This window comes from Streptomyces bambusae (assembly GCF_020532645.1).
Lineage (GTDB): Bacteria > Actinomycetota > Actinomycetes > Streptomycetales > Streptomycetaceae > Streptomyces > Streptomyces bambusae.
The window spans coordinates 56,082-112,103 of the sequence record NZ_JAJAUZ010000015.1; the positions used below are offsets into that span (position 1 = coordinate 56,082).

Consider the following 56,022-nt stretch of genomic DNA (forward strand, 5'->3'; position numbering starts at 1 on the left):
GACGAGCAGGTCCGGGTTGGCCTCGGTGAGGATCCGGTCGGCGGCCTCCTGGGCGGCCGCGTACCAGTCGTGGTCGTCGCCCAGGCCCCAGTTGGGGTCGTCGAGGACGGTACGGCGGACCTCGTTGTAGAGGTCGGCGCCGGCCACCCTCGGGTTGTCCCGGTAGCGGCGGGCCATGAACACCCAGTCGTCCGCCCAGGCCCGGGTGGTCTGGCCGGTGTTCCAGCGCTCGTTGCCGTCCAGGGCGCAGCACCAACGGGTGGTGATGGTGTGGTTGTTGAGGATCACGGCGAAGCCGTCGGCCGTCAGGGCGGCGACGACCGCGTCGAAGACCTGGAGCGGGGTCTTCCCGCGCAGGGCCGGGTTGGCGGCCACCGCGGCGTCGGGCACCGGGCGGGTGGTGCGGAGCATCTCGTTCGAGAACGGCAGCCGGATGCTGTTGAGGCCGAGCCGGTGCAGATCGGCGATGATCGCCGGCATCGGGGCGCGGTCGAGGCCGAGCGGGATGCCGTGGGCGTTCTGCCCGGCGTGGTGCGAGGCCGCGTCGCCGATGTCCCCGGAGCCGGACCAGGACCCCTGGGCCCCGTCCCAGTTCCCGGACCGCAACCGGAACCGGTTGCCCTGCGCGTCCACGACGTAGCGGCCACGGGTGGACAGGGGCGGCGCCCAGGAGGCGGCGAGGGCCTGGCCGGGTGCGGCGCCGGGTGCGTCCACCGGTGCGGCGGCGGGAGCGGGCCGGGACGCCGCGGGTGATGCGAGGGCCGGCGCGGGTGCGGTGGCACAGGCGGCGGCGAGCAGTGCGGCCACGGCGGCCAGACGGCGCGCCGCAGTCACGGGAGATATCACGGAACCTGCCTCGGTGAGGGGGCCGGAGGACGGGGACGGCCCGGGCTTCGGTGACGAGCCCGCCCAAGTTACCGACGAGTCGCCTCCACCACTACCCACTCGGAGCCCCGAAGTCCATCCTCGTCGGCGTTCGAGGACCGGGGGCGCCGGGGCGGAGCCCCTTCCAAGGGGGCCCGCCCGGCTGGCCGACCCGCCGGGGCAACTCCAGCCCGTCCGGCGTTTGGGGACCGGGGTCCGGGGCGGACCCCCGAAAACAAGCCCCGCCGGCGATTGAGGCGCGGGGTGGGGCGGAGCCCCGCAAAGGGAGGCGCCGCGCGGTCAGGGGCTGGTCTGAAGCAATGAATCGGTGCTTCAATTCTTCCGTGCCCTACCGCCGCCCCCCTTCCGTACAGGCCCGCCTGGACGCCCGCAAGGACACCGTGCTCGACGCCGCCGTCCGCCTGCTCTCCCGCGAGGGCTACGCCGGCTGCTCCGTCGCCGCCATCGCCGCCGAGGCGGGAATCTCCACCGGCAGCGTCTACCAGTGCTTCTCCGGCAAGTCCGAACTGGCCGCCGCCCTCTTCCGCACCCTCGTCGCCCGCGAACTGGAAGCCGTCGCCGCCGCCACCGAAGCCGCCGCCGCCACCGAGGCCGCCGGCGACGGCGCCGGCGCCGGACCGGCCGCGGACAGCGCTCCGGCACCCGGCGCCGCCACCCGCGTCGCCGCCGCCACCCACGTGTTCGCCGCCCGCGCCCTCCAGGCCCCCCGCCGCGCCTTCGCCCTGCTCGCCGAGCCCGCCGACCCCGCCGTCGACACCGAACGGCTCGTCTTCCGCCGGGCGTTCCGCGACCTGTACGCCCGTCAGATCGCCGCGGGCGTGGCCTCCGGTGAACTCCCCGACCAGTCGCCCGACCTGACCGCCGCCGCCCTCGTCGGCGCGATCGCCGAAGCGCTCGTCGGCCCGCTCGCCGACGGCGACGCCGACCCCGCCGAGGTCATCCCCGGCCTGATCACCTTCACCCTGCGTGCCCTTGGAGGACACGATGCCGCAGACGCATGAGGTCACCAACCAGGTGCCCCCGCACCACGGCCACGACGTCGCCGCCGACCCCGCCCTGCTGGCCGCCGTCGCCCGCGAGGGCGCCGACTGGGCCCTGCCCGAGCTGCACGCACTCGGCGTCCTCGCCGGCACCGGGGAAGCCGCCGACTGGGGCCGCCTCGCCAACGAGAACCCGCCCGTCCTGCACACCCACGACCGGTACGGCCACCGCATCGACGAGGTCGAGTTCCACCCGTACTGGCACCGCCTCATGGACACCGCCGTCTCCCACGGCCTGCACGCCGCCCCGTGGGCCGAGGACCGCCCCGGCGCGCACGTCGCCCGCGCCGCCAAGTTCGTCGTCTGGGGACAGGTCGAGGCCGGCCACTCCTGCCCCGTCTCCATGACGTACGCCGCCGTCCCGGCGCTGCGCACCACCCCCGCCCTCGCCGACTGGCTGGAGCCGCTGCTCGCCTCCCGCACGTACGACTTCGGCCTGCGCGCCCCCGCAGGCAAGCGCGGCCTCATCGCCGGAATGTCGATGACCGAGAAGCAGGGCGGCTCCGACGTCCGCGCCAACACCACCACCGCCGTCCCCGCGGGCGACGGCACGTACCGGCTGACCGGCCACAAGTGGTTCACGTCCGCCCCCATGTCGGACGTCTTCCTCACCCTCGCGCAGGCGCCCGGCGGCCTGTCCTGCTTCCTGCTGCCGCGGGTCCTGCCCGACGGCACCCGCAACCGCCTGCACCTCCAGCGCCTCAAGGACAAGCTCGGCAACCACTCCAACGCCTCCGCGGAGATCGAGTACGAGGACGCCTTCGGCTGGCTGGTGGGCGAGGAGGGGCGCGGCGTTTCCACCATCATCGAGATGGTCAACATGACCCGCCTCGACTGCGTCCTCGGCGGCGCCTCCGCCCTGCGCCTCGGGGCCGTCCGCGCGCTGCACCACGCCACCCACCGACGGGCCTTCGGCAAGGCGCTCGTGGACCAGCCGCTCATGCGGAACGTCCTCGCCGACCTCGTCCTCGAATCCGAGGCCGCCACCACCGTGGCCCTGCGCCTCGCGGGCGCCACCGACCGCGTCGCCCGCGGCGACGGGGACGAAGCGCTGCTGCGCCGCCTGGGCCTGGCCGTCACCAAGTACTGGGTGTGCAAGCGCGTCCCCGGCCACGCCGCCGAAGCCCTCGAATGCCTGGGCGGCAACGGCTACATCGAGGACTCCGGCATGCCCCGCCTCTACCGCGAGGCCCCGCTGTCCTCCATCTGGGAGGGCTCGGGCAACGTCGCCGCCCTCGACGCGCTGCGCGCCATGGTCCGGCAGCCCGAGACCGTCGAGGCCTTCTTCGCCGAAGCGGGCCGGGCGGCCGGCACCGACCGGTACCTCGACGAGGCCGTCGCCGGACTGCAGAAGCAGCTCGCCGACCCCGCCGAAGCCGAGTACCGGGCCCGCCGGATCGCCGAGACCATGGCCCTCGTCCTCCAGGGCGCACTGCTCCAGCAGCACGCCCCCGCCGCCGTCGCCGACGCCTTCTGCGCCTCCCGCCTCGGCGCCGGGCACGGCCACGCGTACGGCACCCTGCCCACGGGCATCGACACGGAGGCCATCCTCGACCGCGCCCGCACACAGCCCGCCTGACCCTCCCCCCCCGTCACTGCACCCGCGCCCTCTGGCCGTACCCTTGCCGTGCATCGGAAAGGACCATGTGATGAGTCAGAAGGCACGGAAGCTCTTCGACGCGCTCGACCTGAACCACGACGGCAGCCTCACCCGCGCCGAGGTGATCTCCGCGCTGCGCAGCAAGGGGCCCACCCTCGCGGCCCAGGGGGACCTGCCGTTCTGGGGGCTCGGTGACGCCGATGCGTCCTCGGCGCTGTTCGACGCCGCGAACGCCGACGGCGACGCGGTGCTGACCTTCGAGGAGTTCGAGCGCGAGGTGGACCGCCGCTTCGGCTGGTGACGCCACCCGCCCCACCGGCACCGCGCAGGCGGAGGCGGACCCCACGGTCCGCCTCCGCCTCTGCCTCCGCCTCGGCCGCACCGCCGCCGACGGCGCGGCTCAGCGCGCGGTGAACCCGCCGTCGACCGCGAGCGCCGCACCCGTCACGAACGAGGACTCGTCGCTCAGCAGGAACGCCACCAGCGGGGCGATCTCCTCCGGCTGCGCGATGCGGTTCACCGGGTGCAGCCCGGCGATCTGCGCCGCCGCCTCCTCACTGGTGATCATGGTGCCGCGGGACAGCGGAGTGTCGACGCCGCCCGTGGTGATGGCGTTCACCCGCACCCCCCGCTCCGCGACCTCCAGGGCGGCCGCCCTGGTCAGCCCCACCACCGCGTGCTTGGCGGCCACGTACGGCGCCACCCCGGCGAAGCCGACCACGCCCAGGTTGGACGCGTTGTTCACGATCGAGCCGCGGGTCCGGAGCACCTCCGGCAGCTGGTGCTTGAGGCAGTGGAAGACGCTCGTCGCGTTCTGTGCGATCTCGGCCTCCCAGTCCGCGGTGTCGATGCCGGTCAGCGGGCCGCCGGCGTTGATCCCGCCGGCGTTGTTGAACGCCCCGTCCAGCCGCCCGTACGCGGACACGGCGGCCGCCACCAGCTCCGCCGCCCCGGCCTCCACGGTCACGTCGGCGGCCACGAACAGTGCCCGGCCGCCCCCGGCGCGCAGGCTCTCGGCGGCGGCCTCGCCGACGTCCTTGCGGCGGGCGCCCAGGACGACGGCGGCGCCCTCCGCGACCAGCCGCCGGGCCACCGCCAGTCCGATGCCGGAGGTGCCGCCGGTGATCACGAACACCTTCGATTCCAGCCGTGCGGACATGCGTGCAGACATGCTCGTTCCTCTTCGTCACAGGATGCGGAAGATCCGCGGGACACGGTGACGCGCGCCCGGCCGGGAGTGGCGATCACGGGACTCAGCCTGCGGGATCCGCGGGGCCGGGGCTGGCGGGAATGCGACATCGCGTTTCCGGGCCCGGCACTCCGGGAGGAGGATGGGAAGTGGGCCGTGCGTACCCGCGCACGGCCCGGATCCCCGCGCAGCGGCGCGGGGCGCAGGAGGCGTCGGGGGCGTGAGAGAAGGAGGCCGCGATGCTGGCGGCGAGCAGGGCCTTCAGCGGCTTCTCGGTCGACGACCTGGAAGCGGCGAAGACGTTCTACGGCGACACCCTCGGCCTGTCGGTGTCCGACGACCGGGGCATGCTGTTCCTCCGGCTGGAGGGAGGCGGCACGGTCCTGATGTACCCCAAGGACAACCACGAGCCGGCCACGTTCACCGTGCTGAACTTCCCGGTGGCCGACATAGACGAAGCCGTGGACGCCCTGGTGGCCCAGGGGGTGGCCATCGAGCGTTACGAGGGCTTCGAGCACGATGCGAAGGGCGTCGTCCGCGGCGGCGGTCCGGAGCCCGCCATCGCGTGGTTCAAGGACCCGGCGGGCAACGTCCTCTCGGTCATCCAGGAGGCGTGACCGGCGGATCCGGCCGATCCGGCGGGGACCACGGACCCACGGCGGCGCCCCGTACAGCGCCGCGGGCCCCGTGGCCTCAGCGGATCAGGAAGTCCGCTTGATGGTCCAGGTGTTGGGGTTGAAGTTCGGGACCGAGAAGTAGCGGCAGCCGTCCGAGTAGTACGAGCTGACGATCGTCCAGCCCGCCGGCGGGTACGTGGAGCCGCAGGCGTTCAGCTGGGTGCCGACCGGCAGTCCGGTGAGGTTCTTCATCTGCTTGGCGTTGGGGGAGAGGGTCGGGCCGCAGAGGCCGGTGCTCCACCAGTTGACGTCGACCCAGCCGGCCGGCGTGTAGACGTTGGCGCAGACGTTCTGGGTCTCGCCGGCCGCGGACGCGGGGGCGGAGCCGAGCGCGAGGGCGGTGACGGCCGCCGCCGCGACGGCGGCGATACGGGTGCGGATCACGTGAATTCCCTTTCGGACAGGCCGGTGTACCCGCCGGACCGGCGGGGCGTACCGGGTGATGGGTCATTACTATCCGCCGATGATCGCTGCGGACAGTCAGGTTTTGGGCAGAGCGCGGCGGCGATTTGTGGCCGCACCGTGAAGGTTTCGCGACGACTTCGGCAAGTCTGCTGACCTGTCAATCTGCTTGTGTGAAAGGCGGGTTGAAGCTCGCCCGGTTGGTCGATCCGGTAAGCGGTTCATCCGGCAGCCGAGTGATCGTCAACGCGTCGGGAGCGCCGCCGGCCGGCAGCCGGGCCTTAACTGGAGCCGACCCCTTCCGGCCGGCCGCCGAGCCGCACGGTCCAGGCGGCCGGCCCCGTCGTCTTCCCCTGTGGAGGAACCCACTTGTCTGCATCCCGCTGCACGTCCGCTGCCCTCGTGGTCGCTGCGGTCACCGCGGCCTGCCTGGTCCCGACGGCGCCGGCCCTGGCCGACTCCTCCGGCATCCGGTTCTCGCAGCCGTACGTCCCCTCGATCGCTCCCGGGAAGACCGGCCGTGTCGTCATCGTGGCCGACAACGGGGCCGAACCGGCCTTCAGCCGTACGTTCCGGATCACCGCGCCCGACCAGACGACCTTCCCGGAGGCGCGGTTCTACTGGAACGGCGACCGCGCCGGGGTCCCGTGCGTACGGTCCTCCGACGCACGGCAGTTGACCTGCGAAGCCGGTACCCGTGCCGGCTTCGCCTTCCCGGCCGAGAACCGGGTCCGGCTGGGCGTGGCCGTCACAGTCGCGAAGAGCGCCGCCGAGGGCACCACGCTCGACGGTGGCGAGTGGGCCACGGGTGCGGACCACCCGGCCCTGTTCGCCGTGGCCACGCCGGTGACCGGGCCCAAGGGCGACGACGGCGAGCCGGGCAAGCCCGGGAAGCCCGGCAAGGAGGGCAAGCCGGGGAAGGAAGGCAAGGAGGGCAAGCCCGGCCACCACGGCAAGCCCGGCCGCCCCGGCCCGAAGGGCGACAAGGGCGACCAGGGCGAGAAGGGCGACCAAGGCGAGCGCGGCCCGAAGGGCGACCGCGGCGATACCGGTCCCCAGGGACCCAAGGGCGACACGGGCCCGTCCGGTGGCCCGAAGGGCGACAAGGGCGACAAGGGCGACCGCGGTGAGAAGGGCGACCGCGGTGACCAGGGCAAGCAGGGACGCAAGGGCGACCAGGGCGACACGGGCCTGCGGGGTCCCCAGGGCGAGCGCGGCCCGAAGGGCGACACGGGCCCGGCCGGCGGCCCGAAGGGTGACAAGGGCGACAAGGGCGACCGCGGCGAGAAGGGCGACCGCGGGGAGAAGGGCGACCGCGGCGACAAGGGGCACATGGGCCCGAAGGGCGACAAGGGCTCGCAGGGCGAGAAGGGCGACCGCGGCTCCAAGGGCGAGAAGGGCGACCGGGGTCCGAAGGGCGACAAGGGCCACAAGGGCGACCGGGGCGAGAAGGGTGACAAGGGCCACCGTGGCCCCCAGGGCCCGAAGGGTCACACCGGCCCCCAGGGTCCCAAGGGGCCCAAGGGCCACACCGGTCCCCAGGGCCCGAAGGGCGCCCGCGGCGACACCGGTCCGCAGGGTCCCAAGGGCCCGCAGGGCAAGCCCGGCGACTGCAAGTGCGGCAAGGACCACAAGCCCGGCAAGCCGGCCAAGCCGGGCAAGCCCGGAAAGGACAAGCTCCAGGCCCGCATCGTCGCCAAGGGCCACGGCCTCGGCATCCGCCGGGTCCCCGGCGGTGACAAGCTCAACGGCACGCTCAAGACCGGCGCCGTCGTCGGCGTGATCTGCAAGGTCAACGGCGAAGACGTCAAGGGCAACCCGATCTGGTACAAGCTCGCCGACGGCAGCGGCTGGATCCCCGCCCGCTACGCCGAGAACCTGAACCACATCCCCGCCTGCTGACCCGGGCACACCAGCCGGGTGCACGGCCGGGCGCACTCCCCGCCCGGCCGTCCACCCCCGACAGCCGACCGCCGCCCCGGGGCGATTCCGGCCCGGCAGCCGACCATCGTCCTGGGGCGATTCCGGCCCGGCAGCCGACCGCCGTCCCGAGACGAATCCCAGCCCAGCGGCCGACCGCCACCCCGGGGCGAATTCCAGCCCGATGGCCGGCCCACCGCCCGGGGGCGAATCCAGCCCCGCCGGCGTTTGAGGCGCGGGGTCCGGGGCGGAGCCCCGAGTCGCCCCGCCGGCACCCGGCCCTTCCGCACCCCCCGGCCGGCCGGCCTCCCGTTGCGCCGCGGCCACTCCGCCCGCAGTACCGTTGAACGCCGGACCCGCAGCACCGCGGGCGACAGGAAACGGCGTCCGCGGAGCCACCCGGCATCCGCCCGCCGAGGCCGGTGACGGAGGCAGTGACCGTGGCAGACACCCGTACCGTCGGAGTGCTCGGGACCGGAATCATGGGGGCCGCGATGGCCCGCAACCTGGCCCGCGCCGGGCACACCGTACGCGCCTGGAACCGCACCCGCGCCAAGGCCGAACCCCTCGCCGCCGACGGCATCCACCTCGCCGGCACCCCCGCCGACGCCGTGCGCGACGCGGACGTCGTGCTCACCATGCTCCACGACGGCCCCGCCGCCCTCGACACCATGCGGCAGGCCGCACCCGGCCTGCGCCCCGGCGCCGCGTGGATGCAGTCGACCACCGCCGGCCTCGACGCCCTCCCGGACCTCGCCGGCTTCGCCGCCGCACACGCCCTGGACTTCTTCGACGCGCCCGTCCTCGGCACCCGGGAACCCGCCGAAGCCGGCCGGCTCGTCGTCATCGCCGCCGGCCCGGTCCCGGCCCGGGACACCGTCGCGCCGGTCTTCGACGCGGTGGCCGCCCGGACGGTGTGGACCGGCGAGGACGGTGCCGCCGGCAGTGCCACCCGCCTCAAGCTCGTCACCAACAGCTGGGTCCTCGCCGCCAACAACGCCACCGGCGAAGTCCTGGCCCTCGCCGCCGCGTTGGGCGTGGACCCCCGGGACTTCCTCGGCCTCGTCGCCGACGGCCCCCTCGACATGGGCTACCTCCGCACCAAGGCGGCACTCGTCCTGGAGGACCGGCTGACCCCGGCGAGCTTCACCGCGGCCACCGCCGCCAAGGACGCCGACCTCGTCCTCCGGGCCGCCGACCGCCACGGCATCCGCCTCGACGTGGCCGCCGCCGGCGCCGCCCGGCTGCGGCGCGCCATCGCCCAGGGACACGGCGAAGAGGACATGGCCGCCGCCTACTTCGCCAGCTTCGACACACCCCCCGAAGGCTGACCCCGGCCCGCCCCACCGCCGCCGCGCACGGGAAAATCCGTTCGCCCGCCCGGCGCCCCGCCGCCTACGCTGCGTTCCGACGACGTGTAGCTCAGCAGCAGAGCGCCGGGCTTCCTACCCGGAGGGCGCAGGGGCAGAACCTGCCACGTCGGCTATGAACGAGGACCTGAGCAGTTTCCCGAACGGCGCCCGCGAGGCGACCGGCTACCCGCAGGCCATGCTGGCCCGCGCCTTCCTGACGGGCACCACCCACACCGACGCCGAGACCCGGCGCCGGGCCGGTGAACGCGCCGACCGCTGGCGGCAGGTCCTCGCCGGCATGGCCGACGGCACCCTCCGCATCGGTTCCCGCACCCCCGTCGCCGGCCTGCCCGCCTGGGTCACCCCCGAGGTCGTCCGCGGCGGCTTCGCCACCTCCGCCGCGAGCGCCGAGGGCCCACTCCAGCCGTACGAGCACGACCTCGCGCGCAGCGCCCGCATCCCCGCCGACCGCAGCGCCCTGTTCGCCCACTGCCTCACCGAACCGGGCCTGGCCCGGCTGTACGCACTCCTCGACAGCGGACGCTACGAGATCACCGTGCCCGAAGAGGGCGCCCTGCTGACCGTGGCCTGGCTGGCCCGCGCCGGCGACGTGGCCGCCGCCCTCGAACTCGTCGACGTGCTCGAACCGTTCGCCGGCCGGCTCCGCTTCACCCCGCGCCCCGCCGAACGCCCCGCGCCCGACGCCGAGGCCGTGCACCGGCGGACCGTCGGCGACGCCGCGGCCGCCCTCGGGCGCCGGCGCCCCCACCCCGCCGTCGAGGCGCAGCGCGAAGCGCTCACCGTCTGGCAGCCGTTCGGCGACGCCCTCCTCGGCCACTGGCTGGAGGCGGCGCCCGGCGGCCGCACCCCCGACGCCGGCTGGCACCGGCGCGGCGAGCTGCTGCTCGCCCGCTACCGGGAGCTGGCCGCCGCCCACACCCGCTGCACCAAGCACCTGAGCCCCAAGGAGAACCTCGGCATCCTGCGCGGCGCCCTGGAGGAGACCGTCGCCGGCCGGCGGCTCGACCCGCGCCGGCTCGGCCTGCTGCACCACGCCGTCGACTCCATGGTGCGCCGCCGCGGCCTGCCCGGATCCGAGCGGCACGCCCGGCTGCGGACCCGGCAGGCCGCCGAGGCCGCCCTGCCCTCCCACCACGCCGTCGCCCAGCTCCTGCTGCGCCGCCTGTCCGGCCTCCCGCAGCAGGACGGCGCCGCCGACACGGCGCCGCTGGTCGCCGACGTGACCGCCGACGAGGCCGCCGCCACCGGGCTGCCCGCCGGCACCCGCATCCCCGCGGCCCTGCGGCAGGTCGTGTCGGGCGCCCTCAGCGCACCGCTCGGCACCCTGGTGGAGCGCGGCCTGGTGCCCTCGGCCGAGGTCCTCGCCGAGCTGGTGCCCCAGCTGGTCGCCGCCACCGGCGCCCAGGCCTACCCGGACGACGCCCTGCGCACCCTGGTGGCCGCCCACTACCGGGCGTTCCGCAACCGCCGCTCGCTGCTCCTGCTGAACCTCGCCTCGCAGGTCCGCTTCGAAGAGCTGCCCTGGGTGCGGGCGGTGGCCGGACACCGCCGCGGCCAGGACGCCCACGCCGACGCGGACACAGCGCTGCGCCGGCTCGGCGAACTCGCCGTCCAGGCGTTCCCCGGCACCCTGCTGCCCAACCCGCTCGTCCGCGAACTCGCCGTCCTCGCCCGCCAGGCCGACACCGGTGCGCCGTTCACGGAGGAGCTGGCCGCGGACATCTTCATGGGCACCTTCGCCCCGAAGTTCCTCACCGCGGCCCGGATCGCCGCGGAACTCCTCACCGGCACGCTGTACGAGCGCTACTACGGCATCGACTACCGCGCCGTGCGCAACCTCGCCGTCGCCGAGGCCGGAGACGGCCTGACGCGCGGCCGGCGCCCCCGTACCGCGCCCGGTTTCGCCCGGCTGTGCCAGGAGCGGGCCGGGGACACCGGCGGGCGCTCCTGGTCGGTCGCCGCCAACGGCAAGGTCGTCGAGCAGGCCCAGATCCTCACCACGCACAACCTCGCCACCCTGGTGAGCCGGGTCGGCATCCGCCCCGAGCCCGGCTGGGAGGACCTCGCGCTGCGCTGCTTCGCCACCGTGTGCCGCACGACCGCCCGGATCCCGGCCGCCCCGCGGCCGCTGCCGCTGGTCAAGGACGCCGCGTACGCCTGGCGGCAGATGGTGTTCCACCTGTCGCTGTGCCCGCCGGAGGCGCAGGCCCGGGTGCTCCGCGGGCTGGACGCCGAGGCGGCGCGCACGTCGGCGGAGGCCGCGGCCCTGCTCGCCCCGGCCGTCACCGGTCTGCGGCAGGCGGCCGGCGGCGGCCGCCCGGACACCGGCGCCGGCCGGCTCTTCCTCGGCTGGACCACCGGCCGGCACTGGCTGCTGGGCGAGCGCGCAGGCCGCTGACGGCCGGCGCGGAAGACGGAACCGGGAGCGGGCCGGGGCGCGCGCCTCATGTGCCCGGTATGCCGGGATCGCGACACTGGTGGCGTCATGTCCCACCGGTGCGCGACTCCGGCGCACCCGCTCCCGGGAGGTCCCGATGTCCCTCCGGTACGCCCCCGGCCCGCCGCCCGTCCGTCTTCGCGCCTCAGCCCTCGGGGGAGGGCGCGGGCTGCGGCTGCGCCGGCCCGCCATCCGTCCCCAGCCCCGCGTTCCGCGCCCTTACGATCGCCTGCGCCCGGTCGTTGACCTGGAGCTTGGTGAAGATGTTCGTCACGTGGTTGCGGACGGTCTTGTCCGAGATGGTCAGCCGCCGGGCGATCTGCCGGTACTCCAGCCCCTGGGCCAGCAGGTCCAGGATCTCCAGCTCCCGCGGGGTGAGGTCCGGGAACGCCTGCCGGCCCGGTGCCGCCGCCAGCGACCCGAAGAACGCCTGCAGCCGGGACGCGACGCGCGGGCCGAAGACCGCGCCGCCCGCCGCCACGGTCCGCACCGCCGCGAGGATCTCCGCCCGGTCCGCCCCCTTCACCAGATAGCCGCCCGCCCCGGCCCGCATCGCCGCCAGCACGTTGTCGTCGTCGTCCGACATGCTCAGCACGAGCACCCGGGCCTCCGGCCGGTCGCTCAGCAGCCGCCGGGTGACCTCGATCCCGGAGGCGTCCGGCAGCCCCAGGTCCAGCACCACCACCTGCGGGCGGTGGTCCGCACTCAGGGTGACGGCCTCCGCGGCCGTTGAGGCCTCCGCCACCACCCGGAAGCCCTCCTGCGGAAGGAGGGTCCCGCGCAGCCCCTCCAGGAACATCGGATGGTCGTCGACCAGCAGGACCGTCACCGGGTCCGCCTCGGCCGGAGTTGCGCTCGCGTCCGCCATGACCGGCACTATAAGGGGAACGATGACCACTCTGAGTAAGCTCGTGCGGTCCCGGGCCGGGCGCCTGCCCCTGTCGGCGCAAGGCGAGGGCCGACTGGCCGCCGCCGCCCTGTGCGCGGCCGTGCTGCTGGTCCTCAGCGGACTGTGGATCCTGTACCTGATCGCCAACCGGGGCTCACCCGGCGCCGCGGCCAGCGCCCGCGACCTCACCGTCCTCGTCTACGGCCTGCCCGCCGCGGCCGCCGGCGTACTGATCCAGGCCCACGTGCCGAGCCGCCCGGCCGGCTGGGTGCTCCTCGCGTACGCGGCCGCCGCGATCCTGCCCTCCGTGGCCTCCGCACCCGTGTGGATCGCCGCCCCGGGCCAGGGCGTGCGCACGGCGGTGGCGGTCTTCGCCGGGCTGGCCACCTTCGCCAAGGTCGTGCTCTTCTACTCGCTGCCGCTCTGGGTCCCGTACGGCCGGCTGACCAGCCGCTGGTGGTGGCTCTACCTCGCCGGCGTCGCCCTCTGGTCGGTGCCGATGGTCTTCACGTACACCGTGCTCGCCACCGGCTTCGGCGGCACCGCCCCGCTCGCCCACGGCTGGGCGGCCGACACCGCCGAGGCCCTGCAGAGCCGGCTGGCCACCGCCCAGGAGAGCAGCCACTTCGTGCTCATGGGCGTCGGGATCGCCGCCATGCTCTGGCAGGTCCGCCGCGCCTCCACGCGCTACCGCCGCCCGACCCTCCTGCTGCTGGCGACGTACGCGGTCTGGGCCGGCGCGCAGGTGGTCCGCTACTACCACCAGGCCGACCACTTCTGGGGCACGTTCGTGCTCTTCCTGGCCGCGTCGGCGCTCTGGTGGGTGTCCGTCGGCTACGTCCTCACGTACACCGGCGCCTGGCGGGTCGGCCGGGCCGCCCGCCGGATCCTCGTGGGCCTCGTCGTCACCACCGTCCTCACCTTCGTGTACGTGTCCTGCGCCGCGGCCCTCGCCGCCGGCACCGCGCCCGGCCAGGCCGCTGACGCCCTCGCCGCCCTCGCCTTCCTGCTCGGCGCCGGGCTGCGCCGCACCACCGCCTGGGCCGTGGGCCTCGTGGACCGCCTCTACTACGGCGACCGCGCGCACCCGTACCGGGTCCTGCAGACCCTCGCCCAGCGGCTCAGCCGCGAGGTCAGCCCGCAGGACGTGCCGGCCACCCTGTGCCGCACGGTGGTCGAGATGCTCCGGCTGCCCGGCGCCCGGCTGGCCGTGCACACCCGGGCCGGCGCCCGGGTGCTGGCCTCCGCAGGCTCCGAAGGCGGTCCCGAGCAGCGCTTCGACCTCGTCCACCAGGGCACCGTCATCGGTCACCTGGCCGTCAGCCCGCGGGAGGGCGAGGAGGCCTTCGACACCGAGGACACCGGCATCCTGACCTCGCTGGCCGACCAGGCCGCCCCCGCGCTCGCCTCGCTCCGCCTCCAGGAGGACCTGCGCAGCAGCCGGGAGCAGATCGTCACCGCCCGCGAGGAGGAGCGCCGCAGCCTGCGCCGGGACATCCACGACGGCCTCGGACCGGCCCTGGCGGGCGTCCGGCTGCGGGTCGAGAACGCCGTGTCGCGGCTGCCCGCGGACGAAGCCGTACGGGAGGACCTGGCGGCCGTCTCCGCAGACCTCGGCATGGCGATCAAGGAGGTGCGGCGGATCACCGACCGGCTGGGCCCGGCACCGTTGGGGGAGCTGGGCCTGACCGGGGCGCTGACCCAGTTGGCCGCCGCCTTCGACGGCAGCCGGCTGCGGGTCTCCGCCGCCCTGGTGCCCCACCCGCTGCCCCCGCTGCCGGCCGCCGTCGAGGTGGCCGCGTACCGGATCGCCGCCGAGGCCCTGAACAACGTGCAGCGCCACGCCCGCGCCGAGCACGCCGAGGTCCGGGTCCGCGTCTACGACCACGTCCTCGTGCTCTCGGTCCGCGACGACGGCACGGGCTTCCCCGAGGGCCAGCACTGCCAAGGCGTGGGCATGGGCTCCATGGCCGACCGGGCCGCCGAGATCGGCGGCCGGTTCACCGTGTGCCGGCTGGACCGGGGCACCCGCGTGATGGCCGTCCTGCCCCGGCCGGACACCGCCGCTGACCCGGCGGCCGGAGCGACGTGAGGCGCCCCGGGCGGCGGGAGCCGGCCACGCAGCGGACCGCCGCCTCCGGGGAGGCGGCGGTCGGTTCCTGCGGTGTGACGGGCGGGGGGGCCCGGGTGGTGGTCAGCGCCAGAAGGTGAGTGCCTTCCGGATGCGCTGGCACGGTATGCACCCCGTGCCGCCGTTCCCGCCACGGCCGCCCCGCGGCCCCGGCTTCCTGCCGTCGCGGGCCACGGCCAGCAGCGTCAAGGCGAGTGCTGCTCCCGCCGCAGCCAGTGTGATGACCTTGTGCTTCATGGGGGGTCTCTTCCTTCGGGGGAACTGCTCCGTTTCCTCGCGGGCCGCCCGGAGGCTCCGGCCGGCTCCACCACAGTGGACTCCCGGGCGTCCCGGACGCATGAGGCCCGTGCCCCAATCGTGACTTCCCCCCGGCCGCCCCGCATGCGCCGGCCGGCAGGGGGTTGAACACCCACTTGAACATCGCCGCCCCGGCCCGCCGGCACCCCCGGCAGGCCTTTCGCATCTCAACAGGTGTTCTGGCAAGACCCGACTTGGCGGGGTGGGGCGCTGTCGGCAATCGCCGCAGGAACAAGAGCAACATGGAAGATGTAGCCCCCCGGGGTCATCGCTACTTTGCGAAGTACGGAAAGGCGAAGGAAGGGCTTTTCCGGTCCGACACGTGGAGATCGCGAAGGTTGCGCCAGGCCGGCGGAAAGGCCAATGCCGGCGCCGTGTGAATTTCCGGTCCGATGGATTCTGGGGTAGGGATGCGTGAATTTGTTGTGCGGGCCGAGCGCGGCGCGGTCGGCTTCTTACCGGTGCGAGCCCTGATCAGCACGGGAGCCACGGCGACGTGGCCCCGGCAGGCCCGCGTCGCGCTGAAGCTGGTCGCCCCCGAGGACCCCGCGTGTGCCGAGGCGGCGGACGAGCCGGACGGCGGACCGCCCGCCGGGTCGGTCCAGCCGTACGACCTGTACCGGATGCCGTACCGCGACTGGGTGACCGCGACCCTGCGCGAGGTCGCCCGGGCCTGGCTCGACCAGGTCGGCCCGTGCTGCGTCGACGTCGTCGACGCCGACCTGCTCGACGAGGGCAGCAAGCTGTTCTTCGTCACGCTGGCCGGCCTCGCCGAAGAGCAGATCACCGTGCGCTGCCCCGTCGGCGACGCCACCGGGCCGCCCGGCCCGGCGCCCGCGGTGACCAGCTTCCGCGAGCGGCGGATCGAGCGCCTGGTCGCGGAGGAGGGCGAACTCCGCGGCGAGGAAGCGGACTTCCTGTACGGCCAGGCGGTCGGCTACCTCCTCGCGGGCGACGGCTGGACGGCCGAACGGCTGCTGCGTGCAGTCGTACGGCAGCGCCCCACGCCCGCCGTGTGGGTCAAGCTGCGGGCCGCCTGCGCGCTGCTCGGCCGCCCCGTCGACGCCGGGCAGCCGGCCGGCCCCGGCCCGTCGGGGATCCCCGGGCAGCGGTCCGCACCCGAGGCCGGCGCCCGGGACGGGGAACCGCGGGCCTGGCAGCCGCCGGCCGGCGGCCCCGAGCACGCCACCGGCGGCCCGGCGCGGCCCGCCGACCCGACGGGCCGGCGCCCGCTGCGGCTGCGGTCCGGCTGGGAGCGCCTGCAGGAGTGGTCGGAGACGGCCGGGCAGATCCCGAAGAACGCCGTGCACCGGGCCCTGTTCGCCATCGCCGAACGCACTGTCTTCCACGCCTACGAGACCTACGACGACCCGGCGGACCCGCTCGTCTTCTTCGTCCGGGTAAAAGGCAGTCTGGTACTCAAGATCCGTTTCCGCGATCTCGACACCTTCGAGATCGTGCACGTCGGTACGCTCGGTGAGGCCCCCGGAATCGGCCGGGGAATCGACCGGGCCGCTTGATCCGTCCGCCCGCGGGCCGGTGTTCAACTCCCGTACACCGGCTCGCACAAGTGTGCCTTGACAGGGTGCAGGGCCTGTGAAAATGTCGGTGGCACTTCTGACAACAGGCCTTCCTCCGGCAGGAATTCAGGGAGACGACATGGCGCCGCTCGAAGTTTCCGGATTAGACGTTTCCTCGCGCGTCCGGGCTCGGGACATACAGATGGCGGGCGTCGCGGACATACGCCGGCACGTCCTCATGATTTCCGGCGCCATCGACACCGTCGACCACGACGTCTCGGTGTGCATCAATCTCCCCGAGCCCGGCCGCTGGCAGATCATCAAGTCCGAGACCAACCTCACGGACCGGACCTGGGTGGCCATGCAGGCCACCACCGACGAGGATTCCGTCTTCGTCGACGACGCCGAACACCTCGTGATGTCCCGGCAGTTCTCGAAGTCCTTCATCACGCCCGACCAGCGCCGGCTCACGTTCCACGGCGGCGAGGTCCGGCCCGGCGAGGCCGTCGTGAAGATGTACTCGCTGGAGACCACGAGCCGCCGGCCCGTCTACGCGTACTCCCGCTACAGCCCGGTCGTCACCGACTCGCCGGACATGACCGCCAAGACCGTCGAGCAGCTCGTCGCCGAAGGCCTGCCGCAGCGCCCGGTCATCGAGGTCATCGTCCCGGTGACGGTCATCGGGTGATCACCTTCGTTCCCGGGCCCCACCTGCTGGACTCGCCCCGGGGCCGCGCCTGGCCGCCGGTCCCGGGCGCCGGCCCCCGGAGCCCGCACCTCCAGAGCCCGCCCGCCACCGCCGACGTGGCCGTCGTCGGCGCCGGCCCCGCCGGCCTCGCCGTCGCCTCCGCGCTCTGGCACCTCGGCATCCACGACGTGGTCCTCCTCGACCGCGGCGGCCGGCCCTGCGGCCGCTTCTTCGACCGCGTCGACACCCTCCGGCAGCGCGTCCTGCGCTCGCCCTACGAGCACCACCCCGGGGTGGAGGGCTACCGCGACTGCGAACTCCTCGACTTCGCGCGCCTGCACTGGTCGCAGCTCACCCCCGTCGAGCGCCGCGAGATCCGGATGGCCCAGTCCGGGCACCGCTCGGTCGTGCCCGTCGACGTCTTCGAGGCGTACTGCCGGCACGTCGCCACGCTCCACCACGTCGACGAGCGCACCTGGCAGGCCGACGTCCGCACCGTCACGCCCACCGCCGACGGCGTCACCGTCCGCGGCGACGGCTTCGCCGTGACCGCCGCCACCACCGTGCTCTGCCTCGGCGAGGAACGCCGTACCGCCCCTGCCCACTGGTGGGAGGGCGACAGCGCACCGCGCGGCGTCGGCTACTGGGACGAGCCCGTCCCCGAGGACGCCGATCAGCTCGTCGTCATCGGCGCCGGCCTCAGCGCCGCCCACCTGCTGGCGAACGCCCTGAACGCGGGCAAGCGCGCGCACTGGATCCTGCGCGCCACCGAAGAGCGCTACCAGTGCGCCGACGTCAACGCCTCGTTCTTCCGCGCCGAGGGCCGCGCCCGCTTCGACGGCACCAGCTGGGAGGACCGCACCGCGCTGATGGGCGGCCACCGCCGCGCCTCCGTCATGTTCGAGTTCCGGCCCCTCCTGCAACGCGCGGAGGATGAAGGACGGCTGACGGTCCACCGGGGCCGCGCCGTCACCGCCGTCACACCCGGCCGGGCCGGCCGTACCGCCGTCCGGCTCGAAGACGGCACCGTCGTCCACGGCGACCACGTCGCCCTGGCCCTCGGTACCACGGTCTCCAACGGCGACCGGCTGCTGCCCGACGGCGTCGTGGCGCCCCGCGACGGCTGGCCCGACCTCGACGAGCAGACCCTCGCGTACCGCAACGCCCCCCAGGTGTTCGCGGTCGGCGCCGCCACCTGCATGGTGCTCGGCCCCGCCGCACGGAACATCGACGGCCACCGCGTCGCCACCGCCCGGGTGGCCGGCGCCGTGGCGGCCCGCCTGCATCCGGCGGACCGGCAGCTCGGCGAGGAGAAGGTGACCGCCCGTGTCTGACCGCCCGCACCTGTCCGGACTGCCCGACCCGTCGGACGGCCCGGAGCCGCAGGACTACGACCCCCGGTTCGCCCTGAACCCGGTCGACGAGCCCGCGTTCACCGAGACCGGCGTCATGCTCATGGGCCTGGACGCCGACCGGCTGCTCGCCGGCCTCGGCCTGGCCGCCCTGGCCGACGACCCTGCCCAGGTGGTCCTCGCCGTCGACCGGGCCCGCCACGGGGTCACCGCCGCGCTCGACTTCGACGCCCTCGTCGTCGTCGGCACCCGCCGCTGGCGCGACAGCCGGCCTGCCCTCACCGCCGCCGGGTCCCGCCCGCCGGTCACGGCCCCGCTCCGCCGGGCCTGGGGCCAGACCCTCCGGATGCTCGCCCACTGCGACATCGGCGAGGCCGGCCCGGCCACCACGGCGCACCTGGCCGCCTGCTGGCTGCGCCGGGACGAGATCGACCGGTGCGCCGACCGGGTGCTCGCGTGATCCGGAACGCCGGGGTGGGAGAGTAGGACCATGTGCGGCCGCTACGCCTCCACCCGAGCCCCCCAGGACCTGTCGGGACTCTTCGAAGCCCGCTGGGACGGCACGGAAGCCCTGGCGCCCAGCTGGAACGTCGCCCCCACCGACCCGGTGTGGGCGGTCATCGAGCGCCCCGACCGGGAGACCGGTGAGGTCGAGCGCACCCTCCGCGCCGTCCGCTGGGGCCTGGTGCCCTCCTGGGCCAAGGACCCCGGCGTCGGCTCCCGGATGATCAACGCCCGGGTGGAGACCGTGCACGAGAAGCCGGCCTACCGCCGCGCCTTCGCCAAGCGGCGCTGCCTGCTGCCGGCCGACGGCTTCTACGAGTGGGAGGCCGTGCCCGCCACCGCGGGCGCCAAGGCGTACAAGCAGCCGTACTTCATCCGCCCCGAGGACGACACGCTGATGGCCATGGCGGGACTGTACGAGTTCTGGCGCGACCCGGCCGTCGCGGACGACGACGACCCGGCCGCCTGGCTCACCACGGCCACCGTCATCACCACCGAGGCCACCGACGAGGCCGGCCGCATCCACCCGCGGATGCCCCTGGCCCTCGATCCGGCCGACTACGAGGCCTGGCTCGACCCCGCCCACCAGGACACGGCCGACCTGCGGGCGCTCCTCCACACGCCCGGCGGCGGCCGCCTCGACGTCCGTGCGGTCGGCACCGCGGTGAACAGCGTCCGCAACAACGGCCCGCACCTGCTGGACGCCCCGGCCTGACCCGCCCGCCGCCCGGGCGGGCCGGCCGGCCCGTCAGCCGCCGAACAGGTTCCGGAGCACCGGCCGGGCCACCCCCGCCGGATCCCGGTCGACCAGGTCGGGCATGGCGCCGTTGACCCACAGGGCCGCGAACCCGTGCGCCAGCGACCAGGCCGCGAGCTTCGCCTCGCGCTGCTCGGCCCGCTCGGGCCGGGATGCCGCGAGCGCCGCCGACAGGGCCGCGTCGGCGCGGGCACGGGCCGCCACCAGCCCGGGATCGTCCGGGTGGAGCAGGGCCGGCTGGAACATCACCTCGAAGTGCGAGCGGTGCTCCACCGCGAACCGTACGTACCCCACCCCCGCCTCGACCAGGTCCGGACCGGCCGACCGGACTGCCTCGGCCATCAGGTCGTAGCCCTCGGTGGCGAGTTCGGTCAGGAGGCCGGCCTTGTCGCCGAAGTGGTGCGCCGGGGCTGCGTGCGACACCCCGGCGCGGCGGGCGAGGTCGCGCAGGCTGAGGGCCGCGGGGCCGTGCTGGGCGATCGCCTCGACCGCGGCGGCGAGCAGGGCGTTCTTGAGGTCGCCGTGGTGGTAGGGCCGTTCCGTCATGCCGTCATCGTAACTTGTCATTGACAAGATATGGGGGTGCACCCTTGACTTGACGCTGTCAAGATGTTCTCGGTGCGGCAGCACCCGCAGGGCTGGAGGCAGTGATGGAACCCCTGATCGCTCTCGTCGTCGGATTCCTCGGCGCCCGGCTCGCCGGACTGGCCGGCGTGTCCGCGCTCGACGGCTGGCACCCCGCCCTGCGGGTCGGTCTGGCAGCGATGTTCCTGCTCACCGCCTTCGCCCACTTCTTCCCGCGGCTGCGCGCCGGACTGGTGGCGATGGTCCCGCCGCGGCTGCCCCGGCCGGAGCTGCTGGTCACCGTGACCGGTGTACTGGAAGTGGCGGGCGCGGTGCTCGTCCTGATCCCCGCCGCGGCCCCCTGGGCGGCCGCCGGACTCATCCTGATGATGCTCGCGATGTTCCCGGCGAACGTGTCGGCCGCCCGCCGGCAGCTGCCCGGAGTCACCCCGCTGGGCCTTCGCACCGCCCTCCAGGTGCTGTTCCTGGGGGCGGCGGCGCTGGTCTTCGCGGGCTGAGGGCCAGGGGGTGTTGCGAAGGTCCTGTGCCGTGGGCGCCGTGCGGGACCTTCGCAGCACCCCCTATTCCTCCCGGCGGGTGCGCGGCTTCGCGCGGACGTGCATCCGCTCGCCCTGCCGGCCGAAGAGGCTCAGCACCTCGACGGGCCGGCCGTCCGCGCTGCTGAACCAGTGCGGGAGCCGGGTGTCGAACTCCGCGGCCTCGCCGGGGCCGAGGACCAGGTCGTGGTCCGCCAGCACGAGCCGCAGCCGCCCGTCGAGGACGTACAGCCACTCGTAGCCCTCGTGGGTGCGGAAGTCCGGCTCGGCCCCGCGGTCGGGGATGATCATCTTGTACGCCTGGAGCGGGCCGGGCCCGCGCGACAGCGGCACGGCCGTCCCGCCATTGGCCATCGGGCGCGGCGTGAGGCGCACCCGCGGGTCGCCGACTTCGGGAGCGCCGACCAGGTCGTCCAGCGGCACCCGGTGGGCCGCGGCCAGCGGCAGCAGCAGCTCCAGACTCGGCCGCCGCTGCCCGGACTCCAGCCGGGACAGCGTGCTCTTCGAGATGCCCGTCTCCTCGGCCAGCGCGGCCAGGGTCAGGCCGCGGGCGGTGCGCAGCCGCCGCAGGCGGGGGCCGACGGCATCGAGGACCGACTGGTGGGGCTGGGGCTCGTTCATCCGGTCATTCCACCCCCGCCGTCCCGGAAACGGCAACAGGAATTGCCGGCCCGGGCCCGCGGGTGCACGCTCCCGGCATGACGACGAACCGCACCGACCACCACGACGACCAGGGCCGCGACCGGGAGCCCGCGCACGCGGCGCACGCCCACGGCGCGGGCCGCGGACACGAGCACGACGGGCCGGGACACGGCCGGCCCGAGGGCCACGCCCATGGTCACGGCCACGGCCACGGTCACGGCGACGGCCACGGCGACCGCACCGAGCTGGACTGGGAGGACCTCGCGGACCACCTGGAGAGCAACGCGGAGGTCCACCTGCCGATGCTCCAGGCCACCTCGGTCCGCCTGAAGCAGCTGATCGGACCTGCCCGGGAAGTCCGCCGCATCCTCGACGTCGGCAGCGGCCCGGGCGTGATGACCGCCGTGCTCGCCGAGACCTTCCCGGCCGCCGAGGTCATCGCCGTCGACGGCGCGCGCGGCCTCCTGGACCGGGCACTCGCCCGCGCCGCCCGCCTCGGACTCGGCGACCGGGTGACCGTCCGGCAGGCCGACCTCGAGGCCGGCCCCGGCCTCGGGGACGCGGACCTGATCTGGAGCAGCAAGGCCGTCCACCACCTCGGCGACCAGCAGGCCGCGCTCGCCGGGCTCGCCGGTGCGCTGCGCCCCGGCGGACTGCTCGCCGTCTCGGAAGCCGGCCTGCCGATGCGCTTCCTCCCGCGCGACATCGGCACCGGCCGCCCCGGCCTCCAGGCCCGGCTGGACGCCGTACAGGAGGACTGGTTCGAGGAGATGCGGACCGGCCTGCCCGGCAGCACCGCCGTGGTCGAGGACTGGCCCGCCCTGCTCGCCGCCGCCGGCCTCACCGGCACCGGGAGTTTCACCGAACTCCTCGACCTGCCGGCCCCGCTCGCCCCGCCGGCCCGTGCCTTCCTGCACGCCCAGCTGACCCGGCTGGCCGAGAAGACCTCCGAAGACCTGGACGCCGAGGACCGGAAGACCCTCACCCTCCTGACGGACCCGGACTCCCCCCGGGGCATCCTCCACCGTCCCGACGCCTACCTCCTCTCCGCCGCCACCGTCTTCACGGGCTTCCGCCCGGCGGCCTGACCCGCAGTGGCGCCCCCGTACGCACCGCATGTCGGTGCGAGCCGGGATGATGACCCGATGACGTCGCTGCGGATCATCCAGGGGGACGCGACGAGTCCCCAGGCCAAAGGGCCGAAAATCATCGCGCACGTGTGCAACGACCTCGGGGGCTGGGGCAAGGGCTTCGTCCTGGCGCTGTCGAAGCGCTGGCCGGAGCCCGAGGCCGCCTACCGGGCCTGGCACCGCGGTCGCAGCGGGAACGACTTCGGGCTCGGCGCCGTGCAACTGGTCCGCGTCCGCGAGGACATCCGGGTGGCCAACATGGTCGGGCAGCGCGGCATGCGGACCGGCAGCGGAGGGCCGCCGATCCGGTACGACGCCCTGGAGCGCTGCCTCGACGCCCTGGCCGGGCACGCCCTGGAGCTGGGCGCCTCCGTGCACATGCCGCGGATCGGCTGCGGGCTGGCCGGCGGGAAGTGGTCGCGCGTCGAGCCGCTGATCGCCGGATCCCTGTGCGCGCGGGACGTCGACGTCACGGTGTACGACGTCGGCTGACGCGAAATCGGCCGACGCGAATCGGCCCACGCGAGATCGGCCGGGGACAGGCCGTTACCCCCGTGCTGCCGAATCGTTCTTTCTGTTGTCGCATCCGATGCACACACCACCCGCGTCCCCTGCGGCGTGCGCGACACGAGGCCCCGGAACGGCCAGCCGTTCCGGGGCCTTTCCGCGCCCTACGCCACCCGGCCCCGCCGGCCGGCCGCGCCGCGCCGGCCGCCGCCGGGAACCGCCCGGCCGCGCGCCGCGTTGTCCCCCGCACGGGCGGGGTGCGGGCGGACTGCCGCAGGCGGCGGGTCCGGCCCGCGTATGGTGCTGTGCCGGGTACCGATCATGGGTAGGGATCGGGCGGGTGGCGCCGGTCACGGGCGGCGGGGAACGGGGGAGTCGTATGGGGGGAGAACGCGGGCGGCGGGCGGCAGTGGTCGCGTACTGGCGGGCGGTGGAGCTGTTCAGCCCCCAGAAGGTGCCCGCCGCCGCCCCCAGGGAACGCGTGTACGCCGTCGACGACGACCGGCCCCTGCCCTGGCAGGACGGGCACCCGCTGCGCGGCGCCCCGCTGGAGGACGGCCACGTCTGGCAGCACGTGGTGTACGGCGGCGTGTACGCGCTCACCGCGGTCCGCGACACCCTGCTCGGCGTGTTCGGCGGCAGCGCGGAGGACCACGACGGCCGGATGGACGGCGAGAGCGCCCTGTTCGCCCTCACCGTCTCCGACGAGGGCCGGCCGCTGCGGGACTCCGCCGTGTTCTCGTCCTGTGCCTGGGCCACCGGACGGGCGCTCGCACCCGGACCGGGCAGCCCCGGCTGGCTCGACGGCTTCGGCGAGGCGTGCGCCGCCTGGACGGCCCGCGCGGGCGAACTCCTCGACGAGAAGGCCAAGATGCCCGCCGACGGCACCGGCCCGCTCATCACCGACCCGGCACAGCTCCACGACCTGGTCCGCGAGGTCGCCGAAGACTGGGGTGTCACCGGCGCCCTCGCCCCCCGAGAGGTCCGGATCCGGAGCGTGGCCGTCCGTGCGGACCGCGTCGAGGACGCCGACCACCAGGACTTCCTCAACAGCTTCGTCGCCGCCGACCTCGAACGCGTCGCCGCCGACCTGGCCCGCACCGACCCGGGCCCCGGCCTCACCGCCTACCTCACCCCGCACGCCGCCCTCGACACCGCCCGCCGGACCGACGTACGCGAACACCCGCAGACCGTCCTCGACGGCGTCGCACCCCGCCGCACCCCGCCCGGGCGGTGGCCCGCGCCCGCAGACCATCCGCTGGCGCTGAGCCAGCAGTTCGCCGTCAACGCCATCGCCGAGGCCCTGCCCCCCGGACAGGGCGGCATCTTCGCCGTCAACGGCCCGCCCGGCACCGGCAAGACCACCATGCTCCGCGACTGCTTCGCCGCCGCCGTCGTCGAGCGGGCCCACCGCCTCTCCGCACTCCGGCTGCCCTCCCAGGCCTTCGCCGACCAGCCCCCGTACGTCTGGAAGAGCGGCGACTACACGCGGACCGTCACCGCCCTGCGCCCCGAGTTCACCGGCTTCGAAATGATCGTGGCCTCCGCCAACAACGGCGCCGTCGAGAACATCTCCACCGAGATCCCCGCCCGCGCCGCCCTCGGCGAGGCATGGCGGCACGGCGCCGACTACTTCGCCGAACAGGCCACCCGTCTCCTCAAGGGCGCCCCGGCCTGGGGCGCCGTCGCCGCCCGCCTCGGCAGCCGGCGCAACCGGATCGAGTTCGTCAACCGCTTCTGGCACGGCAAGTACCGCCGTACCGACGCCGGAGCACCCGCCGTCCCTGCCCAGACGGCCCGCCGCGGCGCGCGCGACCGCGGCCGCGACACCTGGCTGGAGAGCGGCAACGGACTCGCCCACATCCTGCGGGAATGGCGCGACACCTCCCAGAGCGGCGTGTGGCGCGAGGCCCGGCAGCGGTTCCAGGAAGCCTGGGACGACGTCGAACGGCTGCGCACCGCACGCGTCGCCGTCGCCGAGGCCCTCGCCGGGCAGGCCGCCGCCGACGAAGCCGTCCTGGCCGCCCGGACCGCGGTCGCCGCGGCCGCCGGCGACCTGCTCACCTCCCGGGAAGTGCTGGCCGCCGCCGAAGCCGCCCTGCCCGGCGTACAGGAGGCGCTCGCGGACACCGAGGAGGAACACGGCGCCCACCTCGCCCGCCGACCCGGCTTCACGGTCAGCCTCTTCACCCTCGGCCGCGCCGCCCGCGACTGGCACGGCGCGGAAGCCGAGCTGATGGACCGGGTCGCCGCCGCCCGCGCCGCCCGCGACGGCGTCCGCCGCCAGATCGACCGGGCGCGCCGCACCATGGCCGAAGCCCAGAACCGGCTGCACGCCGCGGAGGACGCCGGAGCGGCGGCCCGCCGGTACGCCGACGGACTGACCGCCTGCGTGGCCGCCGGCCGGGCCCGCTGGGGCGGGCACGTGCCCGACGCCGCCGACGGCAGTGCCGCCACGGCGGACGCGCGCGAACTCTCCGCACCCTGGGCGGACCCCGAACTGACCCGGGCCCGCAGTGCGTTGTTCCTCGCCGCCCTCGACCTGCACCAGGCCTTCCTGCGCTGCACCGCCCGCACCATGTACCAGAACCTGATGGGTGCCATGGACGCCGTCGCCGGCGCCGTGCCCCCGACCGTTCCCGAAGCCCACCTGCGGGCCGCCTGGCAGGCACTCTTCCTGGTCGTACCGGTCGTCTCGACGACCTTCGCCTCACTGGACCGGGTGTTCACGGGCCTCGGCTCCGAAGCCCTCGGCACCCTGTACGTCGACGAGGCCGGGCAGGCCGCGCCACAGCTGGCCGTGGGCGGCATCTGGCGGGCCCGGCGCACGGTCGTCGTCGGCGACCCGCTCCAGCTGGAGCCCGTGGTGGTGCTCCCGTGGACCGCCCAGCGCGCCCTGCGCGAGGACTTCGCCACCGCCGAGGAATGGTCCCCGGGCCGCACCTCGGTCCAGCAGCTCGCCGACCGCACCACCCGCTACGGCACCCTGCTGCCCGCCGAACTCCCCGACGGCAGCCGGGAGGCGTGGGTCGGCGCGCCGCTGCGGGTGCACCGCCGCTGCGACGACCCGATGTTCGGCATCAGCAACCGGATCGCCTACGACGGCCTGATGGTGCAGGGCACGACGGGCCGCGCCCCCTACCCGTACGGTCCGGCGAGCAGCTGGGTGGACGTGGTCTCGGCACAGGCCGACGGCCACTGGGTGCCCGAGGAGGGGCGCGCCCTGCGCCGGGTGCTGGAGCGGCTGCGCGACGAGGGCGGGGTGGACCTGGCCCGGGACGTGTTCGTCATCAGCCCGTTCCGCGCCGTGGTCGAGGGCGCGAAGCTGCACTGCCGCGACCTGATGCCGGTGGACCGGGTGGGGACCGTGCACACCACGCAGGGCAAGGAGGCGGACGTGGTGGTGCTCGTCCTGGGCACCGATCCGCGCAGTCCGGGCGCCCGCGCCTGGGCGGCCTCCCGGCCCAACCTCCTGAACGTGGCGGTGAGCCGGGCCCGGCGCCGCCTGTTCGTGATCGGGAACCGGGAGGTCTGGCGCGACCAGCGGTTCTTCTCGGAGCTCGCGGACGCCCTGCCCGCCCACACCTGGCAGCTCCAGCACCGGCGGGGCTGACCGGGACCGCGCGCGGCGCTCCGGCCGCCCGGCCTCTGCCCGCGGCGGCCCGGATCCGGTGTGCGAGGCTGCGGTCATGAGCGCCGAACCCGGCGACTTCGTCGAGCGGTTGCCCGTCGGCGAGCGGACCGGCCTGCCCGAGGACGGCATCCCCGGGCGGCCGGCGGCGGCACGGCGCACGGCGGCCGGAGGGACTGACGGGGCGCGGCCTGCGGCGTACGGCGGCGCGGCCGGAAGGACTGACGGGGCGCGGGCCTGCGGCGTACGGCGGGGGCTTCCCGCCGTACGCCGAAATCCGGTTGCCGGGCCGCCCCCGGTGCCGGACAGTGGCGCGGTGGATCAGATCCGGGACATCGTGCAACTGGTCGGCGAGGTACTGGGACCCGAGGCGCTCGGCACCTGCCTCCACGGGTCCGCCGTCCTCGGCGGCCTGAGACCGGCCAGCGACCTGGACCTCCTGGTCGTCGCCCGCCGCACCCTCACCGACTCCGAGCGCCGGGCCCTCCTCGCAGGCCTGCTGCGGATCTCGGACCCCACCGCCGGCGGCCGCCCGGTCGAACTCACCGTGGTCACCCGCTCCGCGGTCCGGCCCTGGCGCTACCCGCCCACCGCCGACTTCCAGTACGGCGAGTGGCTGCGCGCGGACTACGAGGCGGGCCTGGTGCCGCGCCCGGAGCCCGCGCCCGACCTCGCGGTCCTGCTCACCACGGCACGCGCCGACGGCCGCGCGCTGGCCGGCCGGCCGCCGGGCGACCTCCTGGATCCCGTCCCGCGCGCCGACCTGGCCCGGGCGACCGCGGCCGGCGTCCCCGGCCTCCTCGACGACCTCGACGCGGACACCCGCAACGTCCTGCTCACCCTCGCCCGCGTCTGGTGCACCCTGGCCACCGGTGACATCCGGGCGAAGGACACCGCCGCGGACTGGGCGCTGGAGCGCTTGCCGGCCGAGCACCGTCCGGTGCTGGCCCACGCCCGGCGCCTGTACCTGGACTGCCGTTACTCCGAGGAGAGCTGGAGCCCCGGGCTGACGGCACAGGTCCGCCCGCACGCGCAACGGGTGCTCGCCGAGATCGGTCGGCTGCGGCAGGGCCGGACCGGGGGCGCGACGAGCGGGTGACGGGCGGGTGACGGAGCGGAGGCAGGTGGGTGACGGCTCCGCGGGCAGGTTGTCCACAGGCACCCCGCGATGCCGGATCCGTCCCCTAGGGTGGGAGCCAAGGGAACACACAGAGTGAGGAAACGGGATCATGGACGTGGGGAACGGGGCCGTGGACACCCGGCAGGGCGCCGGCTGGCACGGGGAAGAGCTCGATCTGGACGCCTATCTGGACCGCATCGGCTACACAGGTGAGCGGAAGCCGACACTCGACGTGCTGCGGGCCCTGCACCGGGCGCACGTCGTGTCGATCCCGTTCGAGAACATCGCGGCCGTGCTCGGCCTCCCGCTGCCGCTGGACGTCGAGTCGGTGCAGCAGAAGCTCGTCGCGAGCGCCCGCGGCGGTTACTGCTTCGAGCACGTGACGCTTTTCGCCGCCGCGCTGGAACGCCTCGGGTTCGCCTTCTCGGGGATGAGCGGCCGGGTGACGCTCGGCGCGGACAAGATCCTGCCCGCCACCCACGCCCTGCTCGCCGTCCGGCCCGCCGACGACGACCGCACCTGGCTGTGCGACGTGGGCTTCGGCGCCGGACCGCTCGGCCCCGTGGAGCTGGCCGACGGCGCGACCGCCGAGTTCGACGGCTGGAGCTACCGGCTGGAGCGCAGGGACGGCCGTGACGGCTTCGACGACTGGTGGCTGCACCAGTCGGGACCCGTGGGATGGGTGGACCGGCACACCTTCACCCGCAATCCGCAGTACCCGATCGACTACGTGGTCGGCAGCCACTTCGTTGCGACCCACCCGCGGTCGCCGTTCGTGCACCGGCTGTTCGCCCAGCGGTTCGCCTCCGACCTGTACCAGCAGATCGACGGACTGACCTGGACGACCACCCGGCCCGACGGGACCCGCACGGAGACCCGCATAGAACCGGCCGAGCTGCGGGGCGTGCTGTCCAAGGAGTTCGGCATCGACGTGGACGAGGACCAGGCCGCCCGCCTGGCCGCCGCCGCGGGCTGAGCGCCGGAGCCCTGCGCCGGAGCCTGCGTCGGAGGACCGCACGACAGTGGCTCAAGTGTTTTGGCCGCTGGCCGGTTTCGTACGTAGGGTCGGGCTTCATGACGATCAACTGGCATGTTCTCGTCGAGGAGAACCGCACGCACACCCACCTCGTCGGCGAGGCCGTCGGAGCCCTCGGCATGGGGACCGTCGAGGCCGACCGCCTCGTCCTGTACATCAGCGAGCCCGTCGACGGCGGCCGGGACGGTGCGGAGGCCCTCGCCGAGGAACTCGCCCGCACGTTCGTGCCCGACTGGATGGCCACGGGTGACCGCCCCGGTGACGCCCCGCAGCGGACCGCCTACCTCACCACCGGCGGCGGTTGGGTGATCAGCCTCAAGCACCACCGGGGCAGCCAGTACTGCGTGGCCCGCATCACCCCCGCCCGTCTGATGCACCAGAACGACGAGGTCCGCGTCCCCCGCGACGCCCGGGCATCCCGGCAGTCCGCCGACGGAGCGGAGCCGGCGGAGTCCCGCAACCCGCTGATGCGGGGCTTCAGGCGGCTCGTCTCCGGTGGCACCGGCGCCGGGGCGGACGCGGAGCCCGCCCCGCAGCCGGCTCAGGGCTGAACCACCGCGAAGTCGCCCTGCGCCGGGTGAGGTTCGGCCAGGAGGTCCCCCTGCGAGCCGAGACGGGCCCGCAGCCGCAGGACGGCGTCCAGCGGTACGCCGTCCAGCAGGGCCCGCCGGATGCCCAGGGAGATCTGCGGGCCGGTCACGTTCGGCGTGATCAGGTCCGCCAGGCCCGGGACGGGCTCGGTGGCCAGCAGGTCGCCGGTGGCCAGGTCCCAGTCGGCCAGGCGGGGGTGCGCGGTCCGGACGGTCAGCCGGACCGTGACCACGGTGAGGTTCTCGACCACCGGTGCCATGCCGGTCACACCCAGGCCCCGGCGGCCTCGGATGCCCCGGCGGGGGTCCGGTCGCCCGCGAGCAGGCTGACGAGGGCGGCAGCGATCGGCAGGCCGGTGTGTGCTTCGTAGTAGCTGTAGGCGGGCATCGGGTTGACCTCGAAGCACACCCACGCACCGTCGGGAGTGCGCCGCAGGTCGATCCCCGCGAGCGGCAGGCCCAGCGCGGCCGCCAGCTCCACACAGTGCCGGGCCGTGTCCGGGGGCAGGTCGAAGGGCGCCAGCCGGGCCGCGTCACCGTCCCGCCCGGCGTAGCGGTAGTCCACCGCATCGCTGTCCACGGACGCGGCGTACGTCCGGCCGCCGACGACGTGGACACGGACGTCCCGGCCGGGCACGTACGCCTGGAACTGCGTGGGCAGTCCGCGCAGCAGCGGCAGCCGCGCCTCGTCCGCCGGGGTGAACTCGCGCACGATGGAACGGATTCCGCTCACGGACTTGTAGACGATCCGGCCGTGCCGGTCGCGAAAGGCGAGCACCTCGCCGGGGTCGTCGGTGACCAGGGTGTCGGGCACCGGGAACCCGGCCCGGGCGATCAACTGGGCCTGGTAGGGCTTCGAGGAGTTCGACTCCATGGCGCTCGGCCGGCTCACGACGAATGCCGGGGCCGTGTCGAGCCAGCCGACGAACCACTCCTGGAACGCGGCCACCCGCGCCCGGGCGGCCGCGTCCCCGCCCGCCGGCGGCTCCAGCGGGCGGGCGTACACGGCGGCCACCGTGTCGAGCGGGACCCGCATGCCGTCCACGACGAGCAACCCGTCGAGGCCGCCCGTACCGGTCACCAGGTCGTACCGGGCCAGGTGGGCCTGGTCGACGACCAGGTGCCGCAGCCCGGCGTCCCGGGCCGCGCCGACCGCCCGGGCGAGCGGCGGGTCGTCCGTACGGCCGAAGAAGAGGATCACGAGGGCCTCCCGGTGCGCGGGGCGGCGGCCAGGGCCGTCAGCAGGTCGGCCACCGCCTCGACGTGCCGGACGTCGTCGAGCGGCGGGCACAGGTCCACGTCCGTCACGACGGCCGTGTCCGCGGCCGGTGCCAGGCGGAGTTCGAACAACGGGGTGCCGAGCGCGGCCGCCAACTGCCGGCACCGTTCCCCGACGTCCGCCGGCCCGGCCGGGCCGGCGAGCCCCGGGGAGCCGGTGCGCGGGCCGATCACGCGGCCGCCCGCCACCAGAAGCCGGTTCCGCGGCCCGGCCGGCGGCGCTTCGGGCAGCACGTCCACCGGGACCGGCGACCCGGTCCCGCCCGGCCACGCGAGCCGCGGCACATGCCGCTCGGCCGGGCCCGCAGCAGGCGCCAGACCGCCGCGGGTCGCGCCGCCCCGCCGCGCCACCGGCAGCCCGCACCGTTCGGCGTGGACCAGCGCGGCGACCGGCGAGACGGTCCCGTGGACGGTGCCGAACGCGCTGGTCACCCCCACCACCCGGGGCGCCAGCGAGAGCAGCCAACTCGCCAGCAGCGCCTGCCGCTCGGTGTGCGCGTACGCCGCGTCCTTGGCGCGCGCGGCCGCGGCGGCCGCACCGCCGACGGCCCCCCGGGCCGGGGCCGGATACGGCAGCCCCGCCGACCGGTTGAGCACCGCCCCGACCGTCCCGTCGGCCAGGACGGTCCCCGTCGGCAGGACGACCGTGGTGGACGCCTCGCCCCGCGTGTCGATCCGGTGGGTCCAGCGGGCCCGGGCGAGGCCGCCCGGGGTGACGGCGAGGACCCGCGCGCCGCCCACCCGGGCCGCCAGGGCCCGGGTCACCGCGGCCGCACCGCCGTCCCCCGGACCCGCCAGCACCACGAAGGTTCCGCTCACGGCTGCGGCAGGCCGTCGTACGCCCGCTTGGCCTGCGCGTCGCCGTCCTCGACGGCCTCACGCAGCGACTCCTCGCCGGTGTCGTACCGCGGACCGCCGTGCAGGTCCGGCCGCAGCTCGCCGCCGATGAACGGCTCGGCGTCCGGCGGGTACTCCTCCGCCCCGGCCATCGCCCGCTCCAGCGCGGCGAGCCGGTACTGAAGGTCCGCAACGGCCTCGGCCAGCTCCGACGGGTCACCGGCCGCCGCCGGGCCACCGCCCGGCACCGCCCGAGAACCGCCGACCGGACCGCCCGGCCCGGTCGCTCCGGAGGGCGGCTGGAACCCGCCGTCGATGTCGTCCTTGCCCTCCTTGACCGGACTCTTGTCCGGCTGCACGTCCTTCAGGTCCTTGCGCTCCTTGAACGGCTCCTTGAGGTCCTTCCCGCCCTCCTTCCGGTCCTTGACGTCCTTGCGGTCCTTCCGCTCCTTGAAGGGCTCCTTGACGTCCTTCGCACCCTCCTTGCCGTCCTTCAGGTCCTTGCGGTCCTTGAAGTCCTTCTGCTCCTTCGCGCCCTCCTTCACCTCCTTGACCGGCGACTTCCCGCAGGACACCGAGACCTCCGCGGTCATCGTGGCGGCCGGCGGGGAGATCCGGGTGACGGAGACACAGGTGCCGGCGCCCGCATGGGAGTCCGAGTCGGGGGCGCTGGTCGCGGTGAAGGACGTGTTCCCGCTGCTCCCCGGGAAGGGGTCGCCGTCGTCCCCGCGGTTCACGCTCAGCTCGAGTTCGCGCTGGTTGTCCGCCTGCACCAGGCGGACCCGGTAGTGGTTCTCGTCCGTGTTGTCGGGCCGGCTCTCGTCGATGTGCCAGATCAGCAGCCCCTCGCCGGGCAGTTCGGCGTCGTAGCCGGTCCGCTGGCGGTTCTCCAGCAGGAAGTACTCGCTGCCGCCGGCGCCGTTCTTCCAGAGCCGGTGGACGGTGCGGCCGGTCTTGACGTCCGGGAAGGACTCGGTGCCGCCGGCCGTGACCACCTTGGTCGCGGCCCAGCCCTGGTTGACCTTGCACCACGCCGACGGGTGCCCCGGGACGTCCCCGCCGCCGTTCCACGAACCCGCGCCCATCAGGCACCAGCGGCCGACGCCCTCCGAGCTGTCGTCCGTGTCGTACAGGTCGGGGAAGCCGAACAGCAGGTGGCCCAGCTCGTGCGCGCAGACGCCGATCCTCGCCTCCTCGGAGATGGTGAGGTAACCGAAGACGCGGGTGCCGTCCGTGACGTGCACGGCGGGCAGCACGTACTTGTGCGACCAGATGTGGCCCGGATTACCGGTCCGGTCGGCGGCCGGCCCGGCGTGCACCACGATGAACGCGTCCACGTACCCGTTGCCGTCGTTGTCGAACGGCGCGAAGTTCACGGTCGGGTCGGCGGCCTCCACGGCGTGCTGCGCCATGTCCTGGGACCGGACCGTCCCGGTGGGCCGGCCGATGCCGAAGTTCCCGTTCGCGTACCAGGCCATCGTCTCCGGCATGCGGAACGGGCCGACCACCTCGCCGACCAGGTCCACCAGTCCGTTCGTGACCTCGCGGAAGTACTCCCGGACGCTGCCGTGCGGCATCGCACCGAGCGAGAAGAACAGCCTGTCGATGTCGGCCGCCGACTTCTCCATCGGCTGGTCCGAGAAGTCGGCCAGGACGACGATGACGCGGACGGTGCCGCGCAGCGGGGCCCGGTCGGCAGCCGCGGCGGCGATGGTCGAACGGGACGTCCCCGACGGGAACTCGTCGGGCGGGAAGATCGTGCCGTCGTCGAGGCCCAGCGGCCTCGGGGTGCGGGCGAAACCCAGCAGCCCGGCGAGCTCGCCGGGACCGTTGCGCAATTCGTTGAGTTCGACGAGCAGGCGCTGCCTGAGTTCGGGACTCGGCGCGACGGCGCAGAAGGCGGGCGGGACCGTGGGGGTGGCGGAGGCGATCGCGGGCTCGGACATCTCGACCATTCCGACTCCATGGCGTGAGTGATGGTCACGGTACGCGAGGAACGTAGCGGTGGCGGGGGGCCGCGGTGCGGGACCGGCATGCCGGGTGTCCGGGGGCGCCCGGGGGCGGCCGGGGTCACGACGGGGGCGCGGGGCGAACAGCGCGCCGGGCGTGCGCGCCGTCGTACGGGCCGCGCACGGACCTGCACCCTTGACCTCAAGTTTGGTTGAGGTTCTAGCGTGGCGTCATGGACATGGAAGTCACCGCGTGGACCTCGCTCCACAGTGCGATCAACGCCCAGACGGACCGCCGCCCGTTCTCCGCCGCGACCCTGCGCCGCATCGCCGCCTTCGCGAAGCCGCACCGCCGCGGCCTCGCCGGGTTCCTCCTGCTGAGCGTGGTCGCCGCGCTCCTGGCGGTGGCCACCCCCGTGCTCGCCGCCCGCGTCGTGGACGCCATCGTCGACGGCGGCGAGAGCGCCACCGTGGTGCGGCTGGCCCTGCTGATCGCCGTCGTCGCGGTCGCCGAGGCCGCACTCGGGCTCGTCACCCGCAAGCTGTCCGCCACCCTCGGCGAAGGCCTCATCCTCGACCTGCGCACCGCCGTGTTCGACCACGTCCAGCGGATGCCCGTCGCCTTCTTCACCCGCACCCGCACCGGCGCGCTCGTCAGCCGCCTCAACAACGACGTGATCGGCGCCCAGCGCGCCTTCAGCAACACGATCTCCGGGGTGGTCGGCAACGCGGTGACGCTGGTCCTCACCCTCGTCGTGATGCTCGGCATCTCCTGGCAGATCACCCTGCTCGCCCTCCTGCTGCTGCCGGTGTTCGTCCTGCCCGCCCGCCGGATGGGTGCCCGCATGGCCCGGATGCAGCGCGAGGCCGCCCAGCTCAACGCGGCCATGGGCACCCAGATGACCGAACGGTTCTCCGCCCCGGGCGCCACCCTCGTCAAGCTGTTCGGGCGCCCCGCCGACGAGTCCGCGGAGTTCGCCGCCCGCGCCGCTCGGGTCCGCGACATCGGCATCCGCACCGCCATGGCCCAGTCCCTCTTCATCACCGCCCTCACCCTGGTCTCCGCGCTCGCCCTCGCCCTCGTCTACGGACTCGGCGGCTACTACGCCCTGCGCGGCACCCTCGACGCCGGCTCCGTCGTCGCCCTCGCCCTGCTGCTGACCCGGCTGTACGCGCCGCTCACCTCGCTGGCCGGGGCCCGGGTCGAGGTGATGAGCGCCCTCGTCAGCTTCGAGAGGGTCTTCGAGATCCTCGACCTCAAACCCCTGATCGAGGAGCGCCCGGACGCCCGCCGGGTGCCCCCGGGCCCGGTGTCGGTCGAGTTCGACGCGGTCTCCTTCGGCTATCCCGCACCCGACAAGGTGTCCCTGGCCTCGCTGGAGGAGGTCGCCACCCTGGACTCCCGCGGCGGTACGCAGGTCCTCCACGACGTGTCGTTCCGCGCCGAACCCGGCCGGATGATCGCCCTGGTCGGGTCCTCCGGCGCCGGCAAGTCCACCATCGCCCAGCTGCTGCCCCGGCTGTACGACGCCGACGCCGGAGCGGTGCGGCTCAACGGAATCGACGTACGGGACCTCACCGCCGACTCGATCCGCGAGACCCTCGGCATGGTCACCCAGGACGGCCACCTCTTCCACGAATCGGTCCGCGCGAACCTCCTGCTCGCCCGCCCGGACGCCACCGAGGACGACATCTGGGAGGCGCTGCGCCGGGCCCGCCTCGACGGCCTGGTCGCCGCGCTGCCGGACGGCCTCGACACCGTCGTCGGCGAGCGGGGCTACCGCCTGTCGGGCGGCGAACGGCAGCGCCTGACCATCGCCCGGCTGCTGCTGGCCCGCCAGCGCGTCGTCATCCTCGACGAGGCCACCGCGCACCTCGACGCGACCTCCGAAGCCGCCGTCCAGGAAGCCCTGGCCGAGGCCCTGGACGGCCGGACCGCGATCGTGATCGCCCACCGGTTGTCGACCGTCCTCGCGGCCGACCGGATCCTCGTCGTCGAGGGTGGCCGGATCGTGGAACAGGGCACCCACCAGCAGCTGCTGGCCGTAGGCGGACGCTACGAGGAGCTGTACCGGACCCAGTTCGAGGAGTCGGACGCGGACGAAGCCCTGCCGCAGGGGGCCTGACGTACGGTCACGGCGTTGGGGCCCGCCGTACGCCCGGGGCCGTCGCAACCCGGTACCGGACGGACCTCATCCGCCGGTCCGGGCCAGCCGGTAGAAGCAGCCCTCGTGTCCGCCCGGGCCGGTGGCGAGGGCGGAGATCCTGCGGGCCGGCGATCGGACCGTCGCCCGTGACCACCGCGGTGGCCTCCCCGGTGACGTTCAGCGGGGGGTGGTGCCGGCGCCGCCCGTCAGCCACTTCTCGTGGCGCAGGGCGATCCGGCCCTCGGTGCCGGTGCCCGTGGGGCGGGCCCGGCCCAGCAGCTTTTGGCGCGGCTCGGAAGTGTCCTCGTGAGTGAGGGTCGCGGTCAGCGGCTCCACCTCCTCGAACGGGTACGGCGCGTGCTCGGACATCCTGCCGACGGCCGGCTTGATCATGTCGTTCACCAGCCCCCGCACCATCCCGTAAGGCGCGCATCGCGGGCGCGCCCTGCGAATGGCCGCCGAGGGCGAACCGCTGTCGGGACTGCCCGGGCGGCCGCTGCCCGCGCTCCGCCGCGGCGCACTGCGCGGCCCGCCGATCGACGAACCCGGCCGCCGAACCGGTGACCTGGTGACCGACGTGGGCCCGCCGGTCACCAGGACCTGCTGATCGGGCATCCTGGCACCGTGAAAATGATTGATCTTGAGCCCGGTGATCCCCGGCTCGGCACCGATGTACTGCCCGTCCTCCTCGAGCTGCGCCCGCACCTGACCGAGGAGCTGTTCCACGAGATCCACGCCGAGGGCCATCCGCAGGGCCTGCGTTTCACCGCCGCGTTCACCGACGACGGGCGCTGCGCCGGGGTGGCCGGCTGGCGGATCGTCGTCAACACCGCCACCCGGCGCATGCTTTACGTGGACGACCTGGTCACCACGGAGGACACCCGCTCCGAAGGCGTCGGCCGGCAGCTGCTGGCGTACCTCGAAGACCGTGCGCGCAGCGCGGGCTGCCAGTGGATCGAGCTCGACTCAGGGACGCAGCGCACCCGTGCACACCGCTTCTACCTGCGCGAGCGGATGGACATCACGGCCTTCCACTTCGGCAAGGAACTCGACTGACCTGACGGCCGGCGAACTGGCCCGCGGCCGCGTCCACGGGGCGGAAGCTCAGCCGGCGGCCTTGGCGACCAGGGTGGCGATCGCCGCCTCGGTCTCGGGCGTCAGCTCCGTCAGAGCGTACGCCGTGGGCCACATCGCACCGTCGTCGATGAGGGCCTGGTCGCTGAAACCGAGCGTCGCGTAGCGGGACTTGAACTTCTCCGCGCTCTGGAAGAAGCAGACGACCTTGCCGTCCCGGGCGTACGCCGGCATCCCGTACCAGAGCTTCGGCGCCAGCGCCGGCGCGCTCGCCTTGACGATGGCGTGGACCCGCTCGGCGAGGACCCGGTCCGGCTCCGCCATCTCGGCGATCTTCGCGAGGACGTCGGCCTCGGCATCCGCCTTCGGCGCCTTTGCGCCGCGGCGCGCGGTCGTCCGCAGCTCCCTGGCGCGCTCCTTCATGGCGTTGCGCTCTTCGTCGGTGAAGGTGTCGGCCTCGTCGGCGGCGGGGGCGGTGCCGCGCTTTGCGGAAGCGTTCGTGTTCTTCATGAGGGGCCTTCTTTCCCTGCCGGACCGTCGGGGTCGTTCCTCATGCTAGGCAGCCGGCGGGTGCGGCGGCTTCTCCGAAACCGATCGGTTGCCCGGGCGGCCGACCGGCGGCCCGCAGCGGGGACCCCGGTCCCGGAGTTCAAGATCATCGGGTGCAGAATGACCCGTATGTCGATAACGAACACGCCGAAAACGGCCACGCTCGACGACGCCGCAACGATCGGGCACACCCTGGCCCGCGCTTTCGGCGACGACCCGATGATGTGCTGGTTCTTCCCCGACGAGGGCGCGCGCGAGGCGGCGCTGGAGCGCTACTTCACCACCCTGTTCGCCCGCCAGTACGGCCTGCACGCCGTGTGCGAGCGCACCGTGTCCGCCGCCGCGTTCTGGGTGCCGCCGGAAGCCCAGGCGAAGGCCGTTCCCGACGCGGAGACCATCCGCGAACTCCAGAACATCCTCGGCGACCGCGCGCCGGTGTTCGGAGCCGCGGTCGAGGCGGCGGCCGGGCACACGCCGCAGGAGCCGCACTGGTACCTGGCCCTGATCGGCGCCGACCCGGCAGCCCAGGGGCAGGGCCACGGCGCGGCCCTGCTCCGCTCCGGGCTCGCCAAGGCCGACGCCGCCGGGCTGCCCGCGTACCTGGAGTCCTCCAAGCCCGACAACCTGCCCTTCTACGAGCACTTCGGCTTCCGCGTCCGCGGCGAGGTCCGGCTCCCTGGCGGCGGGCCCCTGCTGTGGGGCATGTGGCGCGAACCCGCAACCGTCTGACGGATCCACCCCCGTCGGATCCACCTTCCGTACGCCGACGGCCGCCGGGGCGTCATCTGCCCACGGCGGCCGTCGTGTTGTGCGCCCGCGGGGGAGGGTCAGGAGGCCCGGGGGTGGGGGATGGGCGTCGCGACCGGCTGCGGGAGCGGGCTCGGGCGGTCCAGGAACGCCAGGACGGCGCGCTTCTCCGGGAGGTGGACCTCCGGGAGGTCGATCTCGGGCAGGGTGATCTCGCCCTGGCGGACGAAACCGATGCGGCCCAGCAGCGCCAGCGCCTTCTCGTTGCGGGCGTCGGGCTCGCCGACGGCGCGCAGCACGGCGGGGTCCCGGAAGACGAAGCGGGTCAGCGACCCGATCAGGGTGCGGCTGAAGCCGGGACGCGGGCGGTCCGACGCCGGGGCCAGCATCAGGTGGATGCCGATGTCGCCCTCCTGCACCTCGTAGCACTCGCTGACCCGGTCCTCGGACGGCTGGTACGTCTGGAACAGCGCCACCGGCTCGTCGTCCAGCCGGACCATGAAGGCGTGGTGCGTGTCGCGGCGGTCCACGTCCTCGTATATCTCCTGGACCAGTTCCCGGCTGGCGCCGTTCATGCCCCAGAACTCGGCGCGCTCCTCGACGACCCAGGCGTGCAGCACGGCGGAGTCCGCGGCCGGGTCGACGGGGGTGAAGCGCACCGTGCCGAACCCCTCGACGGTCTCGCTGTAGACGTCGGCGCGGGCAGCGGCGGAGGTGGCGGAGTCGGGTCTCATCGGGTGGCTCGTTCCTTTCGGTGGGCGGGTCCGGCCGTCGGCGGCCGGGGCGGTGTTCTCTCGGGGCGGGTCCGGGCCGCGACAAGGGGACCCGCAGGCGTGTACCGCCCCCCGAGGTGTTAGGTTAGGCTGGCCTAAATATAACGGTCCAGGGAGGGGTCAGGCGCATGGCGGTCGGCAAGGGTTGGGAGGGCGTGGTCCTCAAGCTGCTGCGTGGCAAGGACTTCACGTTCACGGTCACCGGCGCGGAGCAGGTCACCCCGCAGTACCGCCGCATCCGCTTCACCGACGGGGGCCTCCTCGCCGCGGCCGGCGACTCCCTGCACCCCACCATGTGGGTCCGCCTGTGGTTCGCCGACAACGGCAAGCCCCACCAGCGCGCTTACACCCTCGTCGACCCCGATCCGGCGGCCGGCACCTTCGCCCTCGAGTTCGCCCTCCACGACGGCGTGGCCAGCGACTGGGCCCGCAGCGCGGCGGTCGGCGACACCATCGATGCCACCGTCCAGGGCACGGGGTTCACCGCTCCCGCTCCCGCTCCCGAGCGGCTGCTCGTCATCGGCGACCCGGCCTCGCTGCCCGCCATCAACTCGCTGCTGGACGCCTACCCGCAGACCCCCGCGACCATCTGGTTCGAGACCCAGCACGAGGCCGACGCCGACCTGCCGGTCCGGCTCGACCCGGACCGGCACGAGATCCGCCGCGTCCCCCGCACCGGCGCCGGAACCGGTCTGGTCGAGCAGATCCACGCCGAACTGCCCGCCCTGGCCGCCGACCGCGAGGGCGCGTACGTGTGGCTGGCCTGCGACACGGCCACCACCCGCACCCTCACCGGATACCTCCGCAAGGACCTGGGCCTGCCGAAGCAGCGCGTCAACAGCCTGGGTTACTGGCGGCCCACTGCAGCCCAGGTCTGACCCCCAGACGCCCGCCGCGCCACCCATCCCCCGTACGGTCGGCGCGGCGGGTCCCCCATTCCTGCGGTCGCCCTTCCTCTCGTGGTCACTCCCCGTCCCCGGACGCGTGCTCGGCGCGCACTCGGCAGGGGTGGCACCAGCGGAGCGGGATGGCGTCTGCGCGCCGGCGGGCCCGTTCGCAGCGCCCGGGCAGTCGGCCGGTCCGCACGCCGGCTCGGATGCCGGCGCGGTATGGGGGCAGGATGGAAGTACGGGAGCGTCGCGGCGCCCCGGCCGCACCGCTCTCCGGTTCCTCCGGGACGAGGAGGTGGAGCCGTGCTCTTCCAGGACCGTCGTGACGCCGGCCGGCAGCTCGCCGCCCGGCTGGAGCACCTCAAGGGCACCGGCGTGCTGGTGCTGGGCCTCCCGCGCGGGGGCGTGCCCGTGGCCGCGGAGGTCGCCGCTGCGCTGGGCGCCCCGCTGGACATCTGCCTGGTCCGCAAACTGGGTGTGCCGTACCAGCCCGAGCTGGGCATGGGCGCGCTCGGCGAGGACGGCGTACGCGTGATCAACGACGAGGTGGTGCGCGCCGCGGGCATCGGCCCCCGGGAACTGGCCCGCGTGGAGGCCCGCGAACGGGTCGTGCTGGAGACCCGCGCCCGCATCTACCGGGGCGGCCGCCCCCCGGCCCGGCTGGGGGGCCGCACCGTCGTCATCGTCGACGACGGCGTGGCCACCGGCTCGACGGCCCGCGCGGCCTGCCGCATCGTCCGCGCCCGCGGGGCCGCCCGCACCGTGCTCGCCGTACCCGTCGCGCCCGACGACTGGACGGCGAAACTGGGCGCCGACGCCGACGACTTCGTCTGCGTCCACACCCCCCGCCTCTTCGCCGCGGTCGGCCAGTTCTACGCCGACTTCACGCAGACCGAGGACAACGAAGTGATCGCCTGCCTGAACGCGGCCACCACCCGCCAGGCCGCCCGGGCCGCCGGCCCGCCCGGAGACCGCACCGACGACGTACGCACCGGGGGCCAGGGCGACCACGACACCACCGCCCGTGCAGCCGACCGGGCGGACGATCGTGACAGCGCCCGTGCGGAGGCCCGGGACGACGGCGCGAACGCCGGGGGTGCTGCGGGTCGGGACCCCGCCCACGTGGGTGAACGCGACAGTGTCCGACACGGTGCCCTGGACGACGGCGGGGCCGCCGATCGTGCGGCGGGGCGGGAGACCGGTCGGACAGGAGGCCGCGACGACGTTCGTGCGGTGGCCCGGGATGACGGCGGGGCCGCCGATCGTGCGGCGGGGCGGGAGACCAGCCGGGCAGGTGGTCACGACTCCGATGGAGCAGGAGCCCGAGGCGACGGTCGTGAGGTGGACGTCCTGGCGGGTACGGTCCGTCTGCGCGGGGAGTTGGCCGTGCCGGACGGCGCCATCGGCGTGGTGCTGTTCGCCCACGGCAGCGGCAGCAGTCGCCACAGCCCGCGCAACCGGTCCGTCGCCGCCGGACTCCGCCGCGCCGGACTCGGCACCCTCCTGTTCGACCTGCTCACGGAGGACGAAGAGGACGACCGGGCCAATGTGTTCGACACCGTGCTCCTGGCCCGGCGCCTGGCGGACGCCACGGCCTGGCTGCGCACCCGGCCCGAGGCGAACCGGCTGCCCGTCGGCTACTTCGGCGCCAGCACCGGAGCCGCTGCCGCCCTGTGGGCAGCGGCCGAGTCCGACTCCCGGATCGCGGCCGTCGTATCCCGCGGCGGCCGGCCGGACCTCGCCGGGCCGCGCCTGGCGGCCGTGACCGCACCGACCCTGCTCCTCGTCGGCGGCGACGACCGCCTGGTCATCGGCCTCAACCGCACCGCCCAGGCCCGACTGCGCTGCGAGAACCGCCTCGACGTCGTCCCCGGCGCGGGCCACCTCTTTGAGGAACCCGGCACCCTGGACCAGGTCACCGTCCTGGCCCGCGAGTGGTTCGGCACCCACATGGCCCCGGCCACCCACCACCACACCGCAGCCTGAACCGGCCGCACCGGTCACCGGCCTGACCTACCGTCACCCCACCCGCTGCTGTGACACGCGCCTCCCGACGCCCGCCCGCAGGGGCGCACCCCGTGTCCGGGCAGCCTCCGCCGCGACCCGGACCCCGCCGCCCCGCGCTCAGGGGCGCGTCCTAGCCGGCCGTGCCGGCCTCGGCCGGCTGCGGCTGTGCCGTGTCGGCCGGGGCCGCCGGGGGAGCGGTGGTGCGGCCCGCCCACAGGAGGGTGCCGGCCAGGAGGACGGCGCCGCCCACGAGCCAGGGGGCGGGGCCTGTCGGCAGCGCGCCGACGAGCAGGCCGGTGAGGGCTCCCACCAGCTGGAGGGCGAGGGACTGCACGGAGAGCGCCGTGGCACGGCCGGCGTCGGACACCCGCCGGTGCAGGAGGTCGTTCTCGTTCGGACCGGCCGCGCCGAGGCCCACGTAGACCAGCGCGTAGCCGGCCACCGCGACGACCGCAGACACCGTCCCCGCGACGGCGGCCGTCGCGCCGAGTATGAGCAGGCCGGTCGTGCTCGTCCCGAGGGCGAGCAGGACTGCACGCTCCCCTCCGCCCGCGAACCGGGCGGCGAGCGGGGCGAAATGGCTGCCGGCGGCGGAGCACGCGAAGCCGGTGCACGCCAGCCCCGCGAAGAGCACGGCACCCGAGTCCGGGGCCCCGGTGAGCGCGGCAGCCCGTCCCGGAGTGAGGAGTTCGAGCGCGGCCAGCGCACCCCCGGCGGCACCGGCGGTGAGCAGGATCCGCCGCACCAGTGCGTCCCGCCCGCCAAGCCGCAGGCCGTCCGCGATGGTCCCGGGGATCCCCCGGAGCATGGACTGGAGGGCAGCGCTCGGCCGGGGCGGCTCCCGCAGCGCCACGAGGACATAGCCGACGAACACGACTTCCACGGCGGCACCCAGCAGGAGCGGCACGGACAGCGGCAGCACCGTCCCCGAGGTGCCCGCGGTGAGCCGGGCGCCCAGGTCGGGGCCGAGACCGAGCAGCCACGGGAGTGCGCCGCCGAGCAGGGTGCCGGCGGCGAGGGCGGCGGACGTCGTGGCGCTGCCGCGCGCCAGCCCGGCCCGCAGGTCGGCTTCGGGACCGGAATGTGCCTGCACGGTGTCGACGTACCAGGCTTCGGCGGGCCCGCTGGACAGGGCCCGGCCCGCACCCATCAGGGCGGCGCCGACGGTGATGGTCCACACGCTGGTGCCCACGGCCTGGAGGCCGAGCGCGAGCACGTTGCACGCACCTGCCGCGGCCAGGACGGCGCGGCGTCCGATGACGTCGGAGAGCCCGCCGGTGGGCAGTTCGAGTGCGGCGGCGGTCAGGGAGTGGACGGCGACGACTCCGGCGATGGTCGCCACGCTCAGCCCGCGCTCGGTGAGCAGCAGGACGAGCGGGGCGATGGTCAGTCCGAGCGGCAGCCAGAACAGGGCGCAGGCCGTCGCATAGCGGCGGACCGCGGTGCGGGCGTCGAGTGAACCGGTCATGGCCTGCCCCCAGGGGCGTCGGAATCGGAATCGGCGGTGGCGCCGGAGGCTTGCGAGGAACCGTGAGAACGCGTGGCGTCGGCGGATCCGGAAGGCTCCCCGCCGGCCGTGGGCGGTGCCAGCGGCAGCCCGGCGACGACCACGACGACCGGGACGGCCCGAGGATCCTGAGTGTCCCGCTCGGCCAGTTCCGTCACCTTCTCCTCGAAGGCCTCCCACAACTCCGTCAGGGAATCGGGGGTGAGACGGGGCATCAGATCACTGATGCCGGAGGGCTCCACCCAGTCCCGGCCGAGCAGTCCGTCGGCGAGGTCCGCCTCGTGCTGGACGAGGGACTCCTCCAGGTGTGCGATCTGACGCCGACGCGAGAAGGTGACGAAGGCGCGGCTGGCCGGCGACGCCTCCATGTCGGCGTTGCTCCACGAGGTGACGGCGTGCACCGCCTGCCAGCGGCGCTCGCGCCCGTCCCGGTGCTCGGCCTCGGTCACGAACGCGTACTTCGCCAGTACCCGCAGGTGGTAGCTGGTCGACGCGGACGACTCCCCGGTCACCACGGCGAGTTCGCTCGCGGTGGCCGGACCGTTCTGCCGCAGCAGTCCGAGCAGCCGGATGCGCAGCGGGTGCGTGAGGGCCTTGAGGGCTTCGGTGTCCCGGCCGGGGTCGAGTACGCGTTTGCGCGGTTCGTTGACCATGGTGCCGAGCGTAGGGCCTGACGGCTCATTCCCAAAAGGATTTTTGCAAAAAACTTTTGGGAAATCGGGTTCCGGTGCGCACCGAGCGGACATACTCCCCACCAGGGAAGGAGCATGCGAGAGAACGGAGGGACGATGTCGGACCAGGAACAGCAGCAGGACCGAGCCCGGGCGCACCGCCGGAGGGTGCTGGCGGCCACACCCGCCCCGGGGGCCGCCGCACTCACGGCGGTGGCCGCCCTCTACATGGCCGTGGTGGTGATCGGGAACGTCACCGACTTCGGTACGAACCAGCAGTTCGTCCGGCACGTCCTGGCCATGGACACCACGTTCCGCGACCCCGACCTGATGTGGCGGGCCGTCGAAATACCGGCCCTGCAGGACGCCGCCTACGTGGCCGTCATCATCTGGGAGGCCGTGACGGCGGCCGTCCTGCTGTACTCCGCCTGGCTCTGGGGAGCGGGCCTGTGCAGCGGCTCGTACGGAAGGGCCCGGGCTGCCGGCAACACCGGACTCGTGATGATGGTGCTGCTGTTCGGCCTCGGTTTCCTGGTCATCGGCGGCGAGTGGTTCGCGATGTGGCAGTCCGAGCAGTGGAACGGACTCGACGCCGCCACGCGCAGCCTCATCCTGGCCACGGCCACGCTCCTCATAACCAACCTCCCGGCCCGCCTGCCGTCCGGCCGGTAGGACCGCGCCCGGAGCCCGCCCGGCCCCCGGTGGATCAGGCGCCCCGCTCCCGTACGTGCAGGTGACCGTCCTGCGGGTACTCCGGCGGTGCTGCGGGCAAGGTCCCCGACAGGGTGTATCCGCACTTCTCCGCGACCCGGCAGGAGGCCTCGTTGCCCACCTGGTGCAGCAGGGTCAGCCGCGTCAGACCGGCGACCGGACCGCCGTCCCCGGCGAGCGTGGCGAAGGCCCAGTCGGTCAGCCGCTGCACGGCGCGCGGTGCCACGCCCCGGCCGCGGGCCGCCGCCACCGTCCAGTAGCCGACCTCGGCGGACGAGGCGCCGGGGGTCGCTCCCTTGAGGACGACATGGCCCAGCAGCGGGCCCTCGTCGGCACCGGCCCCGCGCTCCACCACGGCGAACGCCAGCCGGTCCCCGGCGGTCCGCTCCGGCTGCTGTTCCCGGATCCACCGGGCCGCCGCGGCTTCGTCGCCGATGCGATGGCTGGTCCAGCGGCTCAGGGCCTCATCGCCTTGGAAGGCGGCGGCGAGGGCGACGCTGTCACCCGGCGCCCAGGGACGGAGCAGGAGCGCCGGGCCCTTGTCGGTGGCGTCCGCCTCAAGCCGTATGTCGATCTTTTCCATCGGCTGAGGGTACGGCGTGCACGGCGGGCGGGAGGAGGTTCAGGCCATGGAGCGTGCCGCGCGCACCAGCCGGTCGTGGCGCATGGACAGGGCGTAGAGCGCCGCCGCGACGGCCATGCCGGCGGGCATGGACAGATCGACGCCGTGCAGGGCGGCCGCGACAGGGCCGGTGTACACGGTGTTCACGCAGAGTGCGGCCGTCGCGACCCCGGCCGTGAGGGCGAGCGCACCCGGGATGTTGACACCGCCGCGGTACCAGAACGGGCTCGACGAGGTCTCGTCCGTCAGGGCAGGCCCGTCGTACCGCCCGCGGCGGAGTGCGACATCGGTCGCATACACGGACATCAGGGGGCCGACGAGGACGACGATCAGCTGGAGGGCGTTGCTCACGGTGTCGAGGAGGCCGGAGAAGAGGAGGCCGTAGAGGGTGAGGGCGACGGCGGCCGCGCCGTCGAACAGCACGCTGACCGACCGGCGGATCCGCAGGCCGACGGCCTGAAGGGCGAGACCGGCGCTGTACGCGGTCAGTGCGTTGATGGCGATCGTGCCGAGGACCAGGGCGAGCAGGAAGAGGGGGTGGAACCAGCCGGGGAGGAGGCCCTCCAGGCCGGTCTGCGGATCGGCCATGTCGACCACCGTCGCGGCGAGCGCCCCGAGGGAGCAGACCGCGATGCTCGGCAGGAACCCGCCCAGCGCCGTCCAGGCGACGACCGCCCGCCGCGAGGACGTACGGGGCAGGTAGCGGGAGAAGTCGGCGCTGGTCGTGTACGACAGCGGGCCCGAGGCGATCAGGGTGGTGCCCGCGATGAGGACTGCCCACAGGTCGAGGCCGGTCAGCGCGACCTCGGGCCGGTACGAGAGGTCCGCGTGCCGGACCACGGCGACGGCGACGACCGCGAACACTGCTGTCAGGGCCAGGGTGACGGGCAGGTACAACTTCATGATCAGGGCGTGCCCGTACACGCTGACGGCCAGCGTGAGGGCTGCTATCACCACGGTGACCAGGACCTTGAGCCCGGTGTCGGGGGCGATCCCGGCCTTCTCGACGAGGGCGAAGGCGGCGGCCGCGGCGGCAGCCAGGTTGAGGGCGAAGTAGCAGACGGAGACGAGCCAGCCGCCGATCGCGTTGTTCACCCGGTTGCCGAGGACGCCGTACAGGGCGCGGGTGATCACCTCGCTCGGGGTACCGGCGGCCGGACCGGAGGTCGCCACGAGGCCGGTGAGCAGCCAGAACATGTTGCCCGCGACGATCACGCCGAACGCCTGCCACAGGCTCAGCCCCATGAGGACCAGGGCGCCGCCGATCACCAGGCTGAGGTAGTTGACGTTGGCCGCCGCCCAGACGGCGAAGAGGTCCCGGGGGCGGCCGTGGCGCTCGGATTCGCCGATGTGGTCGATGCCGTGTGCCTCGATGCGGGTCGCCCGCGCCGGCGGGGGGCCGGCGGCCTCGGGCGCATCGGCCGCACGGCGACAGGGCTCGGGGATGGTCGACGCCACGGGGACCTCCGGGTGCTGGGCGTGCCTGCCTCACTTGCTTATTGGTCGCACACTCAATAGTGTCCGGTGCATGTCGTCAAGCGTTCAGCGCAAGCGAATTCGCAAAACCCCGGAAGCCCGCCGCGCCGAGATCGTCGACGCGGCCGCCGCCGTCGCCCTGGCCGAAGGGCTGGAGAGCCTCACGCTGCGCCGCATCGCCGAGGAGCTCGCCGTACAGCCCGGACTGATCAGCCACTACTTCCCCTCGGTGGAGGAACTGGTGGCCGAGGCGTTCGGTACGGCCGCCGGCGCCGAACTCGACGGACTGCTGCCCGCCGACCGCGGCCCGGGCACGGCCACCGCCCACCTGGCCGCGTTCTTCGCCCGCACCGAGGGGCCCGCGTACGACGCCATCAGTCGGCTGTGGATCAACGCCCGGCACCTCAGCCGCTACCGGCCGCTGCTGCGCGACCGGGTCGCACGGCAGGAAGGAGCGTGGCGCGGCCGACTGGCGGAACTGCTGGGGGAGGGCGCCGAACGGGGCGAATTCCGCACGGACGACCCCGGTGTGACGGCCGTACAGATCCTCGTCGTCCTCGACGGCCTCGCCGTTTACGCCAACACCGACACCACCGACCGGCCCGCAGCGATCAGCCGGATGGCCGTCACCACGGCCGAACGGGAACTCGGCCTGGCCCACGGGGCGCTGACGTCCGGCGCCGCTGCCGGCCGACAGGCCGGCCCCGCCACCTGACGGACCGGCCCCACCCACCGCAGCACCCACCCCGCAGCCCCGGAGGCACCGTGTCCCCCCGTCTCGTCCTGCTCTCCGCCCGCCTCCTCGACCCCGCCACCGGCGCGCTCCTCCCCGAGACCGCACTCGCCGCGACCGGCGGACGGATCACGGCACTCGGCGACGACACCGCCGTCCGGGCGCTCGCCGGCCCCGCCACGACGGTCGTCGACCTCAAGGGGGCCGTCGTCACCCCCGGCCTCGTCGACGGGCACATCCACCCCGTCTCCGGCGCCGAACTCACCCACGGACTCGACCTGTCGGCCTGCACCGACGTCGACCAGGTCCGCGAGGCACTGGCCGCCGAAGTGCGGCGCCTCGCGCCCGGTGACTGGCTGAGCGCCTGGGGGCTGGACCCGAACGTGTTCGGGGAGCGGCCCGTGGAGACGGCCCCGTTCGACGCCGTCCTCGACGGCGTGCCCGCGGTGCTGCTGCTCTTCGACGCGCACTCCATGCTGGCCAGCCGGCGCGCCCTCGAACTCGCCGGCGTCGACGGGCCCCGCCGCTTCGACCAGGCATCCGCCGAAGTGGTCTGCAGCCCCGACGGCCGGCCCACCGGGCTGCTCCTGGAGGACGCCGCCTGCGACCTCGTCGAACGCGTCGCCCCCCGGCCCACCCGCGAGGAGCGCCGCGACCGGCTCGCCGCCGCCCTGCGGAAGATGGCCGCGGCCGGCCTCACCGGCGGCCACGCCATGGACGCCAACGGCGACAGCCTCGCCTTCTACCGCGAGCTCGACGAGACCGGCCGGCTCCCCCTGCGCCTGCGCGTCGCCCCCTGGTGCCAGCCCGGCACCGACACCGACGGGGTAAGGGCCCTCATCACGCAGCAGGGCGAGGGCGGCGCGCTGTGGCGGACCGACGGCGTGAAGATCTTCATGGACGGGACCATCGACAACGGCACCGCCTGGCTGGAACGCCCCGACTGCCACGGTGAGTCCCGGCACGCGTTCTGGCCCGACCCCGAGGTCTACACGCAGACCGTCGCCGCGCTCCACCGGGCCGGCGTGCCCACCGCCACCCACGCGATCGGCGACGCCGCCGTACGGCACGTCCTCGACGCCGTCCGGAAGGCGCAGGGCGGCGGCGGGCCACGCGTGCGGCACCGGGTCGAGCACATCGAGACGGTGCCCGACGACACGCTGGCCCGGTTCGCGGAACTGGGCGTCATCGCCTCGATGCAGCCCACCCACTGCTGCGACTTCACCCGCGCCGACCACACCGACAACTGGTCCCGCCGCCTCGGCGAAGACCGGGCAGCCCGCGCCTGGCGCTGCCGCGACCTGTGGGAATCCGGCGCCACCGTCGTCCTCGGCTCGGACTGGCCGATCGCCCCGTACCCGCCGCTCGGTGTCATGGCCGGCGCCCGGCACCGCCGTCCCAGCCGCGACCTCACCCAGCCCCCGCACGGCCCCGACCAGGCCCTCACCGCCCTACAGGCCCTCCAGGGCATGACCGTCAACGCGGCCTTCGCCGCCGGCGAGGAAGACCGCGCGGGCCGGATCGCCGTCGGCCACCGCGCCGACCTGACGGCCTTCGCCGACAACCCCCTCACGGTGTCCGCCACCGACCTCCCGGACCTGCCCGTCCTGCTCACCGTCCTCGACGGGACGCCGACACACCGTGCCGCGCACGTGTGACCGAAGGCCTGTGACCGAGGGCCTGTGACCGGGGGCGGCGCCCGCCTGCGGGGCGCGTGACCGGCGCCCCCGACCCGGTGTCCCCCGCCTGGCAGGGCCTCGTGAGCCGGATCCCCGACGCGCTCGTCGGCCTCCGGAACCGCCGGATCCGCACCGGCGAACGGACCCCGGATCGCGGAGGGATTTCCTCCACGTCCGGTGTTCGTCACAGCCCCGCGGGCGGCGGGTGGCAGCCGCGGGGCCGGGCAGGAGATCCGTGCCGGATCACATCATCGGAGCATGTGACGGCATCACGGGGGTTCATCATGCGTGCTGTTCGCACGGGACCGAAGACGTACGTGCTCGGAGCCGCGGCGCTGGCCGCGGTGCTGTCGGCCATCGCCTGCCAGGCGGACGGGAAGGACCGCAGGGACGGCGCCCGGCCGCCCGCCGCGCCCTCCGCCTCCCAGCCCGCCGCACCCGGCGGCGCCCCGTCCGGCGCGCCGAAGGCCACCGGATCCGCCGCACCCGGCCGCGGAACGGGCAAGAACGGCGGGACCGGCGACTCCGGCGGCAGCGGCACGACCGCACCCGTCGCCTGCTCCGCCGCGAGCATCGCCCTCACCGGGGAGTTCGAGCGGCAGGACAGCGGCCAGAACATCTTCCTGACGGCGGTCAACACCGGCAGCCGGCCCTGCACGCTCTACTTCTACCCGATCGCCTACTTCGGCCTCCCCGACGAGGTCCCGCCGCCGCCCATGGAGTCCCCGGCGGGCGCGCCCGCGACGATCCGGCCGGGGGAGAAGGCGTACGCGGCCGTCCGGCTGTTCCGCGGCGGCGCCCGGACCGACGCCGTGACCTCGCTGAAGATCGGCTTCCACGGCAAGGTCGCCAACGACGAGGTGGGCCGGCCGATGGCCGTGCGGCTGCCCGAAGGATTCCTGAACATCGACGACCACACCATGGTCACGTTCTGGAACCTGAGCGAGACCGCGGTCAAGAAGTACGCCTTCAAGGCCCGCTGACAGCCGGGCCGGCCGGCCCGGCGCCCCACCGCACCGGCCCTTCCACCGGAAGCCCGCCGCCCGATCGGCCGCTCGTGCCGTGTCGTCGCGCGCCTCGCGGCGCGCGGCGTGGAAACGTCGGTGCATGACCGAAGGCTCCGCACCGCACATCTCGCCCGCCCGCGTCACCGTCATGAACGTCCTGCCGGGCACGCCGCCGTTCCGCATCGTGGAGATCGACGGCGAGATGGTCGGCAAGGCGACATCGATGACGGACGTCCTGGTGATCGCGGCCGAGGCCGGCGTCACCATCCACGACCTCGACGACTCCGACGAAGTCCGCTGGGTCGGCGGCGGCAAGTTCACGTGGAGCGCGTCCTGAACACCCGTTCCCGCCCCCGCTCCGCTGTGGAATCGTGGCATCCGCCCTGATTGGTCTGGACCTGCCATGGAGGATCGATGCGGACCACCACCGTCCTGCCCGGGACACCGTGCGTCGCCCCGCGCACCGGCGAACCGCCGCTGCACCGGCTGGAGCTGGCCGCGCCCGGCGCCGCGCCGTTCGCCGCCGGGTCGTTCGACGAAGTGGGCCCGCTGTCCCGTACCGACCATCCGCACCGGCACACGTTCTACGAGATCGTCCACGTCACCGCCGGCTCCGGCACGCACGTGGTCGACCTCGCCGAATGGCCGGTGCGGCCGCCGCAGCTCGCCGTGGTCCTGCCCGGGCAGATCCACTGCTGGCGGGACCAGCGCGGACTCGACGGCACCCTCGCCCTGTTCACCGAGGACTTCCTCGTCGACCACCCCGGCGACCGGGAGCTGCTGCGGAGGATCGGCCGGACCTGCTGGTTCGACCTGGACCCTGCGGAGCACGCCCGTACCGGACGGCTGATGGCCGAACTCGCCGCCGAGCACCGGCAGCGGGCGCCCGGCCACGAGAGCGTGCTGCGGGCCCTGCTGCACGTCCTCGTCGTCCGTGCGGCCCGGCTCCCGGCCGCCGGCGGCCCCTCGGCCCCGGCCGACCCCGGCGGCCCCGCCGTCGCCGACGCCTTCGTCCGGCTGGCGGCCCGCCGCGAGGCCGCCGCCTGGTCGGTGCGCGAGTGCGCCGAACGGCTCGGCGTGACCGCCGGCCACCTCAGCCAGAGCGTGCGCGCGGCCACCGGCCGCAGCCCCCGCCGCCTGCTGATCGAGGCCCGCGTGCACCAGGCCCAGCGCCTCCTCGCCCACACCGACCTGCCCGTGCGCCAGGTCGCGGCCCGGGTCGGGTACGCAGACCCCGCCTACTTCTGCCGGTTCTTCCGCCGCGAGACCGGGCGCACCCCCGGAGAGTTCCGAAAGCACCACAGTCGCCACCGCCCGTCCATCGAAGCCCCGCAGCTCCGCGCCTAGGTTCGGTGCCGATCCGTCCCCCACGAGGAGCAGGCATGGACCACGAATCCCACCCACCGCAGCCCGACCCGGCCCGGCTCGTGCCCCGCAAGGCCGTGCTGCGGGCCGCGCTCGCGGCCACCGCGGCCGTCCCCGTCGCCCTCATCGGCGGCCCGGCCCTGGCGCGCACCCTCACGGCCGGCGGCGTCGCCGTGCCGCTCACCCCGGCCTGCGACGACGGCGACCACCCGACGCCGCCGCAGACCGAGGGCCCGTACTTCAAGCCCAACTCGCCGATGCGCACCAGTCTGCTGGAGCCCGGCATGGCCGGCACCCGGCTGACGGTCACCGGCTACGTCTTCGGCCGGTCCTGCCTGCCGGTCTCCGGCGTGCTGATGGACTTCTGGCAGGCCGACGCCAACGGCGCGTACGACAACGCGCGGTACCGGCTGCGCGGTCACCAGTTCACCGACTCGCGCGGCTCGTTCGCGCTCACCACCATCGTCCCCGGCCTCTACCCGGGCCGCACCCGGCACATCCACGTCAAACTGCAGGCGCCGGGCCGTCCCGTGCTGACGACGCAGCTGTACTTCCCGAACGAGCCGCGCAACAACACCGACAGCATCTTCGACCCGCGGCTGCTGATGACCGTCCGCGACGCCGGCGGCGCCCGCGAGGCGGCCTTCGACTTCGTCCTCGACGTCCCCCAGGGCCCGGGCCCGACTCCGACGCCGACCGGCAGCACGCCGCCCGGCGGCACCTGGACCGTGGGCACGACGTACCGGGCGGGGGACCGGGTCACCTACGGCGGGCGCGGCTACGTCTGCCTCCAGGCCCACACGGCCAACCCGGGCTGGGAGCCCCCGAACGTCCCCGCCCTGTGGCGGGCCGCCTGACGCTCCCGCCCGAGCAGACCGCCGGCCCCCGTCGAGGAAGCGACGGGGGCCGGCGGCGTGTCGGCGGGTCAGATGCGACCCCACAGCGCCGGCACGTTCGGCGGCTCCCAGCCCGGGTTGGCCGTGTGGCCCTGGATGCACCGGTACCGGACGCCCTCGTACGTCACGACGTCCCCGGCGGCGTACGTGCCGCCGACCTTCCAGGTCGTCTCACCGCCGCCGCCACCGGTCACGGTGAGCGTGTACGTGGTGGTGTGCGTGACCTCGCCGGCACCCGTCAGGGTGAGGGTGTACGTGCCGCCCGCGGTGCCCGCGGCGACCTGCACCGTGGCGGTTGCCGACTGGCCCGAGACCACCTGCGACGGGCTGAACGACACCGTCACGCCGGCCGGCGCGCCCGAGGCGGACAGCCGTACGTTCTGCGCGGTGCCGCTGACGGTGGCGGTGTTCACGGTGACGGTCGCCGAGGAGCCGGGGTCGGCGGTGCCCGCCGACGGGCTCGCGGCGATCGAGAAGTCGTTCACCGGCGTCGGGGTGTCCCCGACCGACGTCTTCCAGATCGTGTACGCGATCCCGTCCGCGCTCCGGTTCAGCGCGGTCGCGTTGATGTTGCTCGTGGTGTCGCACGCGGAGTGGTAGCAGGGGTCGTACGCGCGGCCCGCGGTGCCGCCCCACTTGGCGGCCTCCGCCGCGGACTTCACGGCCGAGGCGCCGGTGGCGTACCCGGAGGTGGGGATGCCGGCCTGCTGGAACGAGTAGTCGTCCGAGCGGCCCTGCCCCTCGACGTTCTCCTGCGGGGCCAGGCCCAGCGAGTCCCAGTACGTCTTCATCGGTGCCGCGGCCGCCGAGTTGAGGTTGTTGACGAAGTAGCCGGCGTTGGTCGAGGCGACCATGTCGAAGTTGTAGTACGCCTTGATCTTCGCGCGCTCGGCGGCGGACAGCGACCGCGTGTAGAAGGCCGAGCCGCGCAGGCCCTGTTCCTCGTCGGTCCACCAGCCGAACCGGACCCGGCTCTTCATCGTCGGGTCGGCCTTCGCCAGCGCGAGCGCCGCCTCCAGGAGCGCGGCGGAGCCGGAACCGTTGTCGTTCATGCCCGGTCCTGCGGCCACCCCGTCGAGGTGGGCGCCGAACATGTACACGCTGTTGGCGTCGCCCTTGGGCCATTCGGCGATCAGGTTGTTGCCCGCGCCCGCGGTGCAGCCGGAGGTGCAGGTCTGCTCGGTGACGGTGAAGCCTGCGGCCTGGAGCCGGCCCTTCACGTAGGTGAGGGAGGCCCGGTAGCCGGCGCCGGTGGAGCGGCGGTTGCCGCCGTTCTGCTGGGCGGCGGCGGACAGCTGTGACAGGTGCGCCTGCACGTTGGCGACGTCGACGTCCGGCGGGGTGGACGGGTTGCCGGTGCCGCCGCCGACCCGCAGCGTGTACTGCGCGCTGTGGGTCCTGGCCCCCGCGGTGCCGGTGATGCCGATGGTGTAGGTGCCGGCGGTCGTGCCGGCCGAGGCCGAGACCGTCATGGCGGAGCTTGCGCCGGAGGTGACGGTCGACGGGCTGAAGGAGACGCTCACCCCGGCGGGCGCGCCGGACGCGGTCAGCGACACCTGCTGGGCGGTGCCGGTGACGGTCGTGGTGTCGACGGTGGTCCGGACCGAGGAGCCGGCCTCGACCTCGCCGGAGGCGGGGCTCACCGCCAGCGAGAAGTCGTTCTGCTGGCCGCCCGTACACGTCGGGTCGGCGGGCTGGGCGGTGACGCTGACCGCGTCCCAGGCCGCCTTCGTGGCGTTGAACAGGCCGCAGTCGGGGTCGAGGTTCTTGGCCGTGGTCAGGGTGGCGGTGCGGTAGCGCTTGTACGTCATGCCGCTGGTCTTGAGCAGCATCGCGCCGTAGAAGATCTTGCCGGCGGTGCGGATGCCGACACCGGTGACGGTGGAGCCGTTGCAGGTGGAGCTGGAGGGCTTGCCGCCGCCCGGGTTGGACCCCTCGGCGAGCAGGTAGAACCAGTGGTTGAGCGGGCCCGCGGCCGCGTGCTCCTCGGTGCCGGGGATGGCGGCGGAGTAGCAGGCGGGGTGGTTCAGGGCCGCCGGGTTGTACATGTTGCGGATCGGGCCGCGGCCCTGGAGGTTGACCATCTCGCCGACGGTGTAGTCGGGCACGTCGAACGGCGCGGACTGGTCGGTGTACGCCTCCGTGAGCGCGCCCATGATGTCGCCGGTGCCCTCGCCCAGACCGCTCTCGTGGTTGGCGCCGCCGGGAGTGTTGGAGTCGAGGCCGTGGCCGAACTCGTGGCCGATCACGTCCATGCCGGCGATCCACTCGTTGGCACTGTTGTGGCCGATGGTGACCGTGGAGCCGTCCCAGTACGCGTTCAGCTGGTTGAGCCCCACCCGCACCGGCCAGCTGCCGCCGTTGCCGTTGTGCCCGTTGCGGCCGAGCCAGTTCTTGAGCATGTCCGACTGCTTCTGCGCGGCGTACATCGAGTCCACGCAGCCGGTCTCGCGGCTCTTCGGGTCGCCGTTGCCCCAGTCGTCGGTGGCCTTGGAGTACACCCCGCCGTTGTAGTCCGAGCAGGCCAGGCCGGTCCGGCCGGGGTCGCGCAGGACGTACGAACTCCCCGAGCGGGAGGTGTCGATGGTCAGCGGGTCGGGGCCGTTCCACTTGCTGTGGCCGGTGCCGGCGCGCACGTCGTCGTAGCTGTCGGCGACCTTGCCGGTGCGGGCGTCGACGAACACGTGCAGCCTGCTGGGCACACCGGCCCGGGTGCGGCCGGTCAGCACGGATTCCCAGGCGAGCACGGGCCGGTCGTCCCGGACCCGGACCACCAGGCGCGGCGCGCCGGCCCGTTCGACCCGTGCCAGCCGGGTCCGGGCGGTGCCGGCGGCGCGGGCGGCCGTCACTTCCGGCTTCGTGGACAGGGCGAGCCGGCGGGTGGTGGCGGAGCGGACCGCGCGCACCCTGCCGTTTCCGTCGGCGAGGACGACGGCGTCGCCGCCGACCACGGGCAGGCCGCGGTAGGTGCGCTCGTAGGCGACGGAGTACAGGCCGTTCACCCACGGGGTGACCAGGTGCCGGTCGTACTGCTCGTCCGGGCCCTTGGCCAGGGTGTCGAGGCCGCTGCGCGCGGCCCGGTCGGCGGCGGTGACGGCGCGGGCGGCCGGCGTCGGCTCCGGGGTGCTCGCCGGGGGTGCGGCCGCGTGCGCCGCGGAGGCGAGGGTGGCGGGTACCGCCACTCCTGTGAGGGTCATGGCCAGGGACACCCCGGCCACCACCATCCTTCTCAGCATCGTGGCTCCTTGTGAGAGGTCGTGAAGCTCCACCCGGCAGGCGGTCATGTGCATGACAGGCCTGCTCGTGGGTGTGCGGACCGGAGGTGTCGCCACCGGCCCGCGGAGAGGCGCGCCATGCCGCCGGGCTGGGCGGAACCCTCACACCGGCCCGCTCGCGGAACAACCGATTCCGGGCCCTCGTCCCGCTCTGTCACAAACTGGCAAGCCGGATTGCGGACCACGGGCCCCGGAATGCGGTCCTGGCCGCCCCTTCGGCACCCGGGCGCGAGGCGCCCGTCAGAAGCGGGCGTCGAGCAGCCGGCTCCGGTACTCGCGCACCTCGGGCACCGCTCCCCAGGCCGGGAACAGCCGCGCGTGGAGCCCGCGCAGCTCGGTGGACACCATCTGCTCCCGGGAGCGTGCCGCCGCACCGAGCACCGGGGCCGCG

General features: G+C 74.4%; 53 protein-coding genes and 1 tRNA gene (2 of these 54 running past the window's edge). 34 read left to right on the plus strand and 20 right to left on the minus strand.

Going from position 1 to position 56,022, the window contains the following annotated elements; translation table 11 throughout:
* Positions 1-834, minus strand: the 5' end (the start) of a protein-coding gene (locus tag LG634_RS13210; RefSeq protein WP_372482418.1) for a glycoside hydrolase family 5 protein. The gene continues 1,113 nt to the left of window position 1, outside the view; the window shows 834 of its 1,947 coding nt (coding positions 1-834); the start codon lies at positions 832-834; its stop codon lies off the left edge, out of view.
* A gap of 374 nt (positions 835-1,208) precedes the next feature.
* Here LG634_RS13210 and LG634_RS37830 point away from each other — a divergent pair, with 374 nt between their 5' ends.
* The 3 genes from LG634_RS37830 (at position 1,209) to LG634_RS13225 (ending at position 3,826) form a co-directional block, all read left to right on the plus strand.
* The gene (locus LG634_RS37830) at positions 1,209-1,886 is read left to right on the plus strand and encodes a TetR/AcrR family transcriptional regulator (protein ID WP_308072474.1); all 678 of its coding nucleotides are present in this window, start codon (positions 1,209-1,211) and stop codon (positions 1,884-1,886) included.
* Positions 1,870-3,504, plus strand: a complete 1,635-nt coding sequence (locus LG634_RS13220; RefSeq protein ID WP_226733964.1) for an isovaleryl-CoA dehydrogenase — start codon at positions 1,870-1,872, stop codon at positions 3,502-3,504. The genes LG634_RS37830 and LG634_RS13220 overlap by 17 nt, the downstream gene beginning before the upstream one ends.
* Positions 3,505-3,574: 70 nt before the next feature.
* Positions 3,575-3,826, plus strand: a complete 252-nt coding sequence (locus LG634_RS13225; protein ID WP_226733965.1) for an EF-hand domain-containing protein — start codon at positions 3,575-3,577, stop codon at positions 3,824-3,826.
* 99 nt (positions 3,827-3,925) lie between these two features.
* On the opposite strand, the gene LG634_RS13230 is transcribed toward LG634_RS13225, so the two are convergent.
* The gene (locus LG634_RS13230) at positions 3,926-4,696 is read right to left on the minus strand and encodes an SDR family NAD(P)-dependent oxidoreductase (protein ID WP_226733966.1); all 771 of its coding nucleotides are present in this window, start codon (positions 4,694-4,696) and stop codon (positions 3,926-3,928) included.
* A 257-nt stretch (positions 4,697-4,953) separates the two neighbouring features.
* Between LG634_RS13230 and LG634_RS13235 the strand changes: the two genes are divergently transcribed.
* Entirely contained in the window at positions 4,954-5,331 is a 378-nt protein-coding gene (locus LG634_RS13235) for a VOC family protein (protein ID WP_226733967.1), read from the plus strand.
* 84 nt (positions 5,332-5,415) lie between these two features.
* Here LG634_RS13235 and LG634_RS13240 read toward each other — a convergent pair whose 3' ends face one another.
* Entirely contained in the window at positions 5,416-5,775 is a 360-nt protein-coding gene (locus LG634_RS13240; protein ID WP_226733968.1) for a hypothetical protein, read from the minus strand.
* 387 nt (positions 5,776-6,162) lie between these two features.
* Between LG634_RS13240 and LG634_RS37835 the strand changes: the two genes are divergently transcribed.
* The 4 genes from LG634_RS37835 (at position 6,163) to LG634_RS13260 (ending at position 11,484) form a co-directional block, all read left to right on the plus strand.
* Positions 6,163-7,695, plus strand: a complete 1,533-nt coding sequence (locus tag LG634_RS37835; RefSeq protein WP_264203070.1) for a collagen-like domain-containing protein — start codon at positions 6,163-6,165, stop codon at positions 7,693-7,695.
* A gap of 458 nt (positions 7,696-8,153) precedes the next feature.
* A complete protein-coding gene (locus tag LG634_RS13250) occupies positions 8,154-9,044 on the plus strand; it encodes an NAD(P)-dependent oxidoreductase (RefSeq protein ID WP_226733969.1) in 891 nt (296 codons plus the stop codon).
* Between the two features lie 80 nt (positions 9,045-9,124).
* Positions 9,125-9,196, plus strand: a tRNA-Gly gene (locus LG634_RS13255).
* A 2-nt stretch (positions 9,197-9,198) separates the two neighbouring features.
* Positions 9,199-11,484 carry a hypothetical protein gene (locus tag LG634_RS13260; protein ID WP_226733970.1) on the plus strand — a complete coding sequence of 762 codons (2,286 nt, stop codon included), beginning with the start codon at positions 9,199-9,201 and terminating at the stop codon, positions 11,482-11,484.
* Positions 11,485-11,668: 184 nt separating this feature from the next.
* Here LG634_RS13260 and LG634_RS13265 read toward each other — a convergent pair whose 3' ends face one another.
* Positions 11,669-12,391 carry a response regulator gene (locus LG634_RS13265; protein ID WP_226733971.1) on the minus strand — a complete coding sequence of 241 codons (723 nt, stop codon included), beginning with the start codon at positions 12,389-12,391 and terminating at the stop codon, positions 11,669-11,671.
* Positions 12,392-12,413: 22 nt separating this feature from the next.
* Here LG634_RS13265 and LG634_RS13270 point away from each other — a divergent pair, with 22 nt between their 5' ends.
* Positions 12,414-14,504, plus strand: coding sequence for a GAF domain-containing sensor histidine kinase (locus LG634_RS13270; RefSeq protein WP_226733972.1), 2,091 nt, complete (start codon positions 12,414-12,416; stop codon positions 14,502-14,504).
* Between the two features lie 102 nt (positions 14,505-14,606).
* On the opposite strand, the gene LG634_RS13275 is transcribed toward LG634_RS13270, so the two are convergent.
* A complete protein-coding gene (locus LG634_RS13275; RefSeq protein WP_226733973.1) occupies positions 14,607-14,780 on the minus strand; it encodes a hypothetical protein in 174 nt (57 codons plus the stop codon).
* Positions 14,781-15,250: 470 nt separating this feature from the next.
* Here LG634_RS13275 and LG634_RS13280 point away from each other — a divergent pair, with 470 nt between their 5' ends.
* The 5 genes from LG634_RS13280 (at position 15,251) to LG634_RS13300 (ending at position 19,619) form a co-directional block, all read left to right on the plus strand.
* The gene (locus LG634_RS13280) at positions 15,251-16,360 is read left to right on the plus strand and encodes a DUF6235 family protein (protein ID WP_226733974.1); all 1,110 of its coding nucleotides are present in this window, start codon (positions 15,251-15,253) and stop codon (positions 16,358-16,360) included.
* A gap of 202 nt (positions 16,361-16,562) precedes the next feature.
* Complete coding sequence (locus LG634_RS13285; protein ID WP_226733975.1) at positions 16,563-17,048, plus strand: DUF6423 family protein; 486 nt, start codon at positions 16,563-16,565, stop codon at positions 17,046-17,048.
* Entirely contained in the window at positions 17,045-18,382 is a 1,338-nt protein-coding gene (locus LG634_RS13290; RefSeq protein WP_226733976.1) for an NAD(P)-binding protein, read from the plus strand. Before LG634_RS13285 ends, LG634_RS13290 begins: the two co-directional genes overlap by 4 nt.
* The gene (locus tag LG634_RS13295) at positions 18,375-18,860 is read left to right on the plus strand and encodes a DUF6187 family protein (protein WP_226733977.1); all 486 of its coding nucleotides are present in this window, start codon (positions 18,375-18,377) and stop codon (positions 18,858-18,860) included. Before LG634_RS13290 ends, LG634_RS13295 begins: the two co-directional genes overlap by 8 nt.
* Positions 18,861-18,890: 30 nt before the next feature.
* Positions 18,891-19,619 carry an SOS response-associated peptidase gene (locus LG634_RS13300; RefSeq protein WP_226733978.1) on the plus strand — a complete coding sequence of 243 codons (729 nt, stop codon included), beginning with the start codon at positions 18,891-18,893 and terminating at the stop codon, positions 19,617-19,619.
* A 33-nt stretch (positions 19,620-19,652) separates the two neighbouring features.
* Here LG634_RS13300 and LG634_RS13305 read toward each other — a convergent pair whose 3' ends face one another.
* Positions 19,653-20,207 (minus strand): TetR/AcrR family transcriptional regulator, encoded by a 555-nt coding sequence (locus LG634_RS13305; protein ID WP_226733979.1) that lies wholly within the window; start codon positions 20,205-20,207, stop codon positions 19,653-19,655.
* 104 nt (positions 20,208-20,311) lie between these two features.
* Here LG634_RS13305 and LG634_RS13310 point away from each other — a divergent pair, with 104 nt between their 5' ends.
* On the plus strand, positions 20,312-20,743 hold the full coding sequence (locus LG634_RS13310) for a DoxX family protein (protein ID WP_226733980.1): 432 nt from the start codon (positions 20,312-20,314) through the stop codon (positions 20,741-20,743).
* A 63-nt stretch (positions 20,744-20,806) separates the two neighbouring features.
* Here the strand turns inward: LG634_RS13310 and LG634_RS13315 are convergent, their stop codons facing one another.
* Complete coding sequence (locus tag LG634_RS13315) at positions 20,807-21,403, minus strand: helix-turn-helix domain-containing protein (protein ID WP_226733981.1); 597 nt, start codon at positions 21,401-21,403, stop codon at positions 20,807-20,809.
* 77 nt (positions 21,404-21,480) lie between these two features.
* Between LG634_RS13315 and LG634_RS13320 the strand changes: the two genes are divergently transcribed.
* The 6 genes from LG634_RS13320 to LG634_RS13345 all read left to right on the plus strand — a co-directional run bounded on the left by LG634_RS13320 (position 21,481) and on the right by LG634_RS13345 (position 29,399).
* Complete coding sequence (locus tag LG634_RS13320; protein ID WP_226733982.1) at positions 21,481-22,512, plus strand: class I SAM-dependent methyltransferase; 1,032 nt, start codon at positions 21,481-21,483, stop codon at positions 22,510-22,512.
* Positions 22,513-22,569: 57 nt separating this feature from the next.
* Complete coding sequence (locus LG634_RS13325; protein ID WP_226733983.1) at positions 22,570-23,046, plus strand: macro domain-containing protein; 477 nt, start codon at positions 22,570-22,572, stop codon at positions 23,044-23,046.
* Positions 23,047-23,440: 394 nt separating this feature from the next.
* On the plus strand, positions 23,441-26,674 hold the full coding sequence (locus LG634_RS13330; protein ID WP_226733984.1) for a DEAD/DEAH box helicase: 3,234 nt from the start codon (positions 23,441-23,443) through the stop codon (positions 26,672-26,674).
* A 334-nt stretch (positions 26,675-27,008) separates the two neighbouring features.
* Positions 27,009-27,791: an aminoglycoside adenylyltransferase family protein gene (locus LG634_RS13335; RefSeq protein WP_226734036.1), complete on the plus strand. Its 783-nt coding sequence runs from the start codon at positions 27,009-27,011 to the stop codon at positions 27,789-27,791.
* A 130-nt stretch (positions 27,792-27,921) separates the two neighbouring features.
* Positions 27,922-28,788, plus strand: coding sequence for an arylamine N-acetyltransferase family protein (locus LG634_RS13340; RefSeq protein ID WP_226733985.1), 867 nt, complete (start codon positions 27,922-27,924; stop codon positions 28,786-28,788).
* A 98-nt stretch (positions 28,789-28,886) separates the two neighbouring features.
* Positions 28,887-29,399 carry a hypothetical protein gene (locus LG634_RS13345; protein WP_226733986.1) on the plus strand — a complete coding sequence of 171 codons (513 nt, stop codon included), beginning with the start codon at positions 28,887-28,889 and terminating at the stop codon, positions 29,397-29,399.
* Here LG634_RS13345 and LG634_RS13350 read toward each other — a convergent pair.
* Genes LG634_RS13350 through LG634_RS13365 form a run of 4 tightly spaced genes read right to left on the minus strand, consistent with a single transcriptional unit; the run spans position 29,390 to position 33,508 of the window.
* Positions 29,390-29,698 carry a hypothetical protein gene (locus tag LG634_RS13350; RefSeq protein WP_226733987.1) on the minus strand — a complete coding sequence of 103 codons (309 nt, stop codon included), beginning with the start codon at positions 29,696-29,698 and terminating at the stop codon, positions 29,390-29,392. The genes LG634_RS13345 and LG634_RS13350 overlap by 10 nt on opposite strands.
* 5 nt (positions 29,699-29,703) lie before the next feature.
* A complete protein-coding gene (locus LG634_RS13355) occupies positions 29,704-30,639 on the minus strand; it encodes an ATP-grasp domain-containing protein (RefSeq protein ID WP_226733988.1) in 936 nt (311 codons plus the stop codon).
* Complete coding sequence (locus LG634_RS13360) at positions 30,636-31,535, minus strand: hypothetical protein (protein WP_226733989.1); 900 nt, start codon at positions 31,533-31,535, stop codon at positions 30,636-30,638. Before LG634_RS13360 ends, LG634_RS13355 begins: the two co-directional genes overlap by 4 nt.
* On the minus strand, positions 31,532-33,508 hold the full coding sequence (locus tag LG634_RS13365; protein WP_226733990.1) for a M6 family metalloprotease domain-containing protein: 1,977 nt from the start codon (positions 33,506-33,508) through the stop codon (positions 31,532-31,534). The genes LG634_RS13360 and LG634_RS13365 overlap by 4 nt, the downstream gene beginning before the upstream one ends.
* A gap of 227 nt (positions 33,509-33,735) precedes the next feature.
* Between LG634_RS13365 and LG634_RS13370 the strand changes: the two genes are divergently transcribed.
* A complete protein-coding gene (locus LG634_RS13370) occupies positions 33,736-35,628 on the plus strand; it encodes an ABC transporter ATP-binding protein (RefSeq protein ID WP_226733991.1) in 1,893 nt (630 codons plus the stop codon).
* A gap of 198 nt (positions 35,629-35,826) precedes the next feature.
* Here the strand turns inward: LG634_RS13370 and LG634_RS13375 are convergent, their stop codons facing one another.
* A complete protein-coding gene (locus LG634_RS13375) occupies positions 35,827-36,051 on the minus strand; it encodes a hypothetical protein (RefSeq protein ID WP_226733992.1) in 225 nt (74 codons plus the stop codon).
* A 49-nt stretch (positions 36,052-36,100) separates the two neighbouring features.
* Here LG634_RS13375 and LG634_RS13380 point away from each other — a divergent pair, with 49 nt between their 5' ends.
* Together LG634_RS13380 and LG634_RS13385 are read left to right on the plus strand one after the other, a co-directional pair.
* Entirely contained in the window at positions 36,101-36,256 is a 156-nt protein-coding gene (locus LG634_RS13380) for a hypothetical protein (protein ID WP_226733993.1), read from the plus strand.
* Positions 36,257-36,273: 17 nt separating this feature from the next.
* Entirely contained in the window at positions 36,274-36,705 is a 432-nt protein-coding gene (locus LG634_RS13385) for a GNAT family N-acetyltransferase (RefSeq protein WP_308072478.1), read from the plus strand.
* 48 nt (positions 36,706-36,753) lie between these two features.
* Here LG634_RS13385 and LG634_RS13390 read toward each other — a convergent pair whose 3' ends face one another.
* A complete protein-coding gene (locus tag LG634_RS13390; protein ID WP_226733994.1) occupies positions 36,754-37,233 on the minus strand; it encodes an iron chaperone in 480 nt (159 codons plus the stop codon).
* A 159-nt stretch (positions 37,234-37,392) separates the two neighbouring features.
* On the opposite strand from LG634_RS13390, the gene LG634_RS13395 reads away from it, so the two are divergent.
* Positions 37,393-38,001, plus strand: coding sequence for a GNAT family N-acetyltransferase (locus LG634_RS13395; protein WP_226733995.1), 609 nt, complete (start codon positions 37,393-37,395; stop codon positions 37,999-38,001).
* Positions 38,002-38,099: 98 nt separating this feature from the next.
* On the opposite strand, the gene LG634_RS13400 is transcribed toward LG634_RS13395, so the two are convergent.
* Complete coding sequence (locus LG634_RS13400; RefSeq protein WP_226733996.1) at positions 38,100-38,753, minus strand: GNAT family N-acetyltransferase; 654 nt, start codon at positions 38,751-38,753, stop codon at positions 38,100-38,102.
* Between the two features lie 167 nt (positions 38,754-38,920).
* Here LG634_RS13400 and LG634_RS13405 point away from each other — a divergent pair, with 167 nt between their 5' ends.
* Both LG634_RS13405 and LG634_RS13410 read left to right on the plus strand, forming a co-directional pair.
* Positions 38,921-39,670, plus strand: coding sequence for a siderophore-interacting protein (locus LG634_RS13405; RefSeq protein ID WP_226733997.1), 750 nt, complete (start codon positions 38,921-38,923; stop codon positions 39,668-39,670).
* Between the two features lie 315 nt (positions 39,671-39,985).
* Positions 39,986-41,668, plus strand: coding sequence for a phosphoribosyltransferase family protein (locus LG634_RS13410; protein WP_226733998.1), 1,683 nt, complete (start codon positions 39,986-39,988; stop codon positions 41,666-41,668).
* A 151-nt stretch (positions 41,669-41,819) separates the two neighbouring features.
* Here LG634_RS13410 and LG634_RS13415 read toward each other — a convergent pair whose 3' ends face one another.
* Positions 41,820-43,157, minus strand: a complete 1,338-nt coding sequence (locus tag LG634_RS13415; RefSeq protein WP_226733999.1) for an MFS transporter — start codon at positions 43,155-43,157, stop codon at positions 41,820-41,822.
* On the minus strand, positions 43,154-43,849 hold the full coding sequence (locus LG634_RS13420; protein WP_226734000.1) for a helix-turn-helix domain-containing protein: 696 nt from the start codon (positions 43,847-43,849) through the stop codon (positions 43,154-43,156). The genes LG634_RS13415 and LG634_RS13420 overlap by 4 nt, the downstream gene beginning before the upstream one ends.
* A 114-nt stretch (positions 43,850-43,963) precedes the next feature.
* On the opposite strand from LG634_RS13420, the gene LG634_RS13425 reads away from it, so the two are divergent.
* Entirely contained in the window at positions 43,964-44,539 is a 576-nt protein-coding gene (locus LG634_RS13425) for a DUF2165 domain-containing protein (RefSeq protein ID WP_226734001.1), read from the plus strand.
* A gap of 34 nt (positions 44,540-44,573) precedes the next feature.
* Here the strand turns inward: LG634_RS13425 and LG634_RS13430 are convergent, their stop codons facing one another.
* Together LG634_RS13430 and LG634_RS13435 are read right to left on the minus strand one after the other, a co-directional pair.
* On the minus strand, positions 44,574-45,161 hold the full coding sequence (locus LG634_RS13430; RefSeq protein WP_226734002.1) for a GNAT family N-acetyltransferase: 588 nt from the start codon (positions 45,159-45,161) through the stop codon (positions 44,574-44,576).
* Positions 45,162-45,200: 39 nt separating this feature from the next.
* Positions 45,201-46,658 (minus strand): purine-cytosine permease family protein, encoded by a 1,458-nt coding sequence (locus tag LG634_RS13435; protein ID WP_226734003.1) that lies wholly within the window; start codon positions 46,656-46,658, stop codon positions 45,201-45,203.
* 70 nt (positions 46,659-46,728) lie between these two features.
* On the opposite strand from LG634_RS13435, the gene LG634_RS13440 reads away from it, so the two are divergent.
* The 6 genes from LG634_RS13440 (at position 46,729) to LG634_RS13465 (ending at position 52,317) form a co-directional block, all read left to right on the plus strand.
* A complete protein-coding gene (locus LG634_RS13440; RefSeq protein WP_226734004.1) occupies positions 46,729-47,391 on the plus strand; it encodes a TetR/AcrR family transcriptional regulator in 663 nt (220 codons plus the stop codon).
* Positions 47,392-47,441: 50 nt separating this feature from the next.
* Positions 47,442-49,067, plus strand: coding sequence for an amidohydrolase (locus LG634_RS13445; protein WP_226734005.1), 1,626 nt, complete (start codon positions 47,442-47,444; stop codon positions 49,065-49,067).
* A gap of 305 nt (positions 49,068-49,372) precedes the next feature.
* Positions 49,373-50,071 carry a DUF4232 domain-containing protein gene (locus LG634_RS13450; RefSeq protein ID WP_226734006.1) on the plus strand — a complete coding sequence of 233 codons (699 nt, stop codon included), beginning with the start codon at positions 49,373-49,375 and terminating at the stop codon, positions 50,069-50,071.
* A 124-nt stretch (positions 50,072-50,195) separates the two neighbouring features.
* Positions 50,196-50,432 (plus strand): hypothetical protein, encoded by a 237-nt coding sequence (locus tag LG634_RS13455; protein ID WP_226734007.1) that lies wholly within the window; start codon positions 50,196-50,198, stop codon positions 50,430-50,432.
* 77 nt (positions 50,433-50,509) lie between these two features.
* On the plus strand, positions 50,510-51,442 hold the full coding sequence (locus LG634_RS13460; protein WP_226734008.1) for an AraC family transcriptional regulator: 933 nt from the start codon (positions 50,510-50,512) through the stop codon (positions 51,440-51,442).
* A gap of 35 nt (positions 51,443-51,477) precedes the next feature.
* Entirely contained in the window at positions 51,478-52,317 is an 840-nt protein-coding gene (locus LG634_RS13465) for a dioxygenase family protein (RefSeq protein WP_226734009.1), read from the plus strand.
* A 68-nt stretch (positions 52,318-52,385) separates the two neighbouring features.
* On the opposite strand, the gene LG634_RS13470 is transcribed toward LG634_RS13465, so the two are convergent.
* Both LG634_RS13470 and LG634_RS13475 read right to left on the minus strand, forming a co-directional pair.
* Complete coding sequence (locus LG634_RS13470) at positions 52,386-55,592, minus strand: M20/M25/M40 family metallo-hydrolase (RefSeq protein WP_226734010.1); 3,207 nt, start codon at positions 55,590-55,592, stop codon at positions 52,386-52,388.
* Between the two features lie 279 nt (positions 55,593-55,871).
* Positions 55,872-56,022, minus strand: partial view of a helix-turn-helix domain-containing protein gene (locus LG634_RS13475; protein ID WP_226734011.1) — the final stretch only. It continues 1,280 nt past the right edge of the window; only the last 151 of its 1,431 coding nucleotides appear in the window; its start codon lies beyond the right edge, outside the window; it ends in the stop codon at positions 55,872-55,874.

Excerpts from the sequence above, each read along its gene's own strand:
- LG634_RS13220 (WP_226733964.1), top strand. The coding sequence starts at position 1,870 with ATGCCGCAGACGCATGAGGTCACCAACCAGGTGCCCCCGCACCACGGC.
- LG634_RS13225 (WP_226733965.1), top strand. The coding sequence starts at position 3,575 with ATGAGTCAGAAGGCACGGAAGCTCTTCGACGCGCTCGACCTGAACCAC.
- LG634_RS13230 (WP_226733966.1), bottom strand. The coding sequence starts at position 4,696 with ATGTCTGCACGCATGTCCGCACGGCTGGAATCGAAGGTGTTCGTGATC.
- LG634_RS13235 (WP_226733967.1), top strand. The coding sequence starts at position 4,954 with ATGCTGGCGGCGAGCAGGGCCTTCAGCGGCTTCTCGGTCGACGACCTG.
- LG634_RS13260 (WP_226733970.1), top strand. The coding sequence starts at position 9,199 with ATGAACGAGGACCTGAGCAGTTTCCCGAACGGCGCCCGCGAGGCGACC.
- LG634_RS13265 (WP_226733971.1), bottom strand. The coding sequence starts at position 12,391 with ATGGCGGACGCGAGCGCAACTCCGGCCGAGGCGGACCCGGTGACGGTC.
- LG634_RS13270 (WP_226733972.1), top strand. The coding sequence starts at position 12,414 with ATGACCACTCTGAGTAAGCTCGTGCGGTCCCGGGCCGGGCGCCTGCCC.
- LG634_RS13275 (WP_226733973.1), bottom strand. The coding sequence starts at position 14,780 with ATGAAGCACAAGGTCATCACACTGGCTGCGGCGGGAGCAGCACTCGCC.
- LG634_RS13280 (WP_226733974.1), top strand. The coding sequence starts at position 15,251 with ATGCGTGAATTTGTTGTGCGGGCCGAGCGCGGCGCGGTCGGCTTCTTA.
- LG634_RS13285 (WP_226733975.1), top strand. The coding sequence starts at position 16,563 with ATGGCGGGCGTCGCGGACATACGCCGGCACGTCCTCATGATTTCCGGC.
- LG634_RS13300 (WP_226733978.1), top strand. The coding sequence starts at position 18,891 with ATGTGCGGCCGCTACGCCTCCACCCGAGCCCCCCAGGACCTGTCGGGA.
- LG634_RS13305 (WP_226733979.1), bottom strand. The coding sequence starts at position 20,207 with ATGACGGAACGGCCCTACCACCACGGCGACCTCAAGAACGCCCTGCTC.
- LG634_RS13310 (WP_226733980.1), top strand. The coding sequence starts at position 20,312 with ATGGAACCCCTGATCGCTCTCGTCGTCGGATTCCTCGGCGCCCGGCTC.
- LG634_RS13315 (WP_226733981.1), bottom strand. The coding sequence starts at position 21,403 with ATGAACGAGCCCCAGCCCCACCAGTCGGTCCTCGATGCCGTCGGCCCC.
- LG634_RS13320 (WP_226733982.1), top strand. The coding sequence starts at position 21,481 with ATGACGACGAACCGCACCGACCACCACGACGACCAGGGCCGCGACCGG.
- LG634_RS13325 (WP_226733983.1), top strand. The coding sequence starts at position 22,570 with ATGACGTCGCTGCGGATCATCCAGGGGGACGCGACGAGTCCCCAGGCC.
- LG634_RS13330 (WP_226733984.1), top strand. The coding sequence starts at position 23,441 with ATGGGGGGAGAACGCGGGCGGCGGGCGGCAGTGGTCGCGTACTGGCGG.
- LG634_RS13340 (WP_226733985.1), top strand. The coding sequence starts at position 27,922 with ATGGACGTGGGGAACGGGGCCGTGGACACCCGGCAGGGCGCCGGCTGG.
- LG634_RS13345 (WP_226733986.1), top strand. The coding sequence starts at position 28,887 with ATGACGATCAACTGGCATGTTCTCGTCGAGGAGAACCGCACGCACACC.
- LG634_RS13350 (WP_226733987.1), bottom strand. The coding sequence starts at position 29,698 with ATGGCACCGGTGGTCGAGAACCTCACCGTGGTCACGGTCCGGCTGACC.
- LG634_RS13365 (WP_226733990.1), bottom strand. The coding sequence starts at position 33,508 with ATGGTCGAGATGTCCGAGCCCGCGATCGCCTCCGCCACCCCCACGGTC.
- LG634_RS13370 (WP_226733991.1), top strand. The coding sequence starts at position 33,736 with ATGGACATGGAAGTCACCGCGTGGACCTCGCTCCACAGTGCGATCAAC.
- LG634_RS13380 (WP_226733993.1), top strand. The coding sequence starts at position 36,101 with ATGGCCGCCGAGGGCGAACCGCTGTCGGGACTGCCCGGGCGGCCGCTG.
- LG634_RS13390 (WP_226733994.1), bottom strand. The coding sequence starts at position 37,233 with ATGAAGAACACGAACGCTTCCGCAAAGCGCGGCACCGCCCCCGCCGCC.
- LG634_RS13395 (WP_226733995.1), top strand. The coding sequence starts at position 37,393 with ATGACCCGTATGTCGATAACGAACACGCCGAAAACGGCCACGCTCGAC.
- LG634_RS13400 (WP_226733996.1), bottom strand. The coding sequence starts at position 38,753 with ATGAGACCCGACTCCGCCACCTCCGCCGCTGCCCGCGCCGACGTCTAC.
- LG634_RS13405 (WP_226733997.1), top strand. The coding sequence starts at position 38,921 with ATGGCGGTCGGCAAGGGTTGGGAGGGCGTGGTCCTCAAGCTGCTGCGT.
- LG634_RS13415 (WP_226733999.1), bottom strand. The coding sequence starts at position 43,157 with ATGACCGGTTCACTCGACGCCCGCACCGCGGTCCGCCGCTATGCGACG.
- LG634_RS13420 (WP_226734000.1), bottom strand. The coding sequence starts at position 43,849 with ATGGTCAACGAACCGCGCAAACGCGTACTCGACCCCGGCCGGGACACC.
- LG634_RS13425 (WP_226734001.1), top strand. The coding sequence starts at position 43,964 with ATGCGAGAGAACGGAGGGACGATGTCGGACCAGGAACAGCAGCAGGAC.
- LG634_RS13430 (WP_226734002.1), bottom strand. The coding sequence starts at position 45,161 with ATGGAAAAGATCGACATACGGCTTGAGGCGGACGCCACCGACAAGGGC.
- LG634_RS13440 (WP_226734004.1), top strand. The coding sequence starts at position 46,729 with ATGTCGTCAAGCGTTCAGCGCAAGCGAATTCGCAAAACCCCGGAAGCC.
- LG634_RS13450 (WP_226734006.1), top strand. The coding sequence starts at position 49,373 with ATGCGTGCTGTTCGCACGGGACCGAAGACGTACGTGCTCGGAGCCGCG.
- LG634_RS13455 (WP_226734007.1), top strand. The coding sequence starts at position 50,196 with ATGACCGAAGGCTCCGCACCGCACATCTCGCCCGCCCGCGTCACCGTC.
- LG634_RS13460 (WP_226734008.1), top strand. The coding sequence starts at position 50,510 with ATGCGGACCACCACCGTCCTGCCCGGGACACCGTGCGTCGCCCCGCGC.
- LG634_RS13465 (WP_226734009.1), top strand. The coding sequence starts at position 51,478 with ATGGACCACGAATCCCACCCACCGCAGCCCGACCCGGCCCGGCTCGTG.
- LG634_RS13470 (WP_226734010.1), bottom strand. The coding sequence starts at position 55,592 with ATGCTGAGAAGGATGGTGGTGGCCGGGGTGTCCCTGGCCATGACCCTC.